Annotated in this window: 64 protein-coding genes (1 of these 64 only partly in view); 48 read left to right on the forward strand and 16 right to left on the reverse strand. The window is 62.1% G+C overall.

All coding sequences use genetic code 11. From position 1 onward, the window contains the following. Window positions 1–277 precede the first annotated feature (277 nt). Window positions 278–1,012, reverse strand: coding sequence for a hypothetical protein (locus tag ACK4FZ_RS14985; protein ID WP_409822181.1), 735 nt, complete (start codon window positions 1,010–1,012; stop codon window positions 278–280). A 442-nt stretch (window positions 1,013–1,454) separates the two neighbouring features. Beyond that, the gene (locus ACK4FZ_RS14990; RefSeq protein ID WP_409822183.1) at window positions 1,455–2,228 is read right to left on the reverse strand and encodes a DODA-type extradiol aromatic ring-opening family dioxygenase; all 774 of its coding nucleotides are present in this window, start codon (window positions 2,226–2,228) and stop codon (window positions 1,455–1,457) included. A gap of 102 nt (window positions 2,229–2,330) precedes the next feature. On the opposite strand from ACK4FZ_RS14990, the gene ACK4FZ_RS14995 reads away from it, so the two are divergent. The 5 genes from ACK4FZ_RS14995 (at window position 2,331) to ACK4FZ_RS15015 (ending at window position 8,912) form a co-directional block, all read left to right on the forward strand. Next, window positions 2,331–3,278, forward strand: coding sequence for a LysR family transcriptional regulator (locus tag ACK4FZ_RS14995; RefSeq protein ID WP_409822185.1), 948 nt, complete (start codon window positions 2,331–2,333; stop codon window positions 3,276–3,278). 84 nt (window positions 3,279–3,362) lie between these two features. Continuing rightward, window positions 3,363–5,084, forward strand: coding sequence for an ABC transporter substrate-binding protein (locus tag ACK4FZ_RS15000; protein WP_409822187.1), 1,722 nt, complete (start codon window positions 3,363–3,365; stop codon window positions 5,082–5,084). Between the two features lie 68 nt (window positions 5,085–5,152). Beyond that, entirely contained in the window at window positions 5,153–6,091 is a 939-nt protein-coding gene (locus ACK4FZ_RS15005; protein WP_144373138.1) for an ABC transporter permease, read from the forward strand. Between the two features lie 10 nt (window positions 6,092–6,101). Further along, the gene (locus ACK4FZ_RS15010) at window positions 6,102–7,190 is read left to right on the forward strand and encodes an ABC transporter permease (protein WP_409822189.1); all 1,089 of its coding nucleotides are present in this window, start codon (window positions 6,102–6,104) and stop codon (window positions 7,188–7,190) included. A gap of 9 nt (window positions 7,191–7,199) precedes the next feature. After that, a complete protein-coding gene (locus ACK4FZ_RS15015) occupies window positions 7,200–8,912 on the forward strand; it encodes an ABC transporter ATP-binding protein (RefSeq protein WP_409822191.1) in 1,713 nt (570 codons plus the stop codon). Window positions 8,913–9,107: 195 nt separating this feature from the next. Here ACK4FZ_RS15015 and ACK4FZ_RS15020 read toward each other — a convergent pair whose 3' ends face one another. From ACK4FZ_RS15020 to ACK4FZ_RS15035, 4 genes are all read right to left on the reverse strand, one after another. Continuing rightward, on the reverse strand, window positions 9,108–9,236 hold the full coding sequence (locus tag ACK4FZ_RS15020; RefSeq protein WP_409822193.1) for a DUF3149 domain-containing protein: 129 nt from the start codon (window positions 9,234–9,236) through the stop codon (window positions 9,108–9,110). Between the two features lie 216 nt (window positions 9,237–9,452). Then, complete coding sequence (locus ACK4FZ_RS15025) at window positions 9,453–10,463, reverse strand: cytochrome d ubiquinol oxidase subunit II (protein WP_409822195.1); 1,011 nt, start codon at window positions 10,461–10,463, stop codon at window positions 9,453–9,455. Then, window positions 10,460–11,788: a cytochrome ubiquinol oxidase subunit I gene (locus ACK4FZ_RS15030; RefSeq protein ID WP_409822197.1), complete on the reverse strand. Its 1,329-nt coding sequence runs from the start codon at window positions 11,786–11,788 to the stop codon at window positions 10,460–10,462. Before ACK4FZ_RS15030 ends, ACK4FZ_RS15025 begins: the two co-directional genes overlap by 4 nt. Before the next feature lie 2 nt (window positions 11,789–11,790). Then, a complete protein-coding gene (locus ACK4FZ_RS15035) occupies window positions 11,791–12,360 on the reverse strand; it encodes a GbsR/MarR family transcriptional regulator (protein WP_409822199.1) in 570 nt (189 codons plus the stop codon). A gap of 181 nt (window positions 12,361–12,541) precedes the next feature. Between ACK4FZ_RS15035 and ACK4FZ_RS15040 the strand changes: the two genes are divergently transcribed. Continuing rightward, window positions 12,542–14,404: a diguanylate cyclase domain-containing protein gene (locus ACK4FZ_RS15040; protein ID WP_409822200.1), complete on the forward strand. Its 1,863-nt coding sequence runs from the start codon at window positions 12,542–12,544 to the stop codon at window positions 14,402–14,404. A 514-nt stretch (window positions 14,405–14,918) separates the two neighbouring features. On the opposite strand, the gene ACK4FZ_RS15045 is transcribed toward ACK4FZ_RS15040, so the two are convergent. Both ACK4FZ_RS15045 and ACK4FZ_RS15050 read right to left on the reverse strand, forming a co-directional pair. After that, window positions 14,919–15,935: a phage portal protein gene (locus ACK4FZ_RS15045; RefSeq protein WP_409822202.1), complete on the reverse strand. Its 1,017-nt coding sequence runs from the start codon at window positions 15,933–15,935 to the stop codon at window positions 14,919–14,921. Next, window positions 15,935–17,704 (reverse strand): terminase ATPase subunit family protein, encoded by a 1,770-nt coding sequence (locus ACK4FZ_RS15050; protein ID WP_409822204.1) that lies wholly within the window; start codon window positions 17,702–17,704, stop codon window positions 15,935–15,937. Before ACK4FZ_RS15050 ends, ACK4FZ_RS15045 begins: the two co-directional genes overlap by 1 nt. Window positions 17,705–17,857: 153 nt before the next feature. Here ACK4FZ_RS15050 and ACK4FZ_RS15055 point away from each other — a divergent pair, with 153 nt between their 5' ends. The 8 genes from ACK4FZ_RS15055 (at window position 17,858) to ACK4FZ_RS15090 (ending at window position 22,650) form a co-directional block, all read left to right on the forward strand. Next, window positions 17,858–18,676, forward strand: coding sequence for a GPO family capsid scaffolding protein (locus tag ACK4FZ_RS15055; protein WP_409822206.1), 819 nt, complete (start codon window positions 17,858–17,860; stop codon window positions 18,674–18,676). 34 nt (window positions 18,677–18,710) lie between these two features. Then, window positions 18,711–19,736 carry a phage major capsid protein, P2 family gene (locus tag ACK4FZ_RS15060; RefSeq protein ID WP_409822207.1) on the forward strand — a complete coding sequence of 342 codons (1,026 nt, stop codon included), beginning with the start codon at window positions 18,711–18,713 and terminating at the stop codon, window positions 19,734–19,736. Further along, complete coding sequence (locus tag ACK4FZ_RS15065; RefSeq protein WP_409822209.1) at window positions 19,733–20,398, forward strand: terminase endonuclease subunit; 666 nt, start codon at window positions 19,733–19,735, stop codon at window positions 20,396–20,398. The genes ACK4FZ_RS15060 and ACK4FZ_RS15065 overlap by 4 nt, the downstream gene beginning before the upstream one ends. A 92-nt stretch (window positions 20,399–20,490) precedes the next feature. Further along, on the forward strand, window positions 20,491–20,958 hold the full coding sequence (locus ACK4FZ_RS15070; RefSeq protein ID WP_409822211.1) for a head completion/stabilization protein: 468 nt from the start codon (window positions 20,491–20,493) through the stop codon (window positions 20,956–20,958). Next, window positions 20,958–21,167 carry a tail protein X gene (locus tag ACK4FZ_RS15075; protein WP_409822213.1) on the forward strand — a complete coding sequence of 70 codons (210 nt, stop codon included), beginning with the start codon at window positions 20,958–20,960 and terminating at the stop codon, window positions 21,165–21,167. The genes ACK4FZ_RS15070 and ACK4FZ_RS15075 overlap by 1 nt, the downstream gene beginning before the upstream one ends. A 3-nt stretch (window positions 21,168–21,170) precedes the next feature. Further along, the gene (locus ACK4FZ_RS15080; RefSeq protein ID WP_409822215.1) at window positions 21,171–21,527 is read left to right on the forward strand and encodes a putative holin; all 357 of its coding nucleotides are present in this window, start codon (window positions 21,171–21,173) and stop codon (window positions 21,525–21,527) included. After that, the gene (locus ACK4FZ_RS15085; RefSeq protein ID WP_409822217.1) at window positions 21,524–21,847 is read left to right on the forward strand and encodes a phage holin family protein; all 324 of its coding nucleotides are present in this window, start codon (window positions 21,524–21,526) and stop codon (window positions 21,845–21,847) included. Before ACK4FZ_RS15080 ends, ACK4FZ_RS15085 begins: the two co-directional genes overlap by 4 nt. Beyond that, window positions 21,835–22,650, forward strand: a complete 816-nt coding sequence (locus ACK4FZ_RS15090; RefSeq protein ID WP_409822218.1) for an N-acetylmuramidase domain-containing protein — start codon at window positions 21,835–21,837, stop codon at window positions 22,648–22,650. Before ACK4FZ_RS15085 ends, ACK4FZ_RS15090 begins: the two co-directional genes overlap by 13 nt. Window positions 22,651–22,766: 116 nt before the next feature. On the opposite strand, the gene ACK4FZ_RS15095 is transcribed toward ACK4FZ_RS15090, so the two are convergent. Then, entirely contained in the window at window positions 22,767–22,940 is a 174-nt protein-coding gene (locus ACK4FZ_RS15095; RefSeq protein ID WP_409822220.1) for a hypothetical protein, read from the reverse strand. Here ACK4FZ_RS15095 and lysC point away from each other — a divergent pair. The 12 genes from lysC to ACK4FZ_RS15155 all read left to right on the forward strand — a co-directional run bounded on the left by lysC (window position 22,939) and on the right by ACK4FZ_RS15155 (window position 31,575). Continuing rightward, on the forward strand, window positions 22,939–23,232 hold the full coding sequence (gene lysC, locus ACK4FZ_RS15100) for an Rz1-like lysis system protein LysC (protein ID WP_409822222.1): 294 nt from the start codon (window positions 22,939–22,941) through the stop codon (window positions 23,230–23,232). The genes ACK4FZ_RS15095 and lysC overlap by 2 nt on opposite strands. Window position 23,233: 1 nt before the next feature. Then, the gene (locus tag ACK4FZ_RS15105) at window positions 23,234–23,431 is read left to right on the forward strand and encodes a TraR/DksA C4-type zinc finger protein (RefSeq protein ID WP_409822316.1); all 198 of its coding nucleotides are present in this window, start codon (window positions 23,234–23,236) and stop codon (window positions 23,429–23,431) included. Next, window positions 23,428–23,895 (forward strand): phage tail protein, encoded by a 468-nt coding sequence (locus ACK4FZ_RS15110; RefSeq protein WP_409822224.1) that lies wholly within the window; start codon window positions 23,428–23,430, stop codon window positions 23,893–23,895. Before ACK4FZ_RS15105 ends, ACK4FZ_RS15110 begins: the two co-directional genes overlap by 4 nt. Further along, the gene (locus tag ACK4FZ_RS15115; RefSeq protein ID WP_409822227.1) at window positions 23,879–24,319 is read left to right on the forward strand and encodes a phage virion morphogenesis protein; all 441 of its coding nucleotides are present in this window, start codon (window positions 23,879–23,881) and stop codon (window positions 24,317–24,319) included. Before ACK4FZ_RS15110 ends, ACK4FZ_RS15115 begins: the two co-directional genes overlap by 17 nt. A gap of 75 nt (window positions 24,320–24,394) precedes the next feature. Continuing rightward, the gene (locus tag ACK4FZ_RS15120) at window positions 24,395–25,072 is read left to right on the forward strand and encodes a phage baseplate assembly protein V (RefSeq protein ID WP_409822229.1); all 678 of its coding nucleotides are present in this window, start codon (window positions 24,395–24,397) and stop codon (window positions 25,070–25,072) included. Further along, entirely contained in the window at window positions 25,069–25,434 is a 366-nt protein-coding gene (locus tag ACK4FZ_RS15125) for a GPW/gp25 family protein (RefSeq protein ID WP_409822230.1), read from the forward strand. The genes ACK4FZ_RS15120 and ACK4FZ_RS15125 overlap by 4 nt, the downstream gene beginning before the upstream one ends. Continuing rightward, window positions 25,431–26,333: a baseplate J/gp47 family protein gene (locus ACK4FZ_RS15130; protein ID WP_409822232.1), complete on the forward strand. Its 903-nt coding sequence runs from the start codon at window positions 25,431–25,433 to the stop codon at window positions 26,331–26,333. Before ACK4FZ_RS15125 ends, ACK4FZ_RS15130 begins: the two co-directional genes overlap by 4 nt. Continuing rightward, window positions 26,326–26,892 (forward strand): phage tail protein I, encoded by a 567-nt coding sequence (locus ACK4FZ_RS15135; protein WP_409822233.1) that lies wholly within the window; start codon window positions 26,326–26,328, stop codon window positions 26,890–26,892. Before ACK4FZ_RS15130 ends, ACK4FZ_RS15135 begins: the two co-directional genes overlap by 8 nt. Before the next feature lie 2 nt (window positions 26,893–26,894). Then, a complete protein-coding gene (locus ACK4FZ_RS15140) occupies window positions 26,895–28,988 on the forward strand; it encodes a GDSL-type esterase/lipase family protein (protein ID WP_409822235.1) in 2,094 nt (697 codons plus the stop codon). Between the two features lie 9 nt (window positions 28,989–28,997). Beyond that, window positions 28,998–29,864 (forward strand): hypothetical protein, encoded by an 867-nt coding sequence (locus ACK4FZ_RS15145; protein ID WP_409822237.1) that lies wholly within the window; start codon window positions 28,998–29,000, stop codon window positions 29,862–29,864. 8 nt (window positions 29,865–29,872) lie between these two features. Beyond that, window positions 29,873–31,285 (forward strand): phage tail protein, encoded by a 1,413-nt coding sequence (locus ACK4FZ_RS15150; protein WP_409822239.1) that lies wholly within the window; start codon window positions 29,873–29,875, stop codon window positions 31,283–31,285. Next, a complete protein-coding gene (locus ACK4FZ_RS15155; protein WP_409822241.1) occupies window positions 31,279–31,575 on the forward strand; it encodes a hypothetical protein in 297 nt (98 codons plus the stop codon). The genes ACK4FZ_RS15150 and ACK4FZ_RS15155 overlap by 7 nt, the downstream gene beginning before the upstream one ends. Before the next feature lie 42 nt (window positions 31,576–31,617). Here the strand turns inward: ACK4FZ_RS15155 and ACK4FZ_RS15160 are convergent, their stop codons facing one another. Both ACK4FZ_RS15160 and ACK4FZ_RS15165 read right to left on the reverse strand, forming a co-directional pair. Continuing rightward, window positions 31,618–31,827: a hypothetical protein gene (locus tag ACK4FZ_RS15160; protein ID WP_409822243.1), complete on the reverse strand. Its 210-nt coding sequence runs from the start codon at window positions 31,825–31,827 to the stop codon at window positions 31,618–31,620. A 44-nt stretch (window positions 31,828–31,871) separates the two neighbouring features. Continuing rightward, on the reverse strand, window positions 31,872–32,144 hold the full coding sequence (locus tag ACK4FZ_RS15165) for a response regulator transcription factor (RefSeq protein ID WP_409822245.1): 273 nt from the start codon (window positions 32,142–32,144) through the stop codon (window positions 31,872–31,874). 287 nt (window positions 32,145–32,431) lie between these two features. Here ACK4FZ_RS15165 and ACK4FZ_RS15170 point away from each other — a divergent pair, with 287 nt between their 5' ends. Genes ACK4FZ_RS15170 through ACK4FZ_RS15200 form a run of 7 tightly spaced genes read left to right on the forward strand, consistent with a single transcriptional unit; the run spans window position 32,432 to window position 38,982 of the window. Then, complete coding sequence (locus ACK4FZ_RS15170) at window positions 32,432–33,607, forward strand: phage tail sheath protein (RefSeq protein WP_409822246.1); 1,176 nt, start codon at window positions 32,432–32,434, stop codon at window positions 33,605–33,607. Window positions 33,608–33,652: 45 nt separating this feature from the next. Next, entirely contained in the window at window positions 33,653–34,162 is a 510-nt protein-coding gene (locus tag ACK4FZ_RS15175; RefSeq protein WP_409822248.1) for a phage major tail tube protein, read from the forward strand. Window positions 34,163–34,222: 60 nt separating this feature from the next. After that, on the forward strand, window positions 34,223–34,513 hold the full coding sequence (locus ACK4FZ_RS15180; RefSeq protein WP_409822250.1) for a phage tail assembly protein: 291 nt from the start codon (window positions 34,223–34,225) through the stop codon (window positions 34,511–34,513). Between the two features lie 17 nt (window positions 34,514–34,530). After that, window positions 34,531–34,638 (forward strand): GpE family phage tail protein, encoded by a 108-nt coding sequence (locus tag ACK4FZ_RS15185; RefSeq protein ID WP_017509019.1) that lies wholly within the window; start codon window positions 34,531–34,533, stop codon window positions 34,636–34,638. Continuing rightward, window positions 34,635–37,361, forward strand: a complete 2,727-nt coding sequence (locus ACK4FZ_RS15190) for a phage tail tape measure protein (protein ID WP_409822252.1) — start codon at window positions 34,635–34,637, stop codon at window positions 37,359–37,361. Before ACK4FZ_RS15185 ends, ACK4FZ_RS15190 begins: the two co-directional genes overlap by 4 nt. Before the next feature lie 11 nt (window positions 37,362–37,372). Next, entirely contained in the window at window positions 37,373–37,804 is a 432-nt protein-coding gene (locus ACK4FZ_RS15195) for a phage tail protein (protein ID WP_409822254.1), read from the forward strand. Then, the gene (locus ACK4FZ_RS15200; protein ID WP_409822256.1) at window positions 37,801–38,982 is read left to right on the forward strand and encodes a phage late control D family protein; all 1,182 of its coding nucleotides are present in this window, start codon (window positions 37,801–37,803) and stop codon (window positions 38,980–38,982) included. The genes ACK4FZ_RS15195 and ACK4FZ_RS15200 overlap by 4 nt, the downstream gene beginning before the upstream one ends. Before the next feature lie 42 nt (window positions 38,983–39,024). Here ACK4FZ_RS15200 and ACK4FZ_RS15205 read toward each other — a convergent pair whose 3' ends face one another. The 3 genes from ACK4FZ_RS15205 to ACK4FZ_RS15215 form a co-directional block, all read right to left on the reverse strand. After that, complete coding sequence (locus ACK4FZ_RS15205) at window positions 39,025–39,318, reverse strand: hypothetical protein (RefSeq protein WP_409822258.1); 294 nt, start codon at window positions 39,316–39,318, stop codon at window positions 39,025–39,027. A 38-nt stretch (window positions 39,319–39,356) separates the two neighbouring features. Further along, window positions 39,357–40,562 carry a BRCT domain-containing protein gene (locus ACK4FZ_RS15210; protein WP_409822260.1) on the reverse strand — a complete coding sequence of 402 codons (1,206 nt, stop codon included), beginning with the start codon at window positions 40,560–40,562 and terminating at the stop codon, window positions 39,357–39,359. A 156-nt stretch (window positions 40,563–40,718) separates the two neighbouring features. Beyond that, on the reverse strand, window positions 40,719–41,027 hold the full coding sequence (locus ACK4FZ_RS15215) for a helix-turn-helix domain-containing protein (protein WP_409822262.1): 309 nt from the start codon (window positions 41,025–41,027) through the stop codon (window positions 40,719–40,721). 126 nt (window positions 41,028–41,153) lie between these two features. On the opposite strand from ACK4FZ_RS15215, the gene ACK4FZ_RS15220 reads away from it, so the two are divergent. The 13 genes from ACK4FZ_RS15220 to ACK4FZ_RS15280 all read left to right on the forward strand — a co-directional run bounded on the left by ACK4FZ_RS15220 (window position 41,154) and on the right by ACK4FZ_RS15280 (window position 47,388). After that, window positions 41,154–41,369 carry a hypothetical protein gene (locus tag ACK4FZ_RS15220; RefSeq protein ID WP_409822264.1) on the forward strand — a complete coding sequence of 72 codons (216 nt, stop codon included), beginning with the start codon at window positions 41,154–41,156 and terminating at the stop codon, window positions 41,367–41,369. A gap of 93 nt (window positions 41,370–41,462) precedes the next feature. Beyond that, entirely contained in the window at window positions 41,463–41,912 is a 450-nt protein-coding gene (locus ACK4FZ_RS15225) for a YmfL family putative regulatory protein (protein ID WP_409822266.1), read from the forward strand. 2 nt (window positions 41,913–41,914) lie between these two features. Then, window positions 41,915–42,157 (forward strand): ogr/Delta-like zinc finger family protein, encoded by a 243-nt coding sequence (locus ACK4FZ_RS15230; RefSeq protein ID WP_409822268.1) that lies wholly within the window; start codon window positions 41,915–41,917, stop codon window positions 42,155–42,157. Between the two features lie 98 nt (window positions 42,158–42,255). Next, window positions 42,256–42,399 carry a hypothetical protein gene (locus ACK4FZ_RS15235; RefSeq protein ID WP_409822270.1) on the forward strand — a complete coding sequence of 48 codons (144 nt, stop codon included), beginning with the start codon at window positions 42,256–42,258 and terminating at the stop codon, window positions 42,397–42,399. 8 nt (window positions 42,400–42,407) lie between these two features. Further along, window positions 42,408–42,776 (forward strand): hypothetical protein, encoded by a 369-nt coding sequence (locus tag ACK4FZ_RS15240; RefSeq protein WP_409822272.1) that lies wholly within the window; start codon window positions 42,408–42,410, stop codon window positions 42,774–42,776. A 10-nt stretch (window positions 42,777–42,786) separates the two neighbouring features. Continuing rightward, complete coding sequence (locus tag ACK4FZ_RS15245) at window positions 42,787–43,203, forward strand: hypothetical protein (RefSeq protein WP_409822273.1); 417 nt, start codon at window positions 42,787–42,789, stop codon at window positions 43,201–43,203. Then, window positions 43,200–43,574 (forward strand): hypothetical protein, encoded by a 375-nt coding sequence (locus ACK4FZ_RS15250; protein ID WP_409822275.1) that lies wholly within the window; start codon window positions 43,200–43,202, stop codon window positions 43,572–43,574. The genes ACK4FZ_RS15245 and ACK4FZ_RS15250 overlap by 4 nt, the downstream gene beginning before the upstream one ends. Window positions 43,575–43,576: 2 nt before the next feature. Beyond that, complete coding sequence (locus ACK4FZ_RS15255; RefSeq protein WP_409822277.1) at window positions 43,577–45,838, forward strand: replication endonuclease; 2,262 nt, start codon at window positions 43,577–43,579, stop codon at window positions 45,836–45,838. A gap of 5 nt (window positions 45,839–45,843) precedes the next feature. Beyond that, window positions 45,844–46,188 (forward strand): hypothetical protein, encoded by a 345-nt coding sequence (locus tag ACK4FZ_RS15260; RefSeq protein WP_409822279.1) that lies wholly within the window; start codon window positions 45,844–45,846, stop codon window positions 46,186–46,188. Between the two features lie 9 nt (window positions 46,189–46,197). Beyond that, complete coding sequence (locus tag ACK4FZ_RS15265; RefSeq protein ID WP_409822281.1) at window positions 46,198–46,452, forward strand: H-NS family nucleoid-associated regulatory protein; 255 nt, start codon at window positions 46,198–46,200, stop codon at window positions 46,450–46,452. After that, window positions 46,452–46,631, forward strand: a complete 180-nt coding sequence (locus ACK4FZ_RS15270) for a hypothetical protein (RefSeq protein WP_409822284.1) — start codon at window positions 46,452–46,454, stop codon at window positions 46,629–46,631. Before ACK4FZ_RS15265 ends, ACK4FZ_RS15270 begins: the two co-directional genes overlap by 1 nt. After that, a complete protein-coding gene (locus tag ACK4FZ_RS15275; RefSeq protein WP_409822285.1) occupies window positions 46,625–47,101 on the forward strand; it encodes a hypothetical protein in 477 nt (158 codons plus the stop codon). Before ACK4FZ_RS15270 ends, ACK4FZ_RS15275 begins: the two co-directional genes overlap by 7 nt. Then, window positions 47,101–47,388, forward strand: coding sequence for a helix-turn-helix transcriptional regulator (locus ACK4FZ_RS15280; RefSeq protein ID WP_409822287.1), 288 nt, complete (start codon window positions 47,101–47,103; stop codon window positions 47,386–47,388). Before ACK4FZ_RS15275 ends, ACK4FZ_RS15280 begins: the two co-directional genes overlap by 1 nt. Here the strand turns inward: ACK4FZ_RS15280 and ACK4FZ_RS15285 are convergent. Beyond that, window positions 47,339–48,640: a tyrosine-type recombinase/integrase gene (locus ACK4FZ_RS15285; protein ID WP_409822289.1), complete on the reverse strand. Its 1,302-nt coding sequence runs from the start codon at window positions 48,638–48,640 to the stop codon at window positions 47,339–47,341. The two genes, ACK4FZ_RS15280 and ACK4FZ_RS15285, sit on opposite strands and share 50 nt — an antisense overlap. Window positions 48,641–48,848: 208 nt before the next feature. Between ACK4FZ_RS15285 and mutS the strand changes: the two genes are divergently transcribed. Together mutS and ACK4FZ_RS15295 are read left to right on the forward strand one after the other, a co-directional pair. Beyond that, complete coding sequence (mutS, locus tag ACK4FZ_RS15290; protein WP_409822291.1) at window positions 48,849–51,389, forward strand: DNA mismatch repair protein MutS; 2,541 nt, start codon at window positions 48,849–48,851, stop codon at window positions 51,387–51,389. A 72-nt stretch (window positions 51,390–51,461) separates the two neighbouring features. Beyond that, a complete protein-coding gene (locus tag ACK4FZ_RS15295) occupies window positions 51,462–51,887 on the forward strand; it encodes a hypothetical protein (RefSeq protein WP_409822293.1) in 426 nt (141 codons plus the stop codon). Window positions 51,888–51,931: 44 nt separating this feature from the next. Here the strand turns inward: ACK4FZ_RS15295 and aceK are convergent, their stop codons facing one another. Next, window positions 51,932–53,154: the 3' portion of a bifunctional isocitrate dehydrogenase kinase/phosphatase gene (gene aceK, locus ACK4FZ_RS15300; RefSeq protein WP_409822295.1), read on the reverse strand. The gene runs 541 nt beyond the window's last position; only the last 1,223 of its 1,764 coding nucleotides appear in the window; its start codon lies beyond the right edge, outside the window; its stop codon occupies window positions 51,932–51,934.

Consider the following 53,154-nt stretch of genomic DNA (forward strand, 5'->3'; position numbering starts at 1 on the left):
GTGTGTGGCAGCGTGTCATTTAATGCGCGTTGTAGCAGGCTCATACAGCAAAAAAGGGAACATGATGAACATGTTCCCTTTTACTGGATTTGCAGTCGCAAGTCTTAACTGACTGGCATTACCGCGCAAGCGGGGCTTTTGCATTTAACCGATAAAGCTGCAGGCTAGATATCTAGCACTGATAGGCCGATGCTTACGGGTGAGCTAGAACCGGGCATGCTCTGTCCCACAGCCTGAAGCCCGGCATCGCGGGCTTCATTTGATGCAAGGTTATAGATCAGGCGATGTAAGCAGCGTCGCCGGATTCACGCTTGGCGATGTAGGCAGCATCGCCGGATTCACGCTTGGCGATGTACGGTGCGTCGCCGGATTCGCGCTTGGCGATGTAGGCAGCGTCGCCGGATTCGCGCTTGGCGATGTAAGCAGCGTCGCCGGATTCACGCTTGGCGATGTACGGTGCGTCGCCGGATTCACGCTTGGCGATGTAAGCAGCGTCGCCGGATTCACGCTTGGCGATGTAAGCAGCATCGCCGGATTCACGCTTGGCGATGTACGGTGCGTCGCCGGATTCACGCTTGGCGATGTACGGTGCGTCGCCGGATTCGCGCTTGGCGATGTAGGCAGCGTCGCCGGATTCACGTTTGGCGATGTACGGTGCGTCGCCGGATTCGCGTTTCGCGATGTAGGCAGCGTCACCGGATTCGCGTTTGGCGATGTAGGCAGCGTCGCCGGATTCGCGTTTGGCGATGTAAGCGGCGTCGCCGGATTCACGCTTGGCGATGTACGGTGCGTCGCCGGATTCGCGTTTCGCGATGTAGGCAGCGTCACCGGATTCGCGTTTGGCGATGTAGGCAGCGTCACCGGATTCGCGTTTGGCGATGTAGGCAGCGTCGCCAGATTCGCGTTTGGCGATGTAAGCGGCGTCGCCGGATTCACGCTTGGCAACGTCTTGAGCTTGGGCAACACCAGCAAACAGGGCAATGGCGGTAGCGATCAGAGTCAGTTTTTTCATGGTCAATTTCCTTTAAGTGTGCGGTTGGCGGTCTCTCGCGTCACAGCAGAACCACCGGTTCAGGACAAGGACTCAAACCAACCTCACTGTTGACGACTTGCGTCATGTCTGTGCGTCCTTGCGATGTGGTAACTTTAGTGACTATCTGCATTAGTAGATAGCGGAAGCTTTTGAACAAAGCATTTTGATTTTTTGAACATCAAAAACCGCTTGTTTTTCCAAGACATACGAGCATCTTGATTGGTTCAAAACCTTAACACTTGTTAACACTCAGCAGGTTTCACAATTTTTCTGATGATAGAAAGACTGCTTCAGCGCAGAAAACCACCCTATAAATGCCAATGACACATTCCAAAGACATGATTTTTCCATAAAAAAAACCGGGCTTGGCCCGGTTTTGTGTCAATCTTGTTTCAAGTTACACGCTGCCAGCAGCACTCGTTCAGCCCAATACCCAGGCATCCATGGTGACGGACGCGTATTCGATCCCGCGATGCAAGCTGCGGCCAACCTTGCCGTCGGCAGCGCCCAGCGCGAAGAACAATGGCAGCAGATGCTCATCCGTCGGGTGATTGTCGCGCGCAAACGGTGCCAGCTCGCGCCACGCCAGCAAGCTGTCCACATTCCCGGCTTCCACTTTGTCAGCCACCCAGTCGGCAAACGCTTGTGCCCACGGCTGCGCCGGCGTACCCGGTGCGCCCAGCGCGTACAGATTGTGGGTCACACTGCCGGAACCGATGATCTTTACCCCCTCTGCGGCCAACCCGGCCAGCGCCTTGCCCAGCAGATAATGGCTGCGGGCGTCGTGCCGCGGCAACGTGGACAGCGTGATCACCGGGATGTCCCCTTCCGGGTACATCATCAGTAGCGGCACCCAGGCACCGTGGTCCAGACCGTCGGCTTCCATCAGATGAGCGGGCAAGCCTGCAGCTTGCAGGCGCTGATGTACCTGCCCTGCCAGCTCGGCACTGGAAACGGCCGGGTATTGCAGGCGATACAGCTCGCGCGGAAAGCCGCCGAAGTCGTACACCGTCTGCCAGCGCGGCGACCAGCCCACTACCGGTTCCCGCGCCAGGTTGTGCGCCGACATGATGACGATGGCTCGCGGTCGCGGCAGGCTGGCAGCGTACCGTTGCCAGACATGGCGCGCCGGCGATTGGTTGATCAGTACGTCCGGCCCGCCGTGGGACAGGAACAAAGGGGCAAAGTAGTGCATGGCTGGCTCCGTCAAAAGGGTATGCCACTATTACATTGCATTGCCAATAATTGATAAACCGGCAATCATGAACTGCATTAGCAACCATCAGGAAACAATCAGATGGACAGACTCGACTCCTTGCGCGTGTTCCAGGCCATCGTCGACGCCGGCAGCCTGGTCGGTGCCGCGGCGCGGCTGGACTTGTCCAGCGCCATGGTCAGCAAGCACCTGGCCGCGCTGGAAAAACACCTGGGCTGCCGTCTGATCCAGCGGACCACGCGCCGCATGACGCTGACCGAAGCCGGTGAGGAATACCACCGCCGCGTGGCGCTGATCCTGGCGCAACTGGAAGAAGCCGATGCCATGGCCCAGCAGCAAAGCGTCAGCGTGGGCGGGCGCTTGCGTATTGCGGCCCCGCTGTCGTTCGGCATGCGCTTTCTGGGGCAATGGTTGGCCGCACTGCACGCCAGCCACCCGCAGCTGGACATCGAACTGGTGCTGTCCGACGAACAGGTCGACCTGGTGGAAGCCGGCTTCGACCTGGCGCTGCGCATCAGCACCCAGCCGCTGGCCGGCCACCTGGTGGCGCGGCCGCTGGGCCAGCTCGCCATGCACGTGTGTGCGGCGCCGTCCTACCTGGCCGCGCACGGCACGCCGCGCACGCTGGCCGAGCTGACCGGCCACGCCTGCCTGCGCTACAGCCAGCAGCAGCCGCACTCCAGCTGGCTGTTCGGCCACGGCAGCCAGCTGCGCCAGGTCACGGTGCACGGCCCGCTAACCGCCAATAACGGCGATGTGCTGGTAGACGCCGCCATTGCCGGTATGGGCATTGCTTACCAGCCGGACTTCCTGGTGAATGCCGCACTGGCCGATGGCCGCCTGCAGGCCTTGACGCTGGACGTGGCACCGCAATACGCCGGCATTTACGCGGTCTACCCTGCCCGGCGCTACCTGCCTCAGAAGGTGCAACTGACGCTGCAACTGTTGCAACAGCAACTGGCCAGCCTGTGCCGCCACACTGGCATACTGCCCGAAAGTCCAGCCACGCCTGCGCAGCACTCGACGTAAAGAGCGGCAGCTTTCAGACTGCACGCACCAAAGCGGCGCCCATGCAGCGCGCATGACAATACCGAACAAGATTGGGAGAAAACGATGAAGAAACACATTCTGCTGGCCACGCTGGCCGCACTGGGAGCAGGCCATGTCGCCGCTGCCGACATGAACAAGGTACTGCGCGTTGCGTTCAATGTGCCGGAAACCGGCTTCGACCCGGCCAAGGTGTCGGACAGCTACTCCGGTGCCATCCTGGAAAACGTATTCGACCCGCTGGTCACTTACGACTACGACGCCCGCCCGGCCAAAGTCGTGCCCAACACCATCGCCGCCATGCCCACCGTCTCTCCCGACGGCAAGGTGTACACCTTCAAGCTCAAGCCTGGCATCTACTTCGCCGCCGACCCGGTGTTCAAAGGCCAGAAACGCGAGCTGACCGCCGCCGACTACGTGTATGCCATCAAGCGCCACCTCGACCCTACCATCAACTCGCCGTGGAGCTTCCTGGTGGACGGCCGCTTTGTCGGCGCCGAGGCGCTGGTGAAAGCCGCCGGCAAAGGCGCACTGAACTACGACACCCCGGTAGAGGGCATCAAGGCGCTGGACAAATACACGCTGCAGCTCACCCTTACCGAAGGCAACTTCAATTTCCTGCAGATTCTGGCCATGCCGGCGTTTGGCGCCGTGGCGCGCGAAGCCATCGAAGGCTACGCCAGCAACACCAACGCCAAACCGGTCGGTACCGGCCCCTACCTGCTGAAAGAATGGAAGCCGGGCAACAAGATTGTACTGGAGGCCAACCCAGGCTTTCGCAAGGAAAGCTACAGAGGCAAGCCGGTGCCGAACGTTGGCCGCGTGGAAGTGAGCATCATCGAGGAAGAGCAGCCGCTGTGGCTGGCCTTCGTCAACAAGCAGCTGGACGTGTCCGGCATTCCGCAAGCCGCCCTGCAGGAAGCACTGCTGATCGACCCGAAAAACCCGCTGAACGTGAAGCTGCAAGACAAATACGCCAAGCAGGGCATGCAGCTGCAGCGCAAGAAAGAGCTGGAAGTCACTTACCAGTTCTTCAATATGCAAGACCCGGTGGTGGGCGGTGACGCCAAGGAAAAAATCGCGCTGCGCCGCGCCATCGCCATGGCCTTCCCGCGCAGTGAAACCATCGCCGCCATCCGTCGCGGCCAGGCGGTACCAGTGAACTACGTCATTCCGGAAGGCGTGGCCGGCCACAACCCGGCGTTCAAGGGCTCGGTGAAATACGACCCGGCGGCAGCCAACGCGCTGCTGGACCGCTTCGGTTACAAAGTGGGTGCCGATGGCCTGCGCACGCTGCCGGACGGCAAACCGCTTTCCATCGAGATGGCCACCGGCACCAGCGGCATCGACAAACAGTGGAACGAATACTGGCAGAAAGCCTTCGACAGCCTGAAGATCAAGCTCACCTTCAAGTACGGCAAGTGGAACGAACTGAACAAGGCCAACCGTCAGGGCAAACTGCAGATGTGGGGCCTGGCGTGGAGTGCCGACTACCCGGACGGCGAGAACTTCATGCAGCTGCTGTACGGCAAGAACGCCGGCGACGCCAATAGCGCCAGCTTCAAGAACGCCGAGTTCGACCGCCTGTTCGCTGCCTCGCTGAAGCTGCCGGATGGCGCCGAGCGCAACAAGCTGTACGATGCGATGAACAAGATCGTGGTGGCGCAACAGCCGTGGATCTTCGGCGATACCCGCATCCGCAGCTCGCTGGCGCACAGCTACGTGAAAAACTTCAAGCTGCACCCGCTGCTGAATACCACCTGGCGTTACCTCGACCTCCAGAAGTAATCCCGTCCTGATCCACCGCAGCCAGCCCCGATACGGAGCTGGCTACCCGTGTTTGCCCGGAGGCCGACATGCTTGCTTACATCCTGCGCCGTCTATGGCAGATGGTCCCCACCCTGTTCGGGGTAATGCTGCTGCTGTTCATCCTGTTCAACTGGGTGGGTGGCGACCCGTCTTATATCCTGGCCGGCAAGAGCTTTTCTGCCGAAACGCTGGCCAATATCCGCCACCAGCTGGGGCTGGACAAATCGCTGCCCGAGCAATTCCTGATCTTCGTGCAGCAAGTGCTGACGTTGGACTTCGGCATCTCGTGGTCCACCCAGCAACCGGTAGCCGACATCCTGGCCAGCCGCATCGTGCCGTCGCTGACGCTGGCCATCCCCATGCTGCTGGTCAGCCTGATCCTGGCGGTACTGTTGGCCGCCGTGGTGGCCTACCTGCGCGGCAGCCTCACCGACCGGCTGGTCACGCTGATCTGCACGCTGGCGATGTCGGTCAGCGCGCTGGTCTACATCATTGCCGGCCAATACTGGCTGGCGCACAAGCTGGGCTGGTTCCCCATCCTGGGCTGGAGCGACCACCTGGCCACCAACCTGTGGCTGTACGTGCCGCTGCCGCTGCTGCTGGGCACCATCGTCAGCCTGGCGCCCGACATCCGCTTTTACCGCAGCTGCTTCGTGGAAGAGATGAACCACGATTACGTGCGCACCGCCCGCGCCAAAGGCCTGTCGGAGCCCGCCATCATGCTGAAGCACGTGATGCGTAACGCGCTGATTCCGGTGGTCACCTCGCTGATGATGTCGCTGCCCTACCTGTTTCTGGGCGCCCTGCTGCTGGAGCGTTTCTTCGGCATCCCCGGCATGGGCAACGAAGTGATCAATGCCGTCGACCGCAGCGACTTTCCGGTCATCAAGGCCATCACCATTTACGTCGCGTTGGCCACCATGCTGTTCAATCTGCTGGCCGATATCGTCTACAAACTGATCGACCCGCGCGTCGAGTTGAAATAAGGAGCGCGCGATGCACCCGTCCCACACCATCCCGGCGGCCAACGCCGCCTGCCCGCCGTCGCGCAGCCTGTGGCAACTGGGCTGGCAACGCCTGAAGCGCGACCGCATCGGCTTTGCCTCGCTCTGGATCGTGGCCGCTTTCGTGCTGCTGGCCATCGCCGGCTGGCTGGGCCTGGCCGGCAGCCACTGGCGCGAACAGGTGGCCAAACCGAATACCCCGCCGGCGCTGTTCAAACAGTACGGCCCGGCCACGGTAGAACTGACCGCCGCCGACATCGACGCGGCACAACAAGCCGGCAGCGCAGCAGCCGACGCCAGCGCCGCCACCGGCATCAGCGCTGAAGACGACCCGTTGGCCGCCGACATGGCCGCCGCCCAGGCCGAAGCCGCCAAGGCAGCGCCGGTCGCCGCCGCCGCCCATCGTGACGATCTGGCGTTCGGCAGCGACGCTCGCGGCCGCGACGTACTGCAAAAAGTCATCCAGGGCACCGCCACCTCGCTGCTGGTCGGCCTGTGCGGCGCCGTGCTGGCCATTGCCGCCGGCACGCTGCTGGGCGCGCTGTCCGGCTACTTCGGCCGCCGCGTGGACGACCTGCTGATGTGGTTTTACAGCGTGTTCACCTCGGTGCCCGACATGCTGTTGCTGCTGGCGTTTTCCGCAGTGATAAGCCGCGGCATCGACACCGTGATCATGGTGATGGCGCTCACCAGCTGGACCGGCACCTACCGCCTGATGCGCGCCGAGTTCATGAAACACAAGTGCCGCGAGTATGTGCAGGCCGCCGACGCCATCGGCGCCGGCCACCGCAGCCGCATGTTCCGCCACATCCTGCCCAACGTCAGCCACCTGCTGCTGGTGCAGTTTTCCATCCTCACCGTGGCCCTGATCAAGTACGAAGCCATCCTGTCGTTCCTGGGCTTTGGCGTCAGCGTAACGCAGACCAGCTGGGGCGCCATGCTGGCCGAAGCCCCGTCCGAGCTGCTGCAAGGCTACTGGTGGCAGATGGCCGCGGTAACGCTGTGCATGTCGGTGCTGGTCACCGCCTTCAGCATGCTGACCGATAGCCTGCGCGACGCGCTGGACCCGAAAGTGAAGTAAGGAGCCGCCATGACCCCCGCCCCCCCCCTGCTGAGCGTGCGCCAGCTGCGCGTCAGCTTCCGTAACGAAGACGGCGACTGCTTCGAAGCCTTGAAGGGCATTGATTTCGACATTGCGGCCAACCGTACCGTGGCGCTGGTCGGCGAGTCCGGCTCCGGCAAGTCGGTGACCTCGATGGCCATCCTGCGCCTGCTGCCGCAGCAAGGCTGCCACATCCACCCCGACAGCCAGATCCTGTTCGAAGGCCGCAACCTGCTGGCCGCCGACCGTCGCGAACTGCGCCAGCTGCGTGGCCGCGACATCGCCATGATCTTCCAGGACCCGATGAGCGCGCTGAACCCGGTATTCACCGTGGGCGAGCAGATCATGGAAACGCTGATGCTGCACACCGGCCTGCGCCGCAAGGCGGCACGCCAGCGTGCGGTGGCGCTGTTGAAAGAGGTGGGCCTGCCGGAGCCGGACCGCAAGGTGGACGCCTACCCGCACCAGCTATCCGGCGGCCAACAGCAACGGGTGATGATCGCCATGGCCATCGCTTGCAAGCCCAAGCTGCTGATTGCCGACGAACCCACCACCGCGCTGGACGTGACCATCCAGAAGCAGATCCTGACCCTGATTGCGCGGCTGCAGAAAAGCCACGGCATGGCGGTGTTGTTCATCACCCACGACCTGGGCCTGGTCGGCGAGTTTGCCGACGAGGTGATCGTGATGCGCCACGGCGAAATCCGCGAACACGGCCCGCTACAGCAGGTATTCAGCCAGCCGCGGGACGCCTACACCAAGGCGCTACTGAACTGCCGGCCGCGGCTGGACTGCCGCCCGGCGCGGCTGGCGGTGATCGACGACTTCCTGCAGGGCCAGCCTTACGTGCCGCCGGCGCACCGCGAGCGCGGTTACGCGCCGGACGACGACATCGTGCTGGACGTGCAAGGGCTGTGCAAAAGCTTTACCAGCCGCGAAGGCCTGTTCGGCCAGCACGTGTTCCATGCGGTGAAGGACGTGTCGTTCAAGCTGGCACGCGGCAAGACGCTGGGCATTGTCGGCGAATCCGGCTCCGGCAAGACCACGGTGGGGCTGACGCTGATGCGGCTGCACCAGGCCAGCGCCGGGCGCGCGCTGTTCCACGGTGAAGACATCCTGGCCATGCCGGCGCGCGACTTTCACGCCTACAAACGCCGTATCCAGATCGTGTTCCAGAACCCGTACGCCTCGCTGAACCCGCGTTTTTCGGTGGAAGACATCCTGCTGGAGCCGATGACGCTGCACGGCATCGGCGCCGACCGTGCCGAGCGCCGCGCCATGGCGCTGGCGCTACTGGACCGCGTCGGCCTGCCGGCACGGGCGTTGCAGAAGTATCCGCACGAGTTTTCCGGCGGCCAGCGCCAGCGCATCGCCATTGCGCGCTGCCTGACCATGAAGCCGGAAGTGCTGATCTGTGACGAATCGGTCTCGGCGCTGGACGTGTCGGTGCAGGCCCAGGTACTGAACCTGCTGCAGGACCTGCAGGACGAGTACGGCCTGTCCTACCTGTTCATCTCGCACGACCTGTCGGTGGTGAAACACATCTCCGACCAGGTGCTGGTGATGCAGCACGGTCAGGTGGTGGAGCAAGCCGACGCCGACACGCTGTACGCACAACCACAGCACGCCTACACCCGCCAGTTGCTGGCGGCCATCCCGCAGGGTTGGCCGCAGGCTTGCAGCGGCACGCAAGTGGCCTGAACCCGGCTGCCATAAGAACAAGCCTGTTTGCAACGCAAACAGGCTTGGTCATCCCTATCCAGGCCGGCTTGCGCAGCAAGCCGGCCTTGTCTGGTAAACAGGCAAAAAAAAGGGGGGTAACGGCCCACCACCGTACCCCCAAACACACACACATCAAGAGGAAATCACACTATCTGGCGCTACAGCGCCCTGACATTACTCGCCGGCGTTGGTTTTCTTGATGAACAGGGCAATACAGACGGCTACCACGATGGTAGCGACCGCAATGGTGATCACGCTCAACACACCCACGTCGTCCGACAGCAATTGTTTCCACAGTTCCATGATTACGCTCCTCCGGCAGTCCGGTATCCGATCTGAATGAGGCCATCTTACCCCCGCGGATAGTATGGGTTTTGACCCAAGTCAAGCGTCTCGCTTTATCAAAATGTAACGTGTCGTATCCGTGCGCCAACAAGACAAACCCTGCTTTAAGTACATGAAAGCACATGAAAAAAGGGCAGGAATATCTCCTGCCCTGTTGATCTGGCGCAATATTGTCTAGCTGTAACTGAGCTTGCCGGCCTTGCCCCAGAACACGCGGTAGGCAAACACCGTGTAGGCGATAATGGTGGGCAGTACCACGGCGGCACCGGCCAGAATCACCCACAGTGCTTCCGGGTCGCTGGCGGCCTGCCAGATGTCCAACCGGCCGATGACGATTTCGGGAAACACGCTATACGCCAGCCCCCAGAACGCCAGCAGCACAATGCCCACGGTGCAGGCAAACGGCAGCCAGCACAGCGCGTCCTGCCCGGCACGCTGGCGTGCGGCCAACTTGGGCAGGCTGGCGGCCAGCAGGACGAACAGCACCAGGCTAATAAGTGGCAACGGCAGCAGCAGCAGGAAATCCGGCAGCACAAACCATTTGTCGGCAATGCGGCTGCTAGCCAGCGGCGTGGCGACGGACACCAGCAATACCGCCAGTGCAGTACCCGCCAGCGCCCGCTGCGCCCAGCGCGTGGCACGCTGCTGCACACCGCCACTGCTCTTCATGATCAGCCAGCCGGCGCCCAGCAGCACGTAGGCGGCAGTCAGGCCCAGCCCGGCCAGCAGTGCAAAGGCCCAGGCGCCGGCACCGGGCGCAAAACCGGTGAGGTAGCGGCCCAGCATCACGCCCTGGCTAAGTGACGCCAGCAGCGAGCCGGCGGCAAAAGCCAGGTTCCACGCCGGCTGGTGGTGCGCCTGCGCCTTGACGCGGAAGTCGAACGCCACCCCGCGCAAGATGAGCCCCAGCAACATGATGGCCACCGGCAAGTACAGCTCGCCCAGGATGATGCCGTGTGCCATCGGAAACGCCACCAGCAGCAGGCCCACACCCAGCACCAGCCAGGTTTCGTTGGCGTCCCAGAACGGGCCGATGCTGGCGATCATGGCGTCGCGCTCGTCGTCATCACCCAGCGGCAGCAGCACGCCTACACCCAGGTCGTAGCCGTCCAGCACCACGTAGATCAGCATCGACAGCGCCATCAGGCCGGCAAAGATCACCGGCAACCACAGTTCGGCATTCATGGCTGTACTCCTTCAAGGTTGGCCGCAGGCGCTGCCTTGCGCGCCAGGTAAAACACCACCGACACATAACTGGCCAGCAGCACTGCGTACAACACCAGGTACATCAGCAAGGTAGACAGGATCATGCCGCTACCCACGCTGGAAGCCGCGTCAGCAGTGCGCAGGATGCCGGTCACCAGCCACGGCTGACGGCCGATTTCGGTGACGTACCAGCCTGCCACGGTAGCCACCCAGCCAGAAAAGCTCATTGCTACCAGGCCACGCAGCAACCACGGTGCCAGTTGGCCGCGGCGCAGCTGCCACCACGCCAGCCAGCTCACCGCCAGCATCAGCAGGCCTACCCCCACCATCACCCGGAAGCTCCAGAACACCTTGGCTACCGGCGGGTGAGCGTTGGGAAACTCGTTCAGGCCGCGGATTTCGCCATTCGGGTCGTGGGTAATGATCAGGCTGGCCAGTTTGGGAATGCCAACCTCAAAGCGGTTGCTTTGCGTGGCTTCGTCCGGCAATGCAAACAGCAGTAGCGGCGCGCCGCGCTCGGTGTGCCACACGCCTTCGATGGCGGCCAACTTGGCCGGCTGGTGGTGGAAAGTATTGATCCCGTGCATATCGCCCACCAAGACCTGCAGCGGAATTAGCAGCGCCGCCAGGCTGACGCCGGTTTTCAGCGTATGCCCCACGGCGGCGGCACGGTCGCCACGCAACCAGCGGTAAGCCGACACCCCGGCCACCAGAAACGCCACCGTCAGGCCGGAGGCCAGCAGCATGTGCGTCAGGCGATACGGCATGGACGGATTGAAAATCACCGCCAGCCAGCTTTGCACGTGCACTTTGCCGGCAATCACCTCTACGCCAGCCGGGGTTTGCATCCACGAATTGAGCACCAGAATCCAGAACGCCGACATCGTGGTACCGAACGCCACCAGAAAGGTGGCCAGCGTATGCACGCGGTTAGACACCCGCGAGCGGCCAAACAACATAATGCCGAGGAAGGTGGCTTCCAGGAAAAACGCCGTCAGTACCTCGTAAGCCAGCAGCGGCCCGGCTACATTGCCCACGCTCTGCATGAAGCCTGGCCAGTTGGTACCGAACTGGAAGCTCATGGTGATGCCGGACACCACGCCCAACGCAAAGGTCAGCGCAAAAATCTTTACCCAAAAGCCATAAGCGTCCATCCACGCCTCGTCGCCGCTGCGGTTGAAACGCGCCTTGAAGTACAGCAGCACCCAGCCCAGCGCTATGCTGATGGTGGGGAACAGAATGTGAAAGGTAATGTTGGCCGCAAACTGGATGCGGGCCAGAATGACGGGGTCGAGCGCGTCCATGATCAGGCCTCCCGGCTGTCGTCACGGCCGCCAAGACGGCCCAGGCTATGCGCAAACTGCAGCACCTTGCCCACCTGACTGCCCAGCTTCATCAGCTTTTCCAGGGTTTCCACGTCCATGTCGCGGATGTCGGCAAACCACTTGGTCACCAGCTCGATCAGCTGATACATCTCGTTCATGCGTGCCTGGGCATGGCGTTCGGCATCACTGCTGGGGCTTTCCATGATGGCGCCGCGCAGCATGGTGAGCGTGGGCTCTACCTCGCGCTTCTGCCGCTCTTCGGCCAGCGTCTTGAAGATGGCCCATACGTCTTCGGGGGTGGAAAAATACTCGCGGCGGTCGCCCGGCAGATGTTGCAGCTTCACCAGGCGCCATGCCTGCAGCTCCTTCAGCGCCATGCTGGTATTGGAGCGCGAACAGCCGATGGCCTCGACGATATCGTCGGCGTTCAGCGGCTTGTCTGACACGTACAGTAGCGCGTAGATCTGGCCCACGGTGCGGTTGATGCCCCAGTGGCTGCCCATCTCGCCGAAGTGCAGCACGAAGGACTGAATGAGGGGTGGGAGGTTCATGTGTGTGTGTCCTCTTTTGAGTTTTCAGTAATTTCTGAAACTTTGATATGAATCATAGTTTGTGAAATCAGACCTTGTCAAACCACAAACCGTGCGTTATCGCGCGCCATATAAGCAACTGACTTATCAAAGCAAAACAGTTAAGCCATACTGATAACTATCGAGACAAGCTTGGACCACGATGCCAGCCGACCCCGCTCTGCGCGATGCCCTGCTGCACGACACCGCAGCCTGCCTGGGCAAAGACTATCTGCAACAACTGGTGACCAGCCTGGCACGCCTCACCGGCGCCCCGCTGGTATTCATCAGCCGCCAGCACTGGCTACCGCGCCGGGAAAGCGAAGTGCTGTTTGCCAGCCACCCCGACCACCCCGGTCGCTACACCCTGGCCGGCACCCCGTGCGCCGACATACTGCAACAAGCGCGTGCATTGCAGATAGACAGCAGTGTCAACCAGCAATTCGCAGCCGAACACCACACCCGCTGGCAAGCCTATGCCGGCTGGCCACTGCTGGCAGAAGACGGCCAGTGCCTAGGTCATCTGGCCTTGTTTGACGACCGCAGCGGCCAACTACCCGACGGCCTGCTGGCGGCGCTGGCCCCCTTTGTACAGCGTGCTACTGCCGAGCTGCGCCGTCTGCAGCACGAGTCCGCACTCAGCCAGCGCGCCAGTTGGGACGCGCTGTACTCGTCCATCCTGCGGCAGTACATCCAGGGCCAGCCACTGGCCTCCTTGCTGGAAGCCGTGGTACGCCAGGTGGAGCAACGGCTGCCCGGCTGGTTGTGCTCCATCGTCCGTATCGACGCAGAGCAGCGGCTGCGACCGCTGGTTGGCCCGTCCTTGCCCGCCGACTACCACGCGCTGATCGACGGGCTGGCCATCGGCCCCACCGTCGGCAGCTGCGGTGCTGCCGCCTGGCACCGCAAACGGCTGATTGCCGAAGACCTGCAACAGCACCCCAACTGGGCGCCATACCGCGACATCACCCGCCGCTTCGGTCTGGGCAGTTGCTGGTCCGAACCATTGATGGACGGGCGCGGCAAGGTACACGGCACCTTTGCCGTCTATCACCGTACGCCCGCCAGCCCCACGCCGGAAGCCATCATCGTCATCGAAGACGTCTCGCGGCTACTGGGCATACTGTTTGAAAACCACGCCACACAGCAGGCGCTGGACAGCCGCACCCAGTGGTACCAAGCCATGCTGCAGAACGCGGCCGACGCCATCTCGATCATCGATATGGACGGCCGCTTGCTGGACGCCAGCGACTCGCTGTGCAAACTGCTGGGTTACAGCCAGACAGAACTGCGCCAGCTACGCCTGTGGGACCTGGTAGCACACCGCAGCGAAGCCGAGCTGCGCCAGCAACTGCAAAACGCCAGCGAGCAGGGCGAAACCTTCGACAGCCTGAACCGTACCCGCGACGGCGACATCATCGAGGTAGAAGTGAGCGTGCGCCGCTTGCTACTGGACGGCCAGCCGGTGATCTGGGGCTCGGCACGCGACATCCGCCAGCGCAAGCAACAAGAACGGCTGCTGCGCGAACAGGCCACCGTGGATTCGCTGACCGGCCTGCTCAACCGCCCCACCCTGCTGGCGGCACTGGATCAGCAACTGGCCCGCGCGCTGGGCGATGGTGGCGCCATGACGCTCTTGATGCTGGACCTCGACCACTTCAAGCAAGTGAACGACTGCTATGGCCACGCCTGCGGCGACGCGGCGCTGGCGCACTTTGCCAGCCAGTTGCAGCAGCAGCTGGGGCCGCATGATCATGCAGGCCGCCTCGGTGGCGAAGAGTTCTGCATACTGCTGCCGGGCTGCCCGCCGGAACGCGCCCAAGCCATTGCCCAAGCGCTATTGCAAACCATGCGCGCCCAACCGCTACTGTTTGACAGGCAGCAGATTGCGCTGACCGCCTCCATCGGCCTGACCCAGCGCCTGCCCGGCGACGATAGCCGCAGCCTGCTGGCCCGTGCCGACATGGCGCTGTACCAGGCCAAGCACGCCGGCCGTAACTGCACGGTGATGCTGCCGCCACCGTGACGTACCCTGCCACATCCCGTAAAATGGCTTGCCGCGCCCCGCCAGTCGGGGCGTTGTCTATTGCGGCCAACCTTTTTCAGTACGGATCTATCGATGAGCACAGCCCAGCACACACCCATGATGCAGAAGTGTTGATGCTTTGTTTTTAAAGGTTTTTCAGTTCAGCAATAACAAAAGCCATACAAAAACCCATACCAGCACCGCAGAATGCCTGTCACTGCCAAAACCACACCACCGCACTGCGTAAAACCGCATAAATCTGCATAAATTTGCCGATTTTGTTGTGTGGGCAAAACCGGCGCGCAAGCCGCACCAGTAAAGGCTGGGGCCGGGTTCATGCAGTTGCATAAAAACCGACACATTAAGCGTGGGGGCGTGGCGGGGACACGAGGGCGCGCGCCGGGTGCTGGGTGGGTTTTCCGGCTGTCGCTGCCACCTGCCGGCCTACCCCTGGGCGCGGGCATGAAAAAAGCCGCCCGAAGGCGGCTGTGTGAGAGGGTTTGAAGGTTGGCCGCTACGGCTTGGCGGCCAGCGAGTAGGTGCCGAAGCGGATAACGTCCACGCCAAGCCGGTCGTTGATTTCGAGCAGCCGGGCCTGCAGCGGTGCTATCTCGTTCTCGAAGAAAACCTCCGCCGCTTTGTTGGCGTCACCGAAACCACCCGTGTTGCTCGGGATGATGCCCATCAGCTGCGGCGGTACCCGATGTGCGGCCAGCACATCATCCCGGGTCACGTTCTTGATGTTGAAGAACTCATCCTTCGCGGCCACCTCGCTGATGGGGATAATCTGCATGCCGTCTTTCTTGCCATTCGGTGCGTACATGAACAGGTTGCGGAAGTTGCCCGGCCCTTTGCTGTCTTTCAGCGCCTTGCGTAGTGCATCCACATCGTCCTGCTGCTGCGCGGCATCTGTCATGTACAGGATGAAGCCGGCGTGGCTGCCGTTCTGGTAGTAGCGGCGGCGGAACAAGGTGGCCGACTCATTCAACCAGGCACTATGCAGCGCGGCAAGGTAGTCGGGCAGCCCATATACCTCCTGGTTGATATCGTGTTCCATCAGGTGAATCAGCCCATCAAGCTGTTGCTCCTGGTTGTAGGCCGGTACCCACCAGTAGGTGGCCAGATCGATACCACGGCGCACGAACTTGGCCGGTGCCGGTTCCAGCCGCGTCACCGAACCAAGCCGCGACTTGATGGGCTGCAGGTAGAGGTTACCGAATACCAGGTAGTCCATAACGATGCGGTCAAAGTGTGAGCGCGACAGCAGCTTATGCGGCTGGTAGGTACTGACCAGCACCCGCCGCTTGACGGCCATGGCGCTGTAGTGGTGAACCGAAGCCCGCCAGCTGCGGGCCAAGCCTTCCCAACTGATGGGCGGTTCGTACCATTTGCCGCTGTTGATGCATTCGGCGTAGTCCATGATTTCGCGGCGGTCCAACACCGCCACCGGGTCGCCAAAGGTAAACGCCTCCATCCTTGTGGCAGGCGCGGCGGCAGGCATGTCGGCTTTGTGGGCCAAGTCGATAGTCATCAGCTGAACTCCATAAAGCTGGAGTTGGTCGAGGTTGCCCCCTCCAGCGGTTCGTTGTAGAGGGCGTGCATGGTTGCCCATGCGATGTCGGCATGGCTGGTTTCTTCGGAGCGGCCAGCCTGGTACGTTGCTTGACGGCCGGAAGCCGTCATCGTTTTTTTGATACTCATGAAGCTGGCCGCAATATCGGTGTGGCCGGCATCGAACTCCAGGCGCCCGTTATGCAGCACGTTCAGCGCCTTGAGTACCATCTTGGTTTTGAGTTCGACGTTGTAGGTAAAGGACACCGTATCCGGGCGCCACTTGCTCACCAGCTGATAAACCGCCGAGCCAAGGCCGGTCACATCCATGCCGATGTAGGTCACGTTGTACCGCTGACAGGTGTCGAAAATTATCTTGGCCTGGGCTTCGTAGTCAGGGTCATGAAACTGGATGCGCTCAAGAATGCGGAACTTGCCACCAGGCACCGCTGGTGGCGACAGCACAACCAGAGCGGCTTTGTCGCCACCGCCGGACGGGTCATAACCGAGCCAGACCGGGCGATTACCGAAGGGGCGCGGCATCAGTGCTTTCCAGTCTTCCCACAGCTCCCAACTGTCCACCATCGCACGCTGCAGCAGCGAAAAGCCGAACACGCTGGCGCCGTCATCAATGAACTGGCACATGAACAGCTGGGCGAATTCGTCCGGCGTGTTTTCCAGCCGCAGCTGTTCCAGGTCGAACAGATCACAGCCACCTTCCAGCGCATCCAGAATGGTGACGATCTGCCGCCACTGGCCATCACCACCACGCAAGCCAGCCGCCAGCGCGGCGTGGCTGACATCCAGCCGCACGTGCTGTTCCTTTGGCCGCCCGTGGTTGAACGCCTCGCCCGTCCATACCTTGTACGCCTCGTGACTCATGGCCGAGGGCGTCGAAAAGTAGGTCATCCGGTATTGCTTCTGGCTGGCCATACCGCTGGCCAGCTTCTTCAATTCCCGGTACCGGGGAATCCAGAAGTATTCATCTAGGTACAGGTTGCCGTGGCGGCCCTGGGCGGTGCGGCTGTTTGTCCCGAGGAACATCAGCTCCGCCGCATTGGGTAGCTTGATCACTTCCCCTTTCAGCTCAACGTCGGCCACCTCTTTGGCGAAGTCCACGATATAGCTGCGGAACTGGTGCGCCTGGGCCTTACTGGCAGAAAGGAAGATCTGATTGCGCCCGGTTTTCAGCGCATCAATGAACGCCTCGTGGGCAAAGTAGTAGGTGGCGCCGATCTGGCGTGATTTCAGGATGTTGCGGATGCGCTCTTTCAGGCCGGCGCGGTACCAGTGCTTCTGGTAGTCGAACATGCGCTCCAGAAACGCGGCTTCCAGCTTTTCCTGCTGTTCCTCGCTGATGGCGTTCTTTTCCGGCTGCCGCTTCGGTCCGGCGTTGCGGCTGGCGATGGCTGGGTTCAGGTCGGACTCTTTGCCAGTCGCCCGGTATTTGCCCACCCGCGCCATGCGTTCAACCTGCCGCATCAGCAGGTCCACTTCCTTGTAGTCCCTGCCCTCCTTGCCGTCTTTCATGATCAGTTGCTGCAGGCGCGCTTCCAGCGTAGCCGCAATGCGGTCTGCCGGGTCGGCATCGTCCCATGCGTCGCGCTGTTTCCAGCTATGCACGGTGGCCGGCTTCACGCCGAGGTGGTCGGCAATGCGCGCTACCCGCCATCCCTGCCAGTAGAGGGAGCGGGCCAGCCATTTCGGGTCCTGGTCTGCACCAGGTAGTGGGGGGGTGTCTTGTCGCATGGTGCGATCTTGCACCACGCCATCCGGCCATCAGCGATAGGCAGTTTGTGAGGCAAACCGGCACAACAGCCAGCAGTTGAGCCGCCCCCGACATGGCTACAGCATGGGCGCTGTTACCGATTGCACCCCTGCACCCCATCGAGAGGAAGGCACATGGCCAAGTCGAAAAAGTTTTGCATCGCCACCGAAGGCGCCACCACGGATGGCCGCGTCATCGAGCGCAAATGGCTGGAAGAAATGGCCGCCAACTACGACCCGAAAACCTATGGCGCACGTATCAACCTGGAGCACTTCAAGGGCATTGACCCGAACGGCACTTTCAAGCGCTATGGCGACGTGCTGGAACTGAGTACCGAAGAAGGCAGCGACGGCAAGCTGCGCCTGTACGCCGTCATCGACCCTACCGACGAACTGGTGGCCCTGAGCAAAGCCCGCCAGAAGGTTTTCACCTCCATGGAGATCAACCCGGACTTTGCCGACACCGGCAAATGCTACCTGGTGGGCCTCGCCATCACCGATGACCCGGCCAGCCTGGGTACCGAAATGCTGCAGTTCAGTGCCACCGCCAAGAAAAGCCCGCTGGCTGCGCGCAAAACCGACCCGGACAACCTGTTCAGCGAAACCGTGGAATTCAAGCTAGAGCTGGCCGACGACGCCAGCGCCGGCCTGTTCCACAACTTCACCGAGAAAATCAAAGGTCTGCTGGGCAAGCAAAGCCTGGCCAATAGCGAAGGCTTCACCCAGCTGCATGGTGCCGTGACCGTCATCGCGGAAAGCCAGGGCGAGGTGCTGCAGAAGTTTGCAGCCATCGAAGGCACCTCAGCCAAGGTGGACGAACTGCAAGCCGATCTGGCCAAGATGAAAACCGAGTTTTCCGCGCTGGTAGGCAAGCTGGATAGCGACGAGCCGGCAGGCCAATTCCGCACCCGCACCCCAGGCGGCACTGGCGAAGAAGCCCTGACCGACTGCTAACCCGCCACCACCACGAACAAAGAGAACTGACACCATGCGCAACGAAACCCGCCAGAAATTCAACGCCCTGACCACTCGCATCGCCACCCTGAACGGTGTAGGTGAAGTGGACAAATCCTTTACCGTAAGCCCGTCTGTGCAGCAGACACTGGAAAACCGTGTTCAGCTGTCCAGTGCGTTCCTGAGCAAGATCAACGTGGTTCCGGTGCAAGACCAGGAAGGCGAAGCGTTGGGCCTGGGCGTTCTGGGCACTATCGCGGGACGCACCAAAACCAGTACCGGGACGGCACGCCAACCACGCAATGTGGCAGGCATGACGGCAAGCCGCTACCGCTGCGTGCAAACCAACTTCGATACGGCCTTCCCGTATGCAACGTTGGACATGTGGGCAAAGTTCAAAGACTTCCAGAAACGTCTGAGCGACGCGATCATCAAGCAACAGGCACTTGACCGCATCATGATCGGTTTCAACGGCACATCCATTGCCGACAACACCGACCGGGCCACCAACCCGCTGCTGCAGGACGTTAACAAGGGCTGGCTGCAGAAGTACCGCGAAGAAGCCCCGGAACGTGTAATGAAAGAGGTCAAGCCGGGTACTGGCAAAGTTAAGGTCGGCAAAAACGTGCTGCCGACCGATGGCTACAAAACCCTGGACAGCATGGTGTTTGATGCTGTGAATGGCCTTATCAGCGAAGTATTTGCAGAAAACCCCGACCTGGTGGTCATCGTTGGCCGCGACCTGATGGCCGACAAATACTTCCCGCTGCTGGAAGACAGCAAAGCCACCGAACAGTTGGCCGCTGACCTGGTTATCAGCCAGAAGCGTATCGGCAACCTGCCCGCTGTCCGTGCACCGTTCTTCCCTGCCGGCAAAATGCTGATTACCCCGCTGTCCAACCTGTCGCTGTACTACCAGGAAGGCAGCCGCCGCCGTCATCTGAAAGAGGAGCCGGAATACGACCGCGCCTCCGACTACCAGTCCAGCAATGACGCTTACGTAGTGGAGTGCTACGAAGCAGGCTGCCTGATTGAAAACATCGAGATGGTGACGGAATGAGCCACGCCCGCGCCCACTTCCAGCGCGTGGTAGCTGCGGCAGCTTCGGCTGCTGCAGATCCTGGCCAGCCGCTGGAAAACTGCAGCCAGTACGACCTGATGCTGCTGAAACTGGCCGAAGACCGCCGCCGCCTCAAGCTGGTGCAATCGACCGTGCAGAAAGCCGAAGTAAAGCGGCAGCTGCTGCCCGATTACGCCGCCTGGGTGGATGGTGTGCTGTCTGCCGGCAAAGGCCATCAAGACGACGTGCTGACCACCATCATGGTGTGGCGTATCGATGCCGGCGACTACGCAGGCGCCCTGGACATTGCCGCCTATGCCATCCCGCACAAAATGACCCTGCCCGACCAGTACCAGCGCCCGCTGGCTACAGCGATTGCCGAAGAAGTGGCCGACGCAGCCAAGCGTGCCCGCGATGGCGAACAACCCTTTGACTTGGAAATCCTGCAGCGCACCGCAGAGCTTACCAGCGACGAAGACATGTTCGACCAGGTGCGCGCCAAGCTGCACAAAGAGTTGGGTCTTTTGCTGGAAAGCTTCGACAAGCCGGCAGCCCTAGCCCATCTGCAGCGCGCCATGCAGTTGCACGACAAGGTCGGCGTCAAAAAGGACATCGAGCGCATTCAGCGCGACATGAAGAACTCGGGCGCAGACAGCGCCTAAACCGAGCGTACCCCGCGCACCAGGGCGGCAGGGGGCGGCGACAGCATGGCTAGTCAACGCCCCCTCCACCGCCCGCCACACGGCGAGCCAGCATGATCTACCCCAGTAATCAGCCTGCCACCAGCACGCCTGCACCGGCTATCCAGTGCGGCGAGTTCTGGCCAGCCATCCCGCTGGCAGATGCCCGCGAACAGATGCGCATCGACGGCACCGTCACCGACCAGCGCCTGCGCGCTGCCCTGATCGAAGCCGCCGCCAGCGTCAATGCCGAGCTGGCCAGCTGGCGCCGCGCCCATCAGGCCGCAGGCAAAACTGAGCTGGCACAGGTTGACCGGGAGCAGATCGACGGCAAAAGCGTGGCTGTGCATCGCTGGTTCCGGGCGGTGCATTGCATTGCCGGCGCCATCCTGGCCGAGCGGTACCGGGGTTTCGATAGCAGCGGCAAAGGCGACAAGCGCGCCGAGGTAGCAGACCAGTCTGCCGATGATCTGCGCCGCGATGGCCGCTGGGCTATCGCCGACCTGCAGGACAAACCGCGCACCGTGGTGGAGCTGATCTGATGCAAATCATCACCCACCAGGGCGACACGGTAGACGCCATCTGCTACCGCCACTTCGGGAAAACACGCGGCATCACCGAACAGGTGCTGCTGCTTAACCCTGGCCTGGCCAGCTACGGCCCGGTACTGCCGATGGGCGTCACCGTGCAGCTGCCAGACCAGGTAAACACCACGCCAGCCGCCTCGCAGCTGGTCAACCTTTGGGACTAAACCATGGCAGAACCCAGCATCACCTCCGCCCCACTGGCCGCCGCTGGCCTGGTGGCACTGTTCCCCGGCGTGGATGCCGGCATCGTCCTGGGCGCCTTTGCCGGTGCGGCCGTGTTCGTGCTGTCCAGCACCGACTACAAGCCGCTGCAAAAACTGGCCTTCCTGGTGCTGGCCACCGTGGCCGGCATGTTGGCCGCACCGATGGCCGCCAGCCTGCTGGCGACCCTGCTGCCGGCATCAGTGGCCGTGCCGCAAAGCGTCGGCGCCCTGCTGGCCGCTGCGCTGTCCATCCGTCTGCTTATGCGTGCAATCAAGCAAGCCGAAACCCTGCAATTCCCGCAGAAAGGGGGTGGCCAATGATCATCACCGACGCCATCAGCCTGGGCGCCGCCCTGTTTACCGCCGCCCGCCTGCTGCTGTTCACCCGTGGCCAAGGCACGCACCGCCCGTATGCCAGCTTGCTGGCCTACGGCCTGATTGTGGCCTGCGCCGCGCTGGGCACCCTGCTGGCCACCGGCCACGCAGCGGGCACTAGTTGGCCGCAGACCCTCATCAACGTGGTGCTGGCGCTGGCGGTGGCTAGTACCGGCGGCAACGTGGTCGAGCTGTTCCGCCCCTCCGGGGGCAACCGGCAGCCCTTGGTGCTGCGCCTGCTGAGGAAAGAGCAATGGATACGCTGAAACAGGGCATGGTGGGCTACCAGGTAGCCGAGCTGCAGCAGCTGCTGAACAACCACGGCCAGCGCCTGGTGGTAGATGGTGACTTCGGCACCAAAACCTTTGCCGCCGTGCAGGCCGTCCAGCGCCGGGCGGGTCTGGTAGTAGATGGCCGCGCCGGGCCTAAAACCCTGGCTGTGCTGCGTGGCCAAGTAGCCAAAGAAGTCGTGTTTCTGTCCGAAGCCGATCTGCAGCGCGCCGCCAAGGCGCTGGGCGTAGAGCTGGCCGCCGTGAAAGCGGTAAACCTGGTCGAGTCGGTAGGCTGCGGCTTTGGCGAAGATCAGCGACCGCGCATCCTGCTGGAACGCCACGTGGCCTACAAGCGGGCAGACGCCGCCGGCATGGACAGCAAGCTGTTGGCCGCCAGCTACCCCAACCTGGTCAACCCCAAGCGCGGCGGCTATGCCGGTGGCAGCCATGAGTGGAGCCGCTTTGCCAACCTGGCCAGCATCACCAGCCAGGCGGTAGCCATCGAGGCGTGCAGCTGGGGCGCGTTCCAGATCATGGGCTATCACTGGCAGCTGCTGGGCTACGCCAGCGCCGCCGACTTCATGGCCGCCATGTGCCAGAACGAGGCCGAACAGTTGGCCGCCTTCGTGCGCTTCATTCAGGCCGACGCCGAGCTGCACCAGGCACTGCGCGCCAGGGATTGGGCGGAGTTCGCCCGCCGCTACAACGGCCCGGCCTACCGCGACAACCTCTACGACACCAAGCTGGCCACCGCATACCAGCGGTTCGGCGGGCAACGCGACAAGGTGGCCGCATGAGCCAGATCAAAATCGCCATCTGGCTGGCCGTCGCCCTGGTGCTGGCGTGGCTGGCCTACCAGAACCATCAGCTGGGCCAGCAAGTGCAGGCGCAGGCCAGCACTGCCGGCCAGCTATCACAGCAGCTGGACACCGCCGCCGCCACCATCCGCAGCCAGCAAAAAAGCCTGACGCTGCAGGCCAGCCAGCAGCAAGCCACCGCACAGGACATGGCCACCCTGCAGCGCCGTATCAGCGGGCTGGCCAGCCGCTACACCGCCGCCCAAATCAACCTGGAAACCATCACCCATGAACAACCCGACGCGACGCGCTGGGGTGATACCCCTGTGCCTGCTGCTGTGCAGCGCCTGTTCGACAGCACCGACGGTGCCGGAACTGCCGCCCCCCCTGCCACTGCAGATCCTGCAATGCGCCCCGGTAACGCCGTGCCAGCTACCAACACCGCAGTACCGGAACAACCGACAGCTGGCACAAACCCTACTGGCCACCCAGGCCGCACTGGCTAGCTGCGCCGCCCAGATAGACACCGTGGCGGCATGCCAAAACCGTACAGCGAGCAATGCAAATGAGCAGACTTTTTGAAATGGCGCAGCAGCGTGAAGAAAGACACCGCCTGGAATCTTTGGCACGCCAGGCAGAGAAGGCAAAAGGCCACCCTGGCGGCAGCTTTAGCCACTGTCAGGACTGCGGCGAGGAAATACCGCCGCTACGCCGCGAGAAAGTACCCGGTTGCACCCGCTGCGTACCGTGCCAGACCGACGCCGAGAAGACACACCCATGAACCTGCCCCACCATCTGCGCGCCGCCCTGGAGGCGGCTTTGCCACAGCTGAAACAGAACCCCGACCGCCTGCTGATGTTCATCGAAGCCGGCGGCCTCACTGGGGCGTCACTGAAAACGCTGTCGTTTCGCTACCGCTACACACTGACGCTGGTTTTTGTGGACTTTAGCGGCCACATGGACGAAATCATGGTGCCGCTGCTGGCCTGGCTGCAGCAGTACCAGCCGGACCTGATACAGAACGGCACTGCCATGGCTGAAAAGCTGAAATTTGAAGCCGAGCTGACCAGCCACAACCAGTGCGATATCGAGCTGCGTATCCCGCTAAACGAAGGCGTCACCGTCACACAGAAGGACGGCAATACAATCGCCCAGCACCTAGATAGTGTGAATGGCACAAACGCCAGCATCACAATCAATCAGTTGCTGCTAAATGGGGAGATCGTGAGTGGCCAGCCAGATTGAAACCGAACTGACAGGCTTGCTTGCTCGCGTATCGCCCACCGAGCGCCGCAAGCTGGCGCGAGAGTTGGCCGCAAGGCTGCGCCAGCGCAATCAGGCGCGCATCGCCGCGCAAACCGAGCCGGACGGCACCCCGTTTGAAGCCCGCAAGCCATCCAGATTCAGGGCCAAATCTGGCACCATCCGCCGCGCCATGTTCAGCAAGCTGCGCACCGCCCGCTGGCTGAAAACCGGCGCCACCCCCGACGCCGCCACCGTCGGCTTTGTGTCAAAGGTTGGCCGCATTGCCGCCGTGCACCAGTACGGCCTGCGCGACCGCGTGCGGCCGGGCATCGACACCACCTACCCGCGCCGCCAGCTGCTGGGTTTTGCCCAGCCGGACGTGGAAGAAATCACCGATACGGTGCTGGAACACCTCACAAAATAGACCCGGCTTTGTGCTGGTTTCCGGCACAACAGCCAGCGCGTGACGGCCCACGGCAGCGCACCGAACATGGCCGACATGAACGAAACCGCCGACATCAAACGCCGTCTGGAAAGCCTGATTCGCTACGGCACCGTGGCCGAAGTGCAAGCCAAGCCGCCCCGCGTGCGTATCCAGGTAGGCCAAATGAAAACCACCTGGGTGCGCTGGGTGGCTTTGCGTGCGGCCACTACCAGCGACTGGTGCCCGCCCGTGCCCGGTGAACAGTGCGTGCTGCTGTCGCCCAGCGGCGACATGGCCAGCGCCGTGGCGCTGATGGGCCTGGCGTCGGACGACTACCCGCTGCCCAGCGACAACCCGGACGAATGGGTGCGGCGCTTTCCCGACGGCGCCGTGGTGCGCTACCACCACGGCAACAGCGCGCTGACTGTCACCGGCATCAAAACCGCCACCGTGCAGGCTGCCGACCACGTCACCGTGGACTGCCCTGAAAGCACCTTCACAGGCAACGTGACGATCAAAGGCAAGCTGACCGTGATGGGCGCCGCCCTGTTCAAAGCCACCGCCACCGTGCAGAAGCTGTTCAGCTATCTGGCGGGCATGTCAGGCCAGGGCGGCAGCGGCGGCGGCGAAACCAGCATCACCGGCACTATCCGCCACACAGAGGGCACGCTATCCAGCAATGGCGTAGTACTGCACACCCATAGCCACGGGAATGTACAGCGTGGAAACGACAGTACAGGGGGGCCGCAATGATGGATGACATCATCGGTATGGACATTGCAACAGGACGCACTATCAGCGGCCTGGAACACATCCAGCAAAGCTGCGGCGTCATTCTGAATACGGCAATCGGCACCCGTGTAGAACGTCGAGAATTCGGCAGCTTGGTGCCAGTGCTGCTAGACCGCCCGCTAAACGGCAAAACCCGTATGCAGCTACTGGCAGCAACTGCCATAGCCCTGCGCACCTGGGAACCACGTATCACCATCGCCGGCATGAATCTGGCAATAAGCACAACACGCCACGGCGCCGCCACTATTGAGCTAGACACCATGCGTGCCACAGGACCAACAGCTGGGCAACGTGGCCGCATTAACGTGGAGGTCGGAACATGATCGAATTGTCTAGGCTTCCTGCACCTAAATTCGTAGACGTCATAGACTTCGAAACGCTCTTCGCCGAGAAGAAAGCCAGACTACTAGCCGCAGCACCTGCCGATATGCGCGCCAGCCTGGCGGCAACCTTGCAGCTTGAGTCAGAGCCACTAACCATCGCACTGCAAGAAGACGCATATAGCGAGATGTTGCTGCGCCAGCGCGTAAACGAAGCTGGCCTGGCCAACTTGCTTGCCTATGCAGAAAAGAGCGACCTTGACCAGATCGGTGCGAACTATGGCGTTCAGCGCCTGCAGATAACACCGGAAAACCCGGACAGCACCCCACCAACAACGGCGGTATATGAGCAAGACACGCCATACCGCCAGCGCATTCAAGAGTCCTGGGCCCGGCTTTCCTGCGCAGGGCCAATCGACAGCTATAAATGGCATGCGAAGTCGGCCAGCGGCTTGGTTAAAGATGCGGGCGCGATCAGCTTTACCCCTGGTTGCGTCACCGTGTTCGTGTTGTCATCGGAAGGGAATGGCACTGCATCTGCGGAGCTGATTAGTGCTGTGGATGCCGCGCTGAACGACCAGGCCATCCGCCCGCTGACAGACGCAGTCACCGTACAAAGCGCAGCCATCATCCCGTATGCCATCACCGCGGAGTTGATCGTCTACCCTGGGCCAGATGCCACCGTAGTCACACAGGCTGCACTGGCAGCTGCGAAAGCATATGCCGATGCCCAGCATCGACTAGACCGCGATGTTGTGCTGTCGGGCATCTACGCCACCCTGCACCAGCCAGGCGTGCAGCGCGTCATCCTGCACAGCCCGGCAGCAGACATCATCGTCAGCGCCGGCCAAGCAGCGTATTGCACAGACATCACCGTTACTCAGGGTGGCATCGGTGTATAGCGGCCTGTTGCCTCCATCGTCTACCCCACTGCAGCGCGCACTCAGCACCGCAGTGCAGAAAGACATACCCATCCCCATCCGCACACTGAAATCTGCCGCCGCCTGCCCGGTGGCAGCACTGCCGTGGCTGGCATGGGAGCGTGGTGTAGACGAATGGTCAGACGACTGGAGCGAGCAGCAGCAACGTGCGGTGATACAAGCCAGCATCACCCAGCACCGCAAGCGCGGTACCGCTGCCGCAGTAGAAGAAGCACTCGCCACCATCGGCATCACCGTGCGTATCCAGGAGTGGCACAAGCAGCAGCCGCTTGGCGCACCGTACACCTACAAGCTGCTGGTTGATGTCGGACAGATCGGAGTCAGCCAGACCCAGCTGCAGCGCATGTTGCGGGTAGTAGAGCGCGCAAAAAACTTGCGTAGCCACATGACAAGCGTGGACATCAAAGTCACCAGCGACGCGGTGATATCTACCGTAGCCAGCACGTCGGCCGGCATCGAGCTCGAAACGGCCTGCAGCGTCCAGCCTCTCGTTTTATCCCCTCTCACTCTTGCAGGGTAAGCATGGAAACCAAGACTTTTTTCGCACAAGACACAACCGGCGCGGTGCTGGGCGGCGCACAAATCATTGTGTACCAGGCTGGCAGCCAGCAGCTGGCCACCGGCCTGACTACCGCCACCGGTGCCGCACTGGCCAACCCGTTCACCGCATCGCCTACCGGGCAGGTACAGTTCGCCGCGCCCGATGGCCACTACGACATCCGCGTGGTGTCTGGCCTGCGCGACTACACCGTCAAGAACGTCTCGTTCCTGGACGTATCGGCCACCCGTGCCGCTGTCGCACAAATGGCCGCCCAGGTTAGCCAAACCCTGTCGGACACAGAACAGGCTATGCAAGGCCTGCTGGCGAACACTGTCCAGCAAGTGGACCAGACACTGGCCACCGCCGAGGATGCCATGACAGCCGCAAAAGCGGCGGCAGAACTGTCTATGCAGGGCGCGCTGGTATCTGCCAATCAGGCAGTGGCACAGGCGCAGGCTGCCCGCGATGCTGCACAGCTATCGGCGGGTGTCTATGCAGACACGGCGGCAGGCATTGCTGCCGTGGCGGATGGCCGGTATTTCAGCGTGCCGGTGTCTGGCGCAGATGCGCTTATCTTGTACCGCCGCACCGGGGCGACAGCCGCAGAGGTGACCCGTTATCCAAGCGCTGCCAGCGTTGCGCAGCTGGGTGATCGTCTGGCATCCGTTGAGCCTGTCGCGGCGGTAGTTGAGAAAGACTTTACGACTGACCCGCTATTTTTATGGGGCGTACTTGACCAGCTAAACCGCATCGCATTGGCGCTGCGCCAGGACGGCACCCTGCAAGCAAAATTCCGCGATATTCAGATGTCTGGCGCTTCGATGGATGCGTCTTATCAGACGATGGACGAAGCATTGTTTTGCATTGTTGATGCTGCAGGGAAAATCGGTCTTCGACTGAGCAAAGATGGCATGCTGGAAGGGAAGATCCAGTCGCCAGTCGAGGTGATTTCTGCGCGCGGTGGCAGGAATAGTTTGGACACCCGCCTATCGCAATTCTTGACTGCATTCGGCTTGCCGCGCCGCCATGCCTGGGGGGAGTGGTATCTGCGTGAAACACGCCAGCGCCTGCGCCTGCGTGCACTGGCTGAGGCCGGCCAGCTGGTAGTCGCATCGATAGGCGACAGCTGGACGCACAGCGGTGGCCGGTGGTGCGGCCCTACTGCCGCTGCGCTGAAGGCGGCATTTGGCGATGCTGGCGCCGGGTACGTGAGCTTTGCCAGAAATGGCACCACGCTGCCGAACGGCAACGTGCTTTCCAATTCTGCAGTTACTTACGCCGGCGCGGGCTGGAATACGTCGTCGTACTACACGAATCCAAGCGCCGACTTGGGTTCGGCTACCAGCGCAACCGCAGGCGACCGCCTGAGTTACACAATTGCCGCAGGCGTGACAGCAGTTAAGCTGCACGCACGCGGCGGTGCCGGCGTGGTTCGCTACCGCTTCAACGGCGGCAGCTGGGCGCCTGTTGACCTATCGGCCCTGGCTGCGCAACTGCAGGTAATTGACCTGCCGTCGCCAGCGGCTGGCGTGTTCGATATTGAAGTGGTTTCCGGCGCGCCTGTTCTGTACGGCATTGACGTGCAGTCGTCGGCATCCGGCGTGCGCTGGCACAAACTTGGCGCCACTGGCAGTCGGGCCAGCCAGTGGGCAAGTGCAGATGCGGCGCAATGGCAATCCAGCCTGCAGGCACTGGCGCCGCAGCTGGTTACTATTCTGCTGGCCACTAACGACCAGGCAGGATACGACGCCTCGACCTACAAAACTCACATGCAGACCATCATCAGCCGGGTACGTACGGCGCTGCCGCTGGCAGACATTCTGCTGATTGCGCCTTGTGAGAATGGCCGCGCCAACGCCTACCCCATGGCTGAGTATGCCGCCGCAGCCTATGAGCTGGCAGCGCTGAATAAGTGCGCGTTCTTGGATCTGCAATATGTATTCGGTGATTCGTTCAGCGAGTACGCCAGCACGTCAGCGCGTGCTTGGTTCAATGCGGACTTGATTCACCCCGAACCAGCAACGGGCGGCCGCGCCATTGCTGATGCTGTTATCCGCCTGATTACTCAATACTGAGGTGCCGAGATGCTTGTTTTGAAAGTAGATGGTTCGTTTTCTGACGCCGCGCTGCCAACCCTTCGCCGCGACCCGCTGCTGTACGGCGCCGGCGATGGCGTGCGCTTCCTATTCGATGCCGCGTTTCCGTTTTCTTATGCTGGCGGCGTGCCGACTAATGGCGTCGCAATCAAGGACGTTGCCGAGCGATCTAACGGGAGTTTCGTTCTGGCGGCTGGCGAGACTGTCGGCTTTAACGGTAATGGCTTCGACTTCGCCTTGATGACCGCCGTTTCCGGCCAAAGTCCATCACATGTACTGGCCCCGGCATCAGTTTGGGCGGACATTGCAGCGCAGCAGTATTTCCTGCTGTGCATGTACATGCGCCTGCCAGCACAAGCGGACTGGAATGCGGAGGCTTCTATCCTCCCATTTTTTGCTAGCAGCAATAACAGCAACGGCTATAACGCCGTGGCTGACCCTATCACTGTCGCATTCTCTACCGGATCGAAATCAATCGGTTTTCGTCGCCAGACGGCTGTTGGCGCCCAGGTTGACACCGGCGTCATTCCAGCGGCAGGCCACTATGGGCAAGTCGTGCAAGTCGCGTACTGGCGCAATGCGGCGGGGGTCGGTGCGCGCATCAAGGGCTCGGCTGGGGCAATCCTGACCACTGGAGCAGTTGGCGCTGCGAATGCGGCGGATATTACCGCTTGCCAGCCGCGATTCGGCAGCGTGCAGCCATTCACTAACTATGCCATGGCCACGCACCGCACTTGCCGCAAATACCGCATGTACCGTGGCTTCATCGAAAACCTTGCGCGGTCTGGCCGCGACCCCGTAGCTGTGCTGGATGCTGACTACGAACGCACCGCCGCGCGTGGCGTTTTTGCATAGGGCGGCAAATGTACACCTCAATCCATACCCTGCGCGGGCTGTCACTGATGGCCCAGGCTGAGCTGGCCAGCCGCAAGATTGACCTGGTTGAAATGGCGGTAGGGGATGGTGCCGGCAACCCGGTCACCCCAAACCCCGAGCAGAACGCCCTGGTGCGCGAGCGGTACCGGGCGCGCATCAACCGGGTATTCCCTGACCCGCTGGTACCGAACAAGTACACGGCAGAGATGATCGTGCCAGCTGATGTTGGTGGTTTCACCCTGCGCGAGATCGGGGTTTTTGACGCCAACGGTAATCTTTTCGTAGTGGGCAACCTGCCGGAGACCTACAAACCCACGGCGCTGGAAGGCGCGTTCGGTGATGCGGTGTACCGTGTCGTGTTCATGGTCACCAATGCAAACGTCGTTAACCTGGTACTGGACCCGAACGTGGTGCAGGTGACCCGGGCATGGCTGATGAACAACGTCACCGTGGCTACACTGCTGCCGGGCGGGCTCACCAACCAGGTGCTGATGAAAGACAGCAACGCGGATGGCGACGTGCGCTGGGGCAGCCCGGAAGCAATCGGTATCAGCGTGAACTCGATCGAAGAAATGCAGCTGCTGGCCGATGGCCAGACCATCGTGGACTGGCAGCGCGTCAACGTGAACGGGCTGTCTGTTTACATCGACGGTGTGCGGCTGAACGAAGAACAGTGGGCACCCCACCCCACGGTTTACACCCGCATTATTCTGGCCCGTGCCTACCCTGCAGGTACCCGCATTGTCGGCGCACAAAACGAGCCGGCCGGGCGCATGCCGGATGCGCTGGACGTTGCGGCCAACCTGTCAGACGTTGCCGATAAAGCAGCAGCCCGCGCTAACCTGGGCGTGATGTCGCTGGAAGAAGCCTGGTACCTGGCACCCGTTACGATGACCGCGTTCTTCGATTACGACCGACCGCCGCCAGGCTGGCTTGTACGTGATGGCGCACAGGTAAGCCGATCGGTATACAGCACGCTGTACGGTCGAATCGGCACTCGCTATGGCGTCGGAGATGGCTTCCAAACCTATAACTTGCCGGATAGCCGTGGCTTGTTTTTCCGGTCGCTGGATGCTGGCCGGGGCTTTGACCCAGGCCGCGCCCTTGGCAGCCTGCAGTACAGCCAAAACCTTGAGCATAGCCACATAGGCTGGACGGACCAATCCGGTAGCCACCAGCACGATACTGGCTGGGGTGAATTCACCGGCGGCCCTTTCGGTAATGCACGCGGTGGGGCGCAGGGTAGCGGTAGCACTGACTACGACAACTACAGCTATCTCACTGCATCGGCGGGCCTGCATGCACACAGCTTCACAACAGCACAGTCTGGCGGAAAGGAATCCCGCCCGGTTAACCAGGCGCTGCTGGCCTGCATCAGATACAAGGGGGCACCATGGTAGGCACAGACACCAAACTTTGCTTTCAATACGATCTTTCCGGGCTGTACTTGTGCGATACCGTCGCCTGGGCGAGCCCGGAGGAGCCGGGGCACTACTTGCTGCCAGCGCGCTGCACCTTCACGCCACCACCCGAGGATGTACCCGCCGGCATGTGTCCACGCTGGACAGGTACAACCTGGGACATCGTCGTCAAGCCGCCCGTGGCCGAAGTACAGAACCCGCTGCAGAAGCTGTCTGCTTTTCTGGCCAGCAACCCGGACGTGGCTGCCATGCTTGAGCAGCAGAAGTGAAAAAACCGGCCTGCTGGCCGGTTTGGATTGTGAAAGCGGCGACTAAGCCGCTTTTTGCTTTAGCTGCTGTGCTTCGTATGAAAGTGCAGCAGCTACGCTGATGCAAAAAAACTGGATGGCAGGGTCTTTGTGACGGGTCGCCAAGCTTTCACCAACCGATGCCAAGCACGTACAAAGGTTTTCGATCGTGTCAGCAGTATTGCTACCAATGAGTGGGTTAATGTTGCAGGCTGCATCGCGTTCGTTTTGCATAAAGTACCAACTCCGATAAATGACAACAAACTACAAGCGCATTATTAGTCATTGGGCATGGCGTTGGTATTACCCCTAGAGGGGATGCGATGCATAAAACCGCGTACCTGCAGCGCCAGATCAACCCGGCTGATAGCGCCGGTTTTGTACAGGCTACTTTTGACATGGGCACGCACGGTATGCGTGCTGATACCGAGCTTGGCGCCGATTTCCTCGTTCTCGTACTGCAGCAGCAGTGACACTTCCAGCTCGCGGTCTGTCAGCTTTTCGGCTACTTCGATGGCGTTGCGGGCGCGCAGTGCCGCCTCGCGCAGCAAGATGCACGTTTCAGATGATGCTGTAGCCAAAAGGGAGGGCGAGGCGTTGCCGTGTAGATTGACAAGCGGTTGGCGCAAGACGGTTTGCATATCATCCGCCGTCACCTGGCCGAGCAGTTCGGCCAGGTGAGCAGCAGTAATGAATTGCATACGGTGTGGGGTCCGTTTAGTAAGTCTGCACAGAAAAGAGTAGCCCATATTGTGGCAAGCAGCCGCACAACAAGCGCAGGGCGACCATATAAGCCGCACGCGGCAGACTTGGCTGGCTATCTCACACGGAGACCACCATGTCTGCAGCCGACTACCATCACGGAATTCGGGTTCTTGAAGCCAGCAATGGCACCCGCACTATCCGCACCATTTCCACCGCTGTTATCGGCCTGTTGGCCGTAGCAGACGACGCCGACGCCAGCGTGTTTCCGCTGGATACCCCGACACTGATTACCGACGTTAAAACTGCAATCGGCAAAGCAGGCAGCACCGGTACGCTGGCCGCCGCGCTGGATGCCATTGCCGACCACTGCAGCCCGGTCATTGTGGTCGTGCGCGTGAAGAAAGGCGCCACCGAGGCCGAGCAGAACACCCTCTGCATCGGCACCACTACCCCAGCAGGCAAGAAAACCGGCATGAAAGCCCTGATGGCCGCGCAAAGCCAGGTAGGCGTCAAGCCGCGCATCCTGGGCGCGCCCGGCCTGGATACCCTGCCGGTTACCACTGAAATGGTGGCGATTGCCAAGCAGATGCGCAGCTTTGTCTACGCCAACGCCTGGAACTGCGCCACCAAAGAAGCGGCAGCCGCCTACCGCGACAACTTCGGCGCCCGCGAGCTGATGCTGATCTGGCCGGACTTCCTGGCATGGGACAGCACCGTCAACGCAGCAGTGGCTGCACACGCAGTAGCACGTGCCATGGGCCTGCGCGCCTACATCGACCAGACCGAGGGCTGGCATAAAACGCTGTCCAACGTGGAAGTGCAAGGCGTGACCGGCATCAGCAAAGACGTGTATTGGGACTTGCAAGAACCGGACACCGATGCCGGCTACCTGAACAGCAAGGAAATCACCACGCTGATTCGCCGCAATGGTTACTACTTCTGGGGCAGCCGAACCTGCAGCAGCGACCCGCTGTTCCAGTTCGAGAACTACACCCGCACTGCCCAGGTGCTGGCCGACACCATGGCCGAGGCGCACATGTGGGCGATGGACAAGCCGATGCACCCCACCCTGGTGCGCGACATTATCGAAGGCATCAAGGCCAAAGGCCGCGAGCTGGTCAACGGTGGCTACCTGATGGGCTTCGACTGCTGGCTGGATGAGGCCAGCAACACGGCGGACACCCTGAAAGCCGGCAAGCTGCGCATCGACTACGACTACACCCCGGTACCGCCGCTGGAAGACCTGGGTTTTACCCAGCGCATTACCGACAAGTACCTGGCCGACTTCGCCGCCAAGGTCAACGCCTGATAACCCGCCCCCGCCTGCAGGTGGGGGCTACCGAAAGGAAAGCACATGGCACTGCCACACACCCTGCGCATGTTCAACGTGTTCGTGAACGGCGTCAGCTTTGTTGACCAGGCGCTGGAACTGAAGCTGCCCAAGATTGCGATGAAAACCGAGGAGTACACCGGCGCCGGCATGCTGGGCCCGGTCAAGCTGCTAAAGGCCATCGAGGCGATGGAGATCGAGCACACCTATAACGGCCCCATCCGTGAAATCGTGGCCGACTTCGGCGCCGAAAAGCACGATGCCAGCCTGCTGCGCTTTATGGGCAGCTACAGCGAAGAAGGCACCGGAACCGACCGTGCCGTGGAAATCATCGTCCGTGGCCGCCATAACGAGTTCGACCCGGGCGACGCCAAAGGCGGCGAGAACGGCAACTGGAAAGTGAAAAGCGACCTGACCTACTACAAGCAGGTCGTGGACGGCGAAGAGTGGCTGGAAATCGACGTAGTAAACAAGATTTTCCGCGTCATGGGCGTAGACCGCCAGGCCGCACACCGCCGCAACGTCGGCCTGTAACCCCGCCCCAAACCAACCCGCTGCCGGCCACTGCCGGCAGCCTGCACAAAGGACACCACCATGAACCAGCCCATCACCCTGGAAACCCCGATCAAGCGCGCCAGCGGCGACATTACCGCCATTGCCCTGCGTAAACCCAACGCAGGCCAGCTGCGCGGCTGCAGCCTGGCCAGCCTGCTGCAGATGGATGTGGACGCCATCATCAAGGTGCTGCCGCGTATTTCCGAACCCAGCATTACCGAGGCAGAAGCCGCCAAACTGGACCCGGTAGACCTCACCACACTGGCAGCGGAAACCATCGGTTTTTTGCTGCCGAAGCAAGCGCAGCTGGAAGCATCCCCGACCGAGTAGAAGCTGCCATAGCCGACGTGGCCGTTATCTTTCACTGGCCACCGTCGGCTTTTGACGACATGAGCCTGGCCGAGCTGATGGCCTGGCGCGAAGAAGCCCGCATTCGATCTGGTGCCGAAGAATGAGCGACATCCGCAACCTGAAACTGCAAGTGGTGCTGGCTGCCGTAGACAAAATGACCGGCCCGCTCAAGACAGCCTTGAGCGGGTCGAAAGCATTAAGCGGCCAGCTGAAAGCCACCCGCCAGCAGCTGGCCGGCCTGCGCGATAGCCAGCGCAGTATTGAAACCCTCACCCGCCTGCGCGAGCAGGCTGCGCAATCGACGCAGGCCTTGCACCAGTCGCGCCAAGCCATCGACCAGCACCGCCGCGCCCTGGAGCTGACAAAGACCGAGCAGACCGACGTGGCTGCACGCCTGAAAGTGGCGCAGAAGCACTACGACAGCCTGAACGACGCGCTGATCAAGTTCCCGCAGCTGGCGGGCAACTATACTGGCGCAATTGCAAAGGCCCGCTACGAGCTGGAAGCCCTGCAAAAGCAGCACACCACCAACAAAAACGCCATTCGCCGCGCAGACGATGCTATACGCAGCGAAACCAAGCGCCTGCAAGAAAACACTACCCGACGCAGCCAACTGGCAGAGCAGCTGCGCAAAACCACCAGCAGCCTGCGCGACGCCGGCATCAAAACCTACAAGCTGGGCGAACACCAGGCCGAGCTGGCCAGCAAGATGGGCGAGGTCAACCGCAAGCTGGCCGAGCAAGAAGCACGCTTGGCCAAGGTCAACAAGCTGCAGGCCAAGCAGCGCGCCATCCGCGCCAAGTACGAAGGCGCGCTACAAACCCGCGACCGGCTGGCCGGTGCCGGCGCCAGCAGCATGGCAGCCGGGTCTGCCGTGGGCCTGCCGGTGCTGTCGATGGTGAAGGATTTCAGCGCATACGAAGACGCCATGCTGGGTATTGCCCGACAGGTAGAGGGCGCCCGCGACGCGGGCGGCAAGCTGACGCCCACTTACTACGAAATGGGCGCGGCCATCCGCGCTATGTCGCAGCAAATCCCGATGGCTACCACCGAACTGGCCGCGCTGGTGGAAGGTGGCGCCCGCATGGGCATCAAGGGCAAGGCCGAGCTGCTGGCATTCGCCCGCACCGCCGCGCTGGCCAGCACCGCGTTTGACCTGCCCGCCGACCAGATCAGCGAAGACCTGGGCAAGATTGCCAACACCTACAAAATCCCGATCAAGAACATTGCCGAGCTGGGCGACACCATCAACTGGCTGGACGATAACGCGCAGAGCAAGGGCGCCGACATTATCGAGGTAATGCAGCGCATTGCCGGCAGCACCGGCAGCATGAGCTACAAAGAAGCCGCCGCGCTGGGTAGCACCTTCCTGAGCCTGGGCGCGTCGTCCGAAGTGGCCGCCACCGCTACCAAGGCCATGGTGCGCGAGCTGGCCATCGCCGAAAAGCAGCCAAAGCGGTTCCAGGCCGGGCTGCAGGCGCTGGGCCTGAACGCCAAAAAGGTGCAGGCCGACATGGCCAAAGACAGCACCGGCACCATCCTGCGGGTAATGGAGGCGGTGAAGAAGCTACCGGCCACCCAGCGCATGGGCGTGGTGGTAGACCTGTTCGGCAAAGAGTACGGCGACGACGCGGCCAAGCTGGCCGACAACCTAGGCGAGTACCGCAAGCAGCTGGCGCTGGTAAACGAGCAAAAAGCCAAAGGCAGCATGCAGCGCGAGGGCGACGCCAAGAACGACACGCTTTCTGCCAAGTACCAGATAGCGCAAAACACCCTGTTCAACGCCAAGGCCGCGCTGGGTGAAAGCCTGCGCGCCCCTGCCATCGAGGCAATGACCGCCATCAGCGGCGTGCTGAAAAGCATCAGTGCATGGACGGCAGCGAATCCGCAGCTGGCCGCCACGCTGATGAAGGCGGCAGCTGCGGCAGCCATCATCACAACCGTGCTGGGCGGCATGCTGCTGGCCGTGGCCGGCATCATCGGGCCGTTTATCGCAGCCCGCTTTGCTGTGTCCATGGCGCTGGCTTACTTCACCAGCGGCATCGGCATCATGGGGCGCCTGGGCATGGCGGTGGGCATGGTTGGCCGCACGGTGGCATTTGTTGGCCGTTTGATGCTGCTGAACCCTATCGGCCTGGCTGTCACCGTCATTGCCGGCGCCGCGTACCTGCTATGGCAGAACTGGGCCACCATCGGGCCGAAGTTCGCCGCCCTGTGGCAATACATCAAAACCAGTGCCGCCAGCTTATTGGGCTGGTTCCAGGGGCTGCCGGCGGCGTTTGTCGCCTTTGGCGGCCACATGATGGACGGCCTTGTGCGCGGCATTACCGGCGGGCTGGCCAACGTCAAGGCCGCCATCACGGGGGCCGGTGAAAGCACTATCAGCTGGTTCAAAGAGAAGCTGGGCATCCACAGTCCCAGCCGGGTGTTTGCCCAGCTGGGCGGCTGGACCATGGAAGGCTTGGGCATTGGTTTGGACAAAGGCGCCGGCCAGCCGCTGGCCAGCATCACGCAGCTGGCCGGAAAGCTCACCGAGCGCGCCAAGGCAGCCATGCCGGCTAGCCTGGGCCGCCTCACCGCCAGCACCGCGCTGGCTGGTGGTATGGCCCTGCAGCCCGCCGCCGCCGTGCCCATCGACAACCGCCCGCCGGTAGCCGTACAGCGCCAGGCCGCCGCGCCTGCCGCCGCCCCCGTCTACCACATCCAGATTCACGCCGCGCCCGGCATGAACGAAGAACAACTGGCGCGCATGGTGGCGGCAGAGCTGGACCGCCGCGAGCGCGAAGCCAACGCCCGCCGCCGCAGCCGCCTGGGGGATAGTGACTAATGGATATGCCAATGCTCACCCTGGGCATGTTTGTGTTCACCCTGGACACCCTGCCCTATCAACAACTACAGCGCGACATGGGCTGGAGGCTGGCCAGCAACCCCCGCGTGGGGCGCCGTGCGGCCTACCAATACATGGGGCCGGACGAAGAGACCATCACGCTATCCGGCGTACTGCTGCCCGAGCTGACCGGCGGCGACATGAGCCTGGCCATGGTCAACCTGATGGCCGAACAGGGCAAAGCCTGGCCGCTGATCGAGGGCACCGGCATGGTGTATGGCTGGTACGCCATCGAGAAGCTAAGTGAAGGCCGCACCGAGTTTTTCAGCGACGGCAAGGCGCGCCGCATCGACTTCACGCTCACGCTGAAACGGGTAGACGACGACAGCATGGTGGACACCATCGGCGCCATTACCCGCAGCATCATGGAGTTGGTGCTATGAACCTGAGCAACTTTGACGACGCGCTGGCCAGCGCCCGCCAGCTGCTGGGCGATGCGGCCAACCTGGACGGCCTGGGCGGCAGCAAGGCCATGTTGCGCCCGGCGTGGCAGATCAGCGTCGATGGCCGCAACATCACCGCCCTGTCACCGCGCATGATCAGCCTGACGCTAACAGACAACCGCGGCTTTGAAGCCGACCAGCTGGACCTGGTACTAGACGATGCCGACGGCAAGCTGGACATACCGCCACGCGGCGCCCGGCTGACCTGCGCCATCGGCTGGCACGGCCAGCAGCTGGTGGACAAGGGCAGCTACGTGGTGGACGAGGTAGAACACAGCGGCAGCCCGGATACCCTCACCATCCGCGCCCGCGCCACCGACCTGCGCGCCGGTATCGCCGCCAAGAAAGAGCGCAGCTGGCACCGGACCACCATCGGCCAGCTGGTGGCCACCATCGCCAAGGAAAACAACCTCACCCCGGCGGTGCCCGCCTGGCTGGCCAAGCGTCCTGTCACCCATCTGGACCAGACCAGCGAAAGCGATATCAACCTGCTAACGCGGCTGGCCGAGCAGCACGACGCCGTGGCCACGGTGAAGGCGGGCCGGCTGATTTTCTGCAAAGCAGGCGACGCCGAAAGCGTCACCGGCAAGGCGTTCCCCGAATGCGTCATCACCCGCGCCACGGGCGACCAGCACCGCTTTGCCGCCGCCGACCGCAACGCCTACACCGCCGTGAAAGCCTACTGGCACAACCTGGACGCGGCGCAAAAGGGCGAAGTGCTGGTAGACGCCAACACCCGCTTTGAACGCAAGGCCACGGTCACGAAACGGGGCCGCCAGACCAAGCGCAAAAAGCTGACCGCCACCCAGCAAAAGGCCATCGAGCCGAGCGCGGCCAACATCAAGGTGCTGCGCCACGTGTACGCCAGCGAAGCCACCGCCCTGCAAGGGGCAAAAGCGGCATGGGAGAAAATCCAGCGCGGCGTGGCGGAATTCAGCATCACATTGGCCGTAGGCCGCCCGGAGCTGTTCCCCGAGCTGCCCGCCAGCGTGCAAGGCTTCAAGCCGCTGATAGACGCCTGCGCCTGGACGCTAACCAAGGTCACGCACAGCATCAGCAACAGCGGCTACACCACCGCGCTGGAGCTGGAAATGCGGCTGGAAGACCTGCAGGAATGACAAAGCCCCTCACGCGAGGGGCTTTTTTCATGGTGGGCCAGATCAGGCCAGGTAGGGGTAACCCAGCAGCTGGCCAACCTGCTGCCGTACTGCCGGGCTGGCCAGGCGGAAGGCCAGCGCCAGGTGCTGTTCGGCTTCGCTCAATACCGGATACAGCGGCGCGTCAAGGTCGCCCGGTTCCTCATCGCCTTCGAATACCAGGAACAGTTCGGCGCCGTCCTGTTCCACCCGCAGCAGCCGGCGGCCAGCCATGCCGCCGTAGGCCAGCACGTCGCGTTCAAAGGGGATGCCGCGCCGGCTGTCTTCCAGCCGCTTGATCAGTGCCGATACGTGCATGGTTTGCTCCTGTGAAGTAAAGGGCGAGGTTGGCCGCACTACCCCGCCACGATAAGCGCCTCAAACTCACCACCTGTTAGCACTACCACCAGCTGCTGCTGTGCCTGCGCCAGCTTGCTGGCACCGGCACGCGGGCCAGCTACTAGGCAGTCTAGGTTTTGAGTAACGCTCTTGCGTACCGTCATGCCCGCGTCAATCGCCATCAGCTCAAGGCGCGCGCGTTCTGCTGCTGCAAAGCCGGTAATCAGAACTTCTTTGCCACCCATTGGGTGTGCTGGCGTGGTGCTGGTATCTGGCACCACAGGCGCAGGGGAATGCAGCAAACCGGCAGCCCATGCAAAGGCGTCGCCCACCTCGCCGCTATCCTCCGAGGTCACATCACCAATAACGCGATCAAGGCGGAAGGTACGGGTAGCGTTACGCATCAGGCAGCGGCCCTGGAAATACTCGCCATCCAGCTGGTGAACCACCACGCGGCGCTGTGTTAGCTCACCACCCGATGCCACGTAGGCAAAGCGTATGGTGTCCAGCCTGCCTTTGCGGCTGGTGCGTGGGGTAGCCGGTGGCTTGCGGCGGCGTGGCTTGGGCTGGTCCAGATCGGCCAACAATGGCGCCAGCGGTTGCCAGTCGGCCATGTCGGCTTCGGCTTTACCAAGCGCCACCGCTTCGGCCAGGTCGAATACGTCGAACGCCTCATCCAGTGTGATTTCACCATCCGCCAGCACCACGTCGATGTAATCCGCCAAGCGCCCGGCCAAGCCAGTGCAGGCCACACCCGGGTTGGTATCCAGCCACAGCTTGAGATCATGGATTTCTTCTTCATCCAGCGAGCCATCCGCCGTCATGTCCTGGCACATCCGGCGCAAGGTATCGAGGCTGCCAGTTTCGACCGGCGGCGCTGCTGGCACTACTACGGCAAGGGTTCGCCGCTGTGCTGCCATGTCTGCCGCCTTGCTATGCGCGGGGGTTGCTTGCTGGCCGGTGGGCTTGGGCGCCAGCAGCGGTGCGGCTGCTTTGGGCGCACTGGCAACTGAGATGTTGCGCTGTTTGCCAAAGAACGTAAGGCCGAGCCTGATATTGTCCTTGCCGCCGATTGCCAGCAGTAGCGCCACCCCAGCAGGAACATAGCTATGCCATGTCGTAGGCGGCAGCAGCAGTAGCCCCACTACCAGAGAAAACCAGAAACCGTGTACCAGCCCCATTAGCTGTTGTAGCCAGCGTGGCTGGTGCTCACGCTGATGCACCTGGACTGCGATAGACCACGCAAGCCACCAGGCTAGGCCATAGCCACCCAAAAAGACTAGATAGTCCATTGTCAAACTCCATTGGCATTGCGCATGGGCGCAAAAAAACGCCATGACGTGCATGGCGGTGATGGCGGCTCATTGCAGAAGTGGCAATTAGCCGTTGTTGTAAGTCTGCACCACGGCCTGCACCACCGCCTTGCCGCGTTCATCCATGCGATTGAAGCCCTCTAGCAACAGTGTTTCCGCGTTAGACAGCGTGGCGTTGTTACGAGCACCAGTCACGACGTAAAGCACATCAACGCCAGCTGCATAAAGGTTTGCAAGGCAATCAGCATCGGGGTAACGAATGCCCTTTTCATAGTTGGCATATGTCCCGTAGGCCACCGAGCCGAGTTTCCCCATTTCTGATTGGGTCAAATTCAGCCGCCGCCGTTCTTCATGAAGACGCTCACCAATCGACACGTTTTGATACCTCAGCAAAGTTAATCCTCACGAATTGATTGACTTTCCATTAAATCGTGAGGAAAATACAACTCAGCAGCACATATGTGCAGCACATCCAAGAAAATTCTACCACGGAGAGTTGCTATGCAAGACGAATGCAAGCAGGCGTCCAGCAAGGTTGGCCGCAAAAAAGCCCCTACCGGTGTGGACAAGCGCCCCATCAATGCGCGCCTGATGCCTGAAGAGCGTATGCAGCTTGAGCAATTCGCAGCAGCAGCAGGCATGACTGCCGGCTCGATGATGCGCCAGATTTATTTGCTGGGCGTGCCGCACTACCAGTCTGCCCACACAAACGCCTAATTCACGATAGGCGATACCCACAAACGTGGGTACCACCGGATAGCAATAAACCCCCGTGGCATGACGCCACGGTGCAGCAGAAAGGCCCGCAGCATGAACCGCATCCGTACCGCCCTGCAGAAAATGTGCCGCGCCCTACCAGGCGGCTGGGCCACCATGGCCGCCGCGCTGGGCATGTCGGTAGACGGCCTGGAAAACCGCATCTACGAGCGCAAGGGCCAAGAACCCAGCATTGACCTGGCCATGCAGATGCAGAAAGCCAGCGGCCTGACGGCCTTTGCCGAAGCGGTAGCAGCAGAAAGCGGCGGCGTGTTTGTGCCGGTGGACGGCGACGACATGGAAAACAGCGAAGACCTGATGGCGCTGTACATGAAGCTGGCCGCCGACGTGGGCCGCCTGGCACAAGAGTGGCAAGCCGCCACGGCCGACGGTGAAATCTGCAAGCGCGAGGCGGTGGAGCTGGACAACATCCGCCAGGAAATCTGCCGCACCGCCACCCGTTTTAACGCCCTGTCTTTGCGTCTGTTCCGCCGGGAGCAATAACCATGGCTTTTACCTGCCCGCACTGCAACAGCATCGCTTTTACCCGGTCTAGCCGGCAAGCCACCGCCACGCTGCGCGAGGCATACCTGCAGTGCAGCAACCTGTACTGCGGCCATACATTCAAGACGCTGACAGAGATTGTGGCCACGCTGTCGCCCAGCGCCACGCCTAACCCCAAGGTGTTTATCCGCCTGGGGGGCAAGGCGGCGATGGAAGTCGCCAAAGACCAGCTGCCGCTGATCTAGCCACACCCCTACCCCGATTTACTGCCTGACAGCCCGTTTTCACGGTCTGCGGGGATTGCTTTGCCTTTTTTTCGCCACAGGAGGCCGACATGCAGCAGATGAACCGCGTTCCCCGCTTCGGCGGGCTGATGTGCCTGACACCCCGCCCGCCGCGCCAGCTGTGCACCCGTACCGTGGTGCTGGCCTACGTGCTGGGCTTCGCCACCCTCCTGCTGCTGCAGGCCCACTACCCCGTTGCATAGGTGCTGCCATGAGCTACGAAACCTTCAAGAAAACCGCCGCCGCGCTGGGCCTGGATAACACGCCAGGCCGCCACACCGTACCGCTGGAAACCGTAGACCAGCTGCAGCGCAAGCTGCTGACCCTGCCGCAGCTGGAAGCCGTGCGCCAGCTGCAGGACGGTATGCAGGCCATTGCCGACCTGCAAGCCAGCATCAACCAGCTGATTGCACTGCAGCGCCTGCCGCTGGCGGCCATCAGCCTGCCGCAGCTGGGCCTGGTACAGCACCAGCTGCAGGGCGTGCTGTTTGAGCACAGCTTGGCCGCCAGCAAGCTGGCCAAGGGTGGCCAGCCAGTAGCCAGCACCGACAACGTGCTGCCGTTCACCCGCGCAGCGTAAGGGGCAGGCCGTGAACCGCGAACAGTTCAAGATCCTGCACCGGCTGATGCGCAAGGCGCTGAAAACCTACAACGCCAAAGGCCACCCGCTGAACGACGACGCCACCGATGCCGTATTCATAGAACTGGTTTTCATGGCAGACCGCTGCCACGGCCTGGCTACCGGCCATCTGCTGATGGACATGGCCAACACCCGCAACCTGGGCAACCCGCAACGGGAATACATCTGGAAAGACTTGGGCCGCAAGTGGGCATTCAGGAATCCAGCAAGCCGCGCTAACTATTTCCGCAGCATCCAACCGCAGCACCAGCATGGCCAGTGGGTGGGCTTGATGGGCGATAAGTACCTGCCCTGCGCGAGTTTTTCGCGTTCTGACCTGATCGTTTATCACCAAGCACTGCAGAACCACGAAAGGAACTGGACATGAACCGCGAACAGTTCAAAAACCTGCACCGCGTGCTGCGCAAGCTGCTGCAGGGCAATGGAAAAATTGACGAATCCTTTGGCAGACGCTGGGGTAGGAATGCGGGCATAGAAGAAGCCCACTCGGAGCTGATGGGCATGGTGCAAAGCGCACATGGTTACTTTGGCGTCAAGGCGTTGATAGGTTCGGTATCGGAGCAAACCTGGTACAACTGGACAGATTTCAATCGCGGCCTTCGGTTTGAAGCCCGCCGCGCAGACATGGTTCGCCGCTTCAAAGCCCGCCACCCGCGCCGCTACATCAGTGTCGACTTTCTAGACCTTCCGCTAGACACCGACGCCACCATGGCCGCCACCACCGGGCCGGCGCTGTAACCATGGAAGACGTGAGCATCATCCCGCAACCCGACGAGCTGGCCGCCTTTGGCCAGTTCCCGCCGTTCCTGGCGCGTGCTGTGCGCCGGGAATGGCTGCGCCGCCGCAACCACGCGGCGCCGGGTGTGTGTGGTGATACTGACGCCGGCAACTGGCTGGCATCGCTGGCCGACCGCATGCCGGCCAAGGCGCTGGCGCTGAGTGCCAGCGACGACGAGCTGCGCGACTTTGCCGAGCAGGCCGCCATCGAGGGCGACCGCCTGCGCATCAACGGCGCCAGCCTGGAAGAACTGGCCGATTTTTGCCACCAGCGCGGCGTGGGCCTGCCGGCAGGCGATAGCGAAGACAGCATCGCCCGCCGCGTGGGCTGCCCGATCTGGTGGCGCCGCAACCTGCGCAAGCAGGCTGCCCGCCGTACCGAAATGCTGGCCATCCGCCTGGGCCTGGTGCATAAGCGCGCCGGCCTGTACGCCAGCCACGACACCATCCACCGCCGCAAGGCGCAAAAGCGCCGCAATGCCGGCCTGCTGGAAGCCATGCAGGCGGTAAACGAGCTGGGCGATACCTTCACCCTCGCCGAGCTGGCCGAGAAAAGCACCGCCAACCCGGCACTGCGCCGCGCCGAGCTGATGACGCGCATTGCCGGTTTTGAGTACATCGCCCGTGGCCTGGACATGGCCGGCGAGTTCATCACCATTACCGCCCCTAGCCGCTTTCACCCGGTACACGCCAAGGGTGGCCGCCGCAACGACAAGTACGACGGCAGCACCCCGCTGGACGCCCGCGACTACCTGGGCGAGGTGTGGTCACGCATTACATCCGCGCTGGCGCGAGCCGGTATCAAGATTTTCGGGTTTCGTGTGGCCGAGCCGCACCACGACGGCACGCCGCACTTTCACGGCCTGTTCTTTATGCACCGCGCCCACGTGGCCACGTTCCGCCGCATCGTGGCGCGCCATGCCGTGCGCGAGTGCCGCGACGAGCTGGGCTTGACCTACTGCGTTACGAAGAAAGCCGCCCGCGACAAGGCCAGAGCCATGCAGGCCGCTGGCCACCCCGGCAGCATCCGCAGCATTGCCGAGCGCCTGCGTGTAGAGGCTGACTTTTGGGCGAAACCGCCGCGCCGCGTGTGGTGGGCAATACGCGCCCGCGTGTTCTTCAAGGCCATCAACTGGCAGCTGGGTAGTGCTGCTGGCTACATCGCCAAGTACGTGGCCAAGAACATCGACGGCCAAAAGCAGGACGGCAGCAGCGTGGGCCTGGACTTTGAAGCCGCGCAAGGCGAGGTGGACGTGATTGTTACCGCCCAGCGTGTAGACGCCTGGGCCGCGTGCTGGGGTATCCGTCAGTTTCAGCAGGTAGGTGGCCCGCCGGTGGGTGTGTGGCGCGAGCTGCGCCGCTGGGACTACACCGGCGCCGAAGACGTGCTGCAGCTGGCTGCCGTGGCAGCTGATGCGGGCAATTGGGGCCGCTTCATGGAAGTGATGGGCGGCTACGAAGCCAAGCGCAAGGACATGCCGCTGCAGCTGGCCAAAGACATGGCCGGGCCAAACCGCTACGGCGAGCAGAAAGAGCTGCCGAGCGTGGTGTTTGGCGTGGTGGAGGTGGCATCCGGTGTTGTGGCAAAGAGCCGCATTCACGAATGGACGATTTCAAACGGGCGCGCAGCGACCGCTTGGACTCGTGTCAATAACTCTACGAAACCGATCAATGAGCGCGAAATCGTCATCGATACCGCCCAGCTAGACCAGGTTCACCCCGAAGAATGGGTGTCTTTCAAGCTGTCGATCGAGGAAATGGAGCGTTACGAGCGCATCAAGCCGGTAGACGCCCCTTTCCTGCCACCTGAACAGATGGCCATCCAGCAGCGGGCCCGCCGCAATGCATTGGCGCAGTACGAAGAACAGCGCGCCCAGCTGCGCGAGTTCAGCCACCTGGTGGACGAATGGGTGGGCGGCCACATGGCCAAGGCCGTAGCACGCCGCGACATGGACAGCCGCCAGATAGTTGGCCGCGACCTCTACAAGCGCGTGGCCGCACAGCCAGGCCGTGGCCTGGAAATCATCGCCAACGCCCGCGTGATCTACGAGAACGACCTTGCCCGCCGCGAACGCGAAGCCCTGCAGCCGAAGGGCCGCTGGGTGGCCGAGAACGGCAACAGCAACCCGATTACCGTCCAGCTGGCACAGGCCACCGCCGCTGCCCGCCGCTGGGTAGCCAATACCAACCCGGACGCCGCTGGCGTCCTGACCCTGGGGAGATAAGCACCATGACGCTGTACCACCGCACCGTACAACGCGCCGCGCAACAGCTGGCCACCACCATAGCAAGGGCAACCGAGGCTGCACCCGCTATGGAACTGGCCGACACGCTGGCAGAGCGCCTGCGCGGCCTGGCTTTTCAGGTATCGGCAGAGGCCGACAGCAACACGCAGCCTTTCCTGCGCATGGGCATCCCCATTGAAACGCTGGGGCATACCGACGCGGAGGCAATGATCGACATGGCCAGCATCCGCCTGGGCATGCCTATCGACTTTGAAACCCAGCGCGGCTTTGTGGTGCGCTGTGGTGGCGCCATGCCGCAGGGCATGCCGCTGGTACTGACTGAAATCTGAGGGGTAACCATGACGCACGGACAAACCGAGCTGAATTTCACCATGCCTGGCCAAGCAGCTGCCCACCTGGTTGATGCAGGCATGCGGCGCAGGATCCTGGCAGATGCACCAGGCCGCACCAGCACCAAGTTCTACATCGCGCAACAGCGCGGCCACCTCATGACATGGCGAGGCCACGGGCAAATGCCGGCATGGGTGGCTAAGTGGCTGGCCGATGGTGGCTTATTGGCCGAGTTGGAAATCACGATCAAGAGGGATGCGTAATGCAAAACACCTATCTGGCCTACGGCGAGTGCCACCAGGTCATGCCGCGTGAGCAAGTACCAGGTGCGAAGTGGTGCGCCACGATGGACCGCCCGGCGGCGGCGTGTGGCTGCCCGGACTGCGGCAGCAGCCTGGTGGATGTGAAGAACTGGAAAGACGAGGAGAAAACGACATGCTGAACCAAGAAACCATCATCAAGCTGGCCGAGCAGCACGGCTTCAAGGTTGGCCGCGACGCTGGCGGCGAATACGTAGCGCCGAAGTACGAAGACGCGGTAGGCAGCCTGGTGGCGCTGGTGCAAGCCGCATATGCGCTGGGACAGGAAACGAAACAGGCCGAGCCGTCGCAATGGCGGAATGAAGTCAAACAGCTGGTAAGCAAATACTGGGATATTGCATATCAGGAAGGTAAATCCGGTGAGAACTTAGCAGATCAGGCCAATGACATTTTGTGCCAGCTTGACACACTACTAGCACAGCAGCCAGCCGGGGCCGTGCCGGGTGCAATCGAGCTGCTGCGCGAAATGGAGTGGGAAAACAACCGCTTTGCCGACGCATGCCCTGTATGCGCATCCAACCGTAAACAAGGCCACGCTGCTGACTGCAAGCTGGCAGCAGTACTCGCCGCCGCGCAGAAAGGCGGTGCGTGATGGCATCCACCATCAACCTGCGCCCGATCTACATCGACCTGCCGACAGTGGCCGCCATGGTGGCGCTGTCGGTCACTACGGTGCAAACCCTGGTGCGCAAGGGCGAGTTCCCGAAGCCGCGCCAGCTGTCCGGCGGGCGCGTCGGCTGGCTGGTGCGTGAGGTGGAAGCCTGGGCGGAAGCCCGCCCGGTGTCGGAGCTGCCACCGCCGCCGAATACCGGCGCCAAAAAGCCACGTGCTAGTGCTGGCCTGCCGCGAGGGCTTCAAGATGATCAGACAGCCGCTTAAGCCATTCCACCCGTTCGGCGTCGTATGTGTGCTGGTTGTAGACGCCAAGCACACCGGGCAGCATGTGGCCAAGGATAGTTTCGCCCACTGCATCGGGGCAGCCCAGCGCGGCCAGCAGCGTGCGGGCCGTGCGCCGCAGATCATGCGGCGACCAGTGCGTAACCGGCAGCCGGGCACGCGGGTTCACACTGCGCGTCTGGCTGTAGGGCTGGTGGTACCACACTGCCACGCCGATGGCTTTTTGCTGAACGTGGGTCTGGTTACCCTTCGGCACGCGAGCCGGAAACAGGTAGCCATCGCCGTGGCGTTCCATCCGGCGCCGCACGATGGCCAGGGCACGGCCAAACAGTGGCGTGCGCTGGTCTTTGGCCGCTGAGTGTCGGGCATTTTTCGTTTTCGCCTTCGGCAATATCCACCACCACACATCCCCCTCGCGCACGATTTCGCGCCCTTCCATCGCCATGATTTCCGCCCCACGCGCCCCCGTCCACAGGTAGAGCGTTAAGGCATCCTCCACCAGCTGCGTGAAGTTCGGCAGCCACCGTATCAGCTGGCCAACCTCATCAGGCGACAGCACCCGCTTGGTAGTACCCATGCGTTCGCCCGCGATAATCTTGCCCTTCGACTTGATGCGCGCCCGCAAGATCAGTCGCCACCAGTTCGGCACGGTTTCAGGCAGCCGGCCTGAGTCGATGGCATAATCCCACGCCGCGCCGAGTTCGGCTTTTAAGCGGCCAGCCTGCACCGGGGCGGTTTCCATGTACTGCTGTATCAGGTCAAACGCCTGGCTGCGCGTCACGCTGACTGCCGGCAGCTTGCCGAAGTCGCCCAGCATGGTGTCGATCATCCGCAGTACTTCGGTAACGCCCTTTTTGACGCGGGCGTGCCGCACGTAGCCGGACCAGTAGTCCATACACAGGTCATGCACCGTATACGCCAGCCGGTCCTGTTCGGCTTTGGCGTCGGCCAGTGCCAGCTGCTGTTCGTGTTTCTGCTGCCGCAGCTGCAGTACCGGGTCCACGCCGCTGGCGCGCAGGTCGCGCAGCCCTTCCCACTCCACCACGGCAGCGTGCAGCGACATGGCCGGCCACTGGCCGAGCTTGATCTGTCGCAGCTTGCCATCCACCGGGCTGCGGTAACGGTATGTCCAGGTGCGGCAATCGGTGTAGGCTTCAAGGCGAAGGCCAGGATAATCGGGGCTGGTTAGGTATTTGCCAGGTTCCAGCAGCTTGGCGGCGCGGGCATCAAACATGGGCGTTCGGTATAGGTTTTAGTCTTTCAAGCATCGCAGTATAGGTTGGCCGTTTTTTAATGGCAAAAACCTACACCAAAAACCCAAGTGCGCCCGCGTGCCGTTGAGTGTATTCACCAGGACAAAAACCAGCGCGGCCAAGATCAATACCGCTGAAAGCCTTGCCATATAAGGCTTGCAGCAAGAAAAACAGATAGTTAGCGAAGCAATGAGCACACAACATACCCCGATGATGCAGCAATATCTTGCCCTCAAACGAGAGCACGCCGACAAGCTGCTGTTTTACCGCATGGGTGACTTCTACGAGCTGTTCTACGACGACGCCGAAAAAGCCGCCCGCCTGCTGGACATTACGCTGACGGCGCGTGGCGCCAGCGGCGGCCAGCCGATCAAGATGGCCGGCATTCCCTACCACGCCGCAGAAGGCTACCTGGCACGGCTGGTGAAAATGGGCGAATCGGTAGCCATCGCCGAACAGATCGGCGACCCTGCCACCAGCAAAGGCCCGGTAGAACGCAAAGTGGTGCGCATCGTCACCCCCGGCACGCTGACCGACGCAGCCCTGCTGGACGACAAGCGCGACAACCTGGTGCTGGCCATCAACCTGCACAAAGGCACGCTGGGCCTGGCCTGGCTGTCGCTGGCCAGCGGCGAATTCAAGGTCATGCAAACCGGCGTAGAAGAGCTGCACAGCGAGCTGGAGCGGCTGAAACCGGCCGAGCTGCTGCTGCCGGACGACACCGGCCTGGCGGTGTTCGACAGCCTGGGCATGCCAAAGAAAAAACTGCCGCCGTGGCAGTTCGATACCGAATCGTCCACCCTGGCGCTAACCCGCCACTTCGGCACCCGCGACCTGGCCGGCTTTGGCGCCGACACGCTGCCGGTGGCGGTTGGCGCCGCCGGCGCGCTGCTGGAATACGTCAAATCTACCCAGGGCGTGAACCCGGCACACATTGCGCAACTGGCGGTAGAAGCGCCGGGCGAGCTGATCCGCATGGACGCCGCCACCCGCCGCAACCTGGAGCTGACCGAAACCATCCGCGGTGAAGCCTCGCCCACGCTGGCCTCGCTGCTGGACACCTGCGCCACCAGCATGGGCAGCCGCATGCTGCGCCACTGGCTGCACCACCCTATCCGCCGCCACGACAAGCTGCTGCGCCGCCAGCAGGCGGTACGGGCGCTGCTGAACGCGCATCAGGACATCCACACCCAGCTGCGCGAAGTGGCCGACATCGAGCGCATTACCGCCCGCGTGGCGCTACGCACCGCCCGCCCGCGCGACCTGGCCGCACTGCGTGACTCGCTGCGCGCGCTGGCCGGCGTCAAGGCCATCGCCGCCACGCTGGACGCGCCGCTGCTGGCCGAACTGGTACAGCTGCTGCCGGCCGACTCGCCGGTAGAAAGCCTGCTGGCCACCGCCATCCTGCCGGAACCGGCCACCTTCCTGCGCGACGGTGGCGTGATCAACCACGGTTACCACGCCGACCTGGACGAACTGCGCGCCATCCAGACCGACTGCGGCGACTTCCTGCTGGCGCTGGAAGCGCGCGAAAAGGAACGCACCGGCATCAGTACGCTGAAGGTGGAATTCAACCGCGTGCACGGCTTCTACATCGAAGTATCGAAAGCGCAAGCAGACAAGGTGCCGGACGACTACCGCCGCCGCCAGACGCTGAAAAACGCCGAGCGCTACATCACGCCGGAGCTGAAAACCTTCGAGGACAAAGCGCTGTCGGCGCAGGACAAATCGCTAGCGCTGGAAAAGCAGCTGTACGAGGCGGTGCTGGACCAGCTGGCGCCGTACATTGCCGAGCTGAAACTGATCGCCCAGGCGGTAGCCGGCCTGGACGTGCTGGCCGCCTTTGCCGAGCGCGCGCAAACCAACCACTACGTGCAGCCGACGTTCGTGCCCGACACCCGGCTGGAAATCATCGGCGGCCGCCACCCGGTGGTAGAGGCCGAGGTGGAACGCTTCATCGCCAACGACACCCGCTTGGCCGCAGAGCGCAAGCTGTTGCTGATTACCGGCCCGAACATGGGCGGTAAATCCACCTATATGCGGCAGAACGCACTGATCACCCTGCTAGCGCACATCGGCAGCTTTGTGCCGGCCGAGCAGGCAACGCTGGGCCAGATCGACCGCATTTTCACCCGTATCGGCGCCAGCGACGACCTGGCCGGCGGCCGTTCGACCTTCATGGTGGAAATGACCGAAACCGCCAACATCCTGAACAACGCCACCGACAAATCGCTGGTGCTGATGGACGAGGTTGGCCGCGGCACCTCCACCTTCGACGGCCTGGCGCTGGCGTGGGCCATTGCGCGTGCGCTGATCGAGAAAAACCGCGCCTACACGCTGTTTGCCACCCACTACTTCGAACTGACCAGCCTCGCCAGCGAGTACAACAGCGTGGCCAACGTGCACCTGTCGGCAGTGGAACACAAGGACCGCATCGTGTTCCTGCACCACGTGGAAGACGGCCCCGCCAGCCAGAGCTACGGCCTGGCGGTGGCGCAGCTGGCCGGCGTACCACCGAAGGTCATCCGCGAGGCGCGCCGTTACCTGACCGAGCTGGAAAACGAATCCGCAGCCCGCGCGCAGCCCGACCTGTTCAGCACCCCGGTGGTGATCCAGCACGAGCCGGAACCGCACCCGGCGGTGGAACTGCTGGCCGACACCGACGTGGACGAACTGACCCCGCGCCAGGCACTGGAGCTGCTGTATACGCTGAAAAAAATGGCGAAATAAATTCAGGTAATCTGCACAGTGTTTCCTACAATGGAGTTAATACCCACTACCGGAAAAGGAGATAGTCGCACCATGTATGCAGAAGGTACTGCCGTTTCGTCTGCCCTGGCCCGTCTGTTTGGTTCTGCCAACGGTGGCGAAGCCCTGCCGCTCTCGGGCATCCGCGAGCGCGCCAGCAAGGAATTATCGCAATTTGCAAGGATAGTGCGTGCCGATCTGGCACCGCTTGGTATCGCCATTCCGCCCGCCATCAGCTTTGTCAGCTGCAAGCAGTGTGCGCTGACGCTGGAAAACGAGCACCCGCAGCGCGATGCCATTCTGAGCTGGCTAGAGGGTAATGACCGAATTGCCAAATACTTCAAGGAGGTCGAAATCCTGTTTGAAGTGGTCCGCGCGACCGAACACGCCGGGGAGCTGTTTCCGGAAGAAAACTGCTTCCACATCGGTTTGACCAGCGCCGGCCCGATTGCCTACTTCGACAGCCACCGCTGCGACTAGGCCGTTACCGCAAACACACAAGGGAGGCCGACGGCCTCCCTTTTTCATGTCTGCCTGGCACGCGGGTAACGCTGGCAAAAGCGCATTTCCACCGGATAGGGGTAGAAGTCCTCGATGATGCCGTCGCGGATACGCTGCTGGCGCTGCTGCCAGAAGCTAACGTCCAGCAGGTCGCGGTGGTAGTGCAGGAAAGTGCGGCGGATGGCCGGGTCGCCCAGCAAAAAGGTAGCAAACTCTTCCGGAAACACATCACCACGCGCCACCGGGTACCACACCTCGCCGGACAGCTCCATTTCGGGGTTCGGCGCCGGCGGAATGCGTCGGAAATTGCAATCGGTCATGTATTCAATTTCGTCATAATCGTAAAAGATCACACGACCGTAGCGGGTAACACCGAAGTTTTTGAACAACATGTCACCTGGGAAGATATTGGCGGTGGCCAGGTCCTTGATGGCGTCGCCGTACTCGCGCACCACGCGCTCTTTTTCGGCCGCATCGCACTGCATCAGGTACAGGTTCAGCGGCTTCATGCGCCGCTCGATGTACAGGTGGCGAATCACCACCGTGTCTTCCCCCTCCTCCAGCGATAGCGCTGCCTGCTGCCGCAGCTCGTCCAGCAAGGCCGGCGTGAAGCGCGCCTTGGGAAACGCCACGTTGGAGAACTCCAGCGTGTCTGCCATGCGGCCAACCCGGTCGTGCCGCTTCACCAGCTGGTACTTGCGCTTCACCGTGTCGCGGTCCATGTCCTTGGGGCCGCCGAATACGTCCTTGATCAGCTTGAACACGTACGGGTAGGACGGCAGCGTGAACACCAACATCACCAGGCCACGAATGCCGGGCGCCACGGTGAACGGGTCGCGCGAGTGCTGCAGGTGCTGCATGAAGTCGCGGTAGAAGGTGTTCTTGCCCTGCTTCTGCAGCCCCAGCATGGTGTACAGCTCGGCCTTGGTCTTGGTGGGCAGCATGCTGCGCAAAAACTGCACATAAGCCGACGGCACGTCCATATCCACCAGAAAGTAGGCGCGGCTGAACGAAAACAGCACGCCGATGCGCCACGCCTCCAGCAACACGGTATCCAGGTACAGCCGGCCGTCGGCGTCGTGCAGTACCGGTACCGCAAACGGGTACACCTGGGCGCCATTGATCACCTTGCCGAAAATGTAGGCGCTCTTGTTGCGGTAAAACGCGCTGGACAATACCTGGATCTGGTAGCTGGCTTCGGCCTGCGGCCAACGTGCGGCAAAGTGTTCGTGCACGGCGCGGATCA

This window comes from Vogesella sp. (assembly GCF_046297735.1).
GTDB classification, from domain to species: Bacteria; Pseudomonadota; Gammaproteobacteria; order Burkholderiales; family Chromobacteriaceae; genus Vogesella; species Vogesella urethralis.

What these genes read in the sequence shown, in the direction of transcription:
- ACK4FZ_RS15020 (WP_409822193.1), bottom strand. Translation starts at nt 9,236, where the DNA reads ATGGAACTGTGGAAACAATTGCTGTCGGACGACGTGGGTGTGTTGAGC.
- ACK4FZ_RS15230 (WP_409822268.1), top strand. Translation starts at nt 41,915, where the DNA reads ATGGCTTTTACCTGCCCGCACTGCAACAGCATCGCTTTTACCCGGTCT.
- ACK4FZ_RS15280 (WP_409822287.1), top strand. Translation starts at nt 47,101, where the DNA reads ATGGCATCCACCATCAACCTGCGCCCGATCTACATCGACCTGCCGACA.
- ACK4FZ_RS15255 (WP_409822277.1), top strand. Translation starts at nt 43,577, where the DNA reads ATGGAAGACGTGAGCATCATCCCGCAACCCGACGAGCTGGCCGCCTTT.
- ACK4FZ_RS15045 (WP_409822202.1), bottom strand. Translation starts at nt 15,935, where the DNA reads ATGACTATCGACTTGGCCCACAAAGCCGACATGCCTGCCGCCGCGCCT.
- ACK4FZ_RS15030 (WP_409822197.1), bottom strand. Translation starts at nt 11,788, where the DNA reads ATGGACGCGCTCGACCCCGTCATTCTGGCCCGCATCCAGTTTGCGGCC.
- ACK4FZ_RS15140 (WP_409822235.1), top strand. Translation starts at nt 26,895, where the DNA reads ATGGAAACCAAGACTTTTTTCGCACAAGACACAACCGGCGCGGTGCTG.
- ACK4FZ_RS14995 (WP_409822185.1), top strand. Translation starts at nt 2,331, where the DNA reads ATGGACAGACTCGACTCCTTGCGCGTGTTCCAGGCCATCGTCGACGCC.
- ACK4FZ_RS15155 (WP_409822241.1), top strand. Translation starts at nt 31,279, where the DNA reads ATGGTAGGCACAGACACCAAACTTTGCTTTCAATACGATCTTTCCGGG.
- ACK4FZ_RS15285 (WP_409822289.1), bottom strand. Translation starts at nt 48,640, where the DNA reads ATGTTTGATGCCCGCGCCGCCAAGCTGCTGGAACCTGGCAAATACCTA.
- ACK4FZ_RS15010 (WP_409822189.1), top strand. Translation starts at nt 6,102, where the DNA reads ATGCACCCGTCCCACACCATCCCGGCGGCCAACGCCGCCTGCCCGCCG.
- ACK4FZ_RS15220 (WP_409822264.1), top strand. Translation starts at nt 41,154, where the DNA reads ATGCAAGACGAATGCAAGCAGGCGTCCAGCAAGGTTGGCCGCAAAAAA.
- ACK4FZ_RS15085 (WP_409822217.1), top strand. Translation starts at nt 21,524, where the DNA reads ATGATCATCACCGACGCCATCAGCCTGGGCGCCGCCCTGTTTACCGCC.
- ACK4FZ_RS15000 (WP_409822187.1), top strand. Translation starts at nt 3,363, where the DNA reads ATGAAGAAACACATTCTGCTGGCCACGCTGGCCGCACTGGGAGCAGGC.
- ACK4FZ_RS15240 (WP_409822272.1), top strand. Translation starts at nt 42,408, where the DNA reads ATGAGCTACGAAACCTTCAAGAAAACCGCCGCCGCGCTGGGCCTGGAT.
- mutS (WP_409822291.1), top strand. Translation starts at nt 48,849, where the DNA reads ATGAGCACACAACATACCCCGATGATGCAGCAATATCTTGCCCTCAAA.
- ACK4FZ_RS15180 (WP_409822250.1), top strand. Translation starts at nt 34,223, where the DNA reads ATGAACCAGCCCATCACCCTGGAAACCCCGATCAAGCGCGCCAGCGGC.
- ACK4FZ_RS15160 (WP_409822243.1), bottom strand. Translation starts at nt 31,827, where the DNA reads ATGCAAAACGAACGCGATGCAGCCTGCAACATTAACCCACTCATTGGT.
- ACK4FZ_RS15200 (WP_409822256.1), top strand. Translation starts at nt 37,801, where the DNA reads ATGAACCTGAGCAACTTTGACGACGCGCTGGCCAGCGCCCGCCAGCTG.
- ACK4FZ_RS15145 (WP_409822237.1), top strand. Translation starts at nt 28,998, where the DNA reads ATGCTTGTTTTGAAAGTAGATGGTTCGTTTTCTGACGCCGCGCTGCCA.
- ACK4FZ_RS15205 (WP_409822258.1), bottom strand. Translation starts at nt 39,318, where the DNA reads ATGCACGTATCGGCACTGATCAAGCGGCTGGAAGACAGCCGGCGCGGC.
- ACK4FZ_RS15270 (WP_409822284.1), top strand. Translation starts at nt 46,452, where the DNA reads ATGCAAAACACCTATCTGGCCTACGGCGAGTGCCACCAGGTCATGCCG.
- ACK4FZ_RS15095 (WP_409822220.1), bottom strand. Translation starts at nt 22,940, where the DNA reads ATGGGTGATGGTTTCCAGGTTGATTTGGGCGGCGGTGTAGCGGCTGGC.
- ACK4FZ_RS15170 (WP_409822246.1), top strand. Translation starts at nt 32,432, where the DNA reads ATGTCTGCAGCCGACTACCATCACGGAATTCGGGTTCTTGAAGCCAGC.
- ACK4FZ_RS15105 (WP_409822316.1), top strand. Translation starts at nt 23,234, where the DNA reads ATGGCGCAGCAGCGTGAAGAAAGACACCGCCTGGAATCTTTGGCACGC.
- ACK4FZ_RS15090 (WP_409822218.1), top strand. Translation starts at nt 21,835, where the DNA reads ATGGATACGCTGAAACAGGGCATGGTGGGCTACCAGGTAGCCGAGCTG.
- ACK4FZ_RS15175 (WP_409822248.1), top strand. Translation starts at nt 33,653, where the DNA reads ATGGCACTGCCACACACCCTGCGCATGTTCAACGTGTTCGTGAACGGC.
- ACK4FZ_RS15225 (WP_409822266.1), top strand. Translation starts at nt 41,463, where the DNA reads ATGAACCGCATCCGTACCGCCCTGCAGAAAATGTGCCGCGCCCTACCA.
- ACK4FZ_RS15015 (WP_409822191.1), top strand. Translation starts at nt 7,200, where the DNA reads ATGACCCCCGCCCCCCCCCTGCTGAGCGTGCGCCAGCTGCGCGTCAGC.
- ACK4FZ_RS15265 (WP_409822281.1), top strand. Translation starts at nt 46,198, where the DNA reads ATGACGCACGGACAAACCGAGCTGAATTTCACCATGCCTGGCCAAGCA.
- ACK4FZ_RS15110 (WP_409822224.1), top strand. Translation starts at nt 23,428, where the DNA reads ATGAACCTGCCCCACCATCTGCGCGCCGCCCTGGAGGCGGCTTTGCCA.
- ACK4FZ_RS15150 (WP_409822239.1), top strand. Translation starts at nt 29,873, where the DNA reads ATGTACACCTCAATCCATACCCTGCGCGGGCTGTCACTGATGGCCCAG.
- ACK4FZ_RS15195 (WP_409822254.1), top strand. Translation starts at nt 37,373, where the DNA reads ATGCTCACCCTGGGCATGTTTGTGTTCACCCTGGACACCCTGCCCTAT.
- ACK4FZ_RS15260 (WP_409822279.1), top strand. Translation starts at nt 45,844, where the DNA reads ATGACGCTGTACCACCGCACCGTACAACGCGCCGCGCAACAGCTGGCC.
- ACK4FZ_RS15060 (WP_409822207.1), top strand. Translation starts at nt 18,711, where the DNA reads ATGCGCAACGAAACCCGCCAGAAATTCAACGCCCTGACCACTCGCATC.
- ACK4FZ_RS15035 (WP_409822199.1), bottom strand. Translation starts at nt 12,360, where the DNA reads ATGAACCTCCCACCCCTCATTCAGTCCTTCGTGCTGCACTTCGGCGAG.
- ACK4FZ_RS15025 (WP_409822195.1), bottom strand. Translation starts at nt 10,463, where the DNA reads ATGAATGCCGAACTGTGGTTGCCGGTGATCTTTGCCGGCCTGATGGCG.
- ACK4FZ_RS15080 (WP_409822215.1), top strand. Translation starts at nt 21,171, where the DNA reads ATGGCAGAACCCAGCATCACCTCCGCCCCACTGGCCGCCGCTGGCCTG.
- ACK4FZ_RS15050 (WP_409822204.1), bottom strand. Translation starts at nt 17,704, where the DNA reads ATGCGACAAGACACCCCCCCACTACCTGGTGCAGACCAGGACCCGAAA.
- ACK4FZ_RS15125 (WP_409822230.1), top strand. Translation starts at nt 25,069, where the DNA reads ATGATGGATGACATCATCGGTATGGACATTGCAACAGGACGCACTATC.
- ACK4FZ_RS15070 (WP_409822211.1), top strand. Translation starts at nt 20,491, where the DNA reads ATGATCTACCCCAGTAATCAGCCTGCCACCAGCACGCCTGCACCGGCT.
- ACK4FZ_RS15190 (WP_409822252.1), top strand. Translation starts at nt 34,635, where the DNA reads ATGAGCGACATCCGCAACCTGAAACTGCAAGTGGTGCTGGCTGCCGTA.
- lysC (WP_409822222.1), top strand. Translation starts at nt 22,939, where the DNA reads ATGAACAACCCGACGCGACGCGCTGGGGTGATACCCCTGTGCCTGCTG.
- ACK4FZ_RS15275 (WP_409822285.1), top strand. Translation starts at nt 46,625, where the DNA reads ATGCTGAACCAAGAAACCATCATCAAGCTGGCCGAGCAGCACGGCTTC.
- ACK4FZ_RS15295 (WP_409822293.1), top strand. Translation starts at nt 51,462, where the DNA reads ATGTATGCAGAAGGTACTGCCGTTTCGTCTGCCCTGGCCCGTCTGTTT.
- ACK4FZ_RS15250 (WP_409822275.1), top strand. Translation starts at nt 43,200, where the DNA reads ATGAACCGCGAACAGTTCAAAAACCTGCACCGCGTGCTGCGCAAGCTG.
- ACK4FZ_RS14985 (WP_409822181.1), bottom strand. Translation starts at nt 1,012, where the DNA reads ATGAAAAAACTGACTCTGATCGCTACCGCCATTGCCCTGTTTGCTGGT.
- ACK4FZ_RS15235 (WP_409822270.1), top strand. Translation starts at nt 42,256, where the DNA reads ATGAACCGCGTTCCCCGCTTCGGCGGGCTGATGTGCCTGACACCCCGC.
- ACK4FZ_RS15040 (WP_409822200.1), top strand. Translation starts at nt 12,542, where the DNA reads ATGCCAGCCGACCCCGCTCTGCGCGATGCCCTGCTGCACGACACCGCA.
- ACK4FZ_RS15130 (WP_409822232.1), top strand. Translation starts at nt 25,431, where the DNA reads ATGATCGAATTGTCTAGGCTTCCTGCACCTAAATTCGTAGACGTCATA.
- ACK4FZ_RS15120 (WP_409822229.1), top strand. Translation starts at nt 24,395, where the DNA reads ATGAACGAAACCGCCGACATCAAACGCCGTCTGGAAAGCCTGATTCGC.
- ACK4FZ_RS14990 (WP_409822183.1), bottom strand. Translation starts at nt 2,228, where the DNA reads ATGCACTACTTTGCCCCTTTGTTCCTGTCCCACGGCGGGCCGGACGTA.
- ACK4FZ_RS15005 (WP_144373138.1), top strand. Translation starts at nt 5,153, where the DNA reads ATGCTTGCTTACATCCTGCGCCGTCTATGGCAGATGGTCCCCACCCTG.
- ACK4FZ_RS15055 (WP_409822206.1), top strand. Translation starts at nt 17,858, where the DNA reads ATGGCCAAGTCGAAAAAGTTTTGCATCGCCACCGAAGGCGCCACCACG.
- ACK4FZ_RS15075 (WP_409822213.1), top strand. Translation starts at nt 20,958, where the DNA reads ATGCAAATCATCACCCACCAGGGCGACACGGTAGACGCCATCTGCTAC.
- ACK4FZ_RS15065 (WP_409822209.1), top strand. Translation starts at nt 19,733, where the DNA reads ATGAGCCACGCCCGCGCCCACTTCCAGCGCGTGGTAGCTGCGGCAGCT.